This window comes from Blautia difficilis (assembly GCF_014297245.1).
GTDB lineage: Bacteria > Bacillota > Clostridia > Lachnospirales > Lachnospiraceae > Blautia_A > Blautia_A difficilis.
Genome location: NZ_JACOQG010000021.1, coordinates 1 through 55,963, shown reverse-complemented (window position 1 = coordinate 55,963; position 55,963 = coordinate 1). Strand labels below are relative to the sequence as shown.

The 55,963-nt window shown below is 42.6% G+C and carries 68 protein-coding genes and 1 other annotated feature (1 of these 69 cut by a window edge); of the genes, 60 read left to right on the top strand and 8 right to left on the bottom strand.

The window, feature by feature from the left end; genetic code table 11:
• The 9 genes from H8Z82_RS12335 to H8Z82_RS12295 all read left to right on the top strand — a co-directional run.
• On the top strand, window positions 1-2,164 hold the 3' portion of the coding sequence (locus tag H8Z82_RS12335) for a hypothetical protein (RefSeq protein WP_186995269.1). Its footprint begins 47 nt before the window's first position; the window shows 2,164 of its 2,211 coding nt (coding positions 48-2,211); its start codon lies beyond the left edge, outside the window; the stop codon is at window positions 2,162-2,164.
• Window positions 2,165-2,247: 83 nt separating this feature from the next.
• Window positions 2,248-2,481: a binding site (T-box leader), on the top strand.
• Between the two features lie 100 nt (window positions 2,482-2,581).
• The gene (locus H8Z82_RS12330; RefSeq protein ID WP_186995268.1) at window positions 2,582-5,236 is read left to right on the top strand and encodes a valine--tRNA ligase; all 2,655 of its coding nucleotides are present in this window, start codon (window positions 2,582-2,584) and stop codon (window positions 5,234-5,236) included.
• 12 nt (window positions 5,237-5,248) lie between these two features.
• On the top strand, window positions 5,249-7,282 hold the full coding sequence (locus H8Z82_RS12325; RefSeq protein WP_019162519.1) for an LTA synthase family protein: 2,034 nt from the start codon (window positions 5,249-5,251) through the stop codon (window positions 7,280-7,282).
• 182 nt (window positions 7,283-7,464) lie between these two features.
• Window positions 7,465-8,763 (top strand): bifunctional folylpolyglutamate synthase/dihydrofolate synthase, encoded by a 1,299-nt coding sequence (locus tag H8Z82_RS12320; RefSeq protein WP_019162518.1) that lies wholly within the window; start codon window positions 7,465-7,467, stop codon window positions 8,761-8,763.
• The gene (locus tag H8Z82_RS12315) at window positions 8,760-8,912 is read left to right on the top strand and encodes a hypothetical protein (protein WP_019162517.1); all 153 of its coding nucleotides are present in this window, start codon (window positions 8,760-8,762) and stop codon (window positions 8,910-8,912) included. Before H8Z82_RS12320 ends, H8Z82_RS12315 begins: the two co-directional genes overlap by 4 nt.
• Window positions 8,913-8,922: 10 nt before the next feature.
• Window positions 8,923-10,314, top strand: coding sequence for a tetratricopeptide repeat protein (locus H8Z82_RS12310; protein ID WP_019162516.1), 1,392 nt, complete (start codon window positions 8,923-8,925; stop codon window positions 10,312-10,314).
• Window positions 10,315-10,467: 153 nt separating this feature from the next.
• Window positions 10,468-10,782: an anti-sigma factor antagonist gene (locus H8Z82_RS12305; RefSeq protein ID WP_019162515.1), complete on the top strand. Its 315-nt coding sequence runs from the start codon at window positions 10,468-10,470 to the stop codon at window positions 10,780-10,782.
• A 21-nt stretch (window positions 10,783-10,803) separates the two neighbouring features.
• On the top strand, window positions 10,804-11,229 hold the full coding sequence (spoIIAB, locus tag H8Z82_RS12300) for an anti-sigma F factor (protein WP_019162514.1): 426 nt from the start codon (window positions 10,804-10,806) through the stop codon (window positions 11,227-11,229).
• A gap of 2 nt (window positions 11,230-11,231) precedes the next feature.
• Window positions 11,232-11,948 carry a SigB/SigF/SigG family RNA polymerase sigma factor gene (locus H8Z82_RS12295; RefSeq protein WP_186995267.1) on the top strand — a complete coding sequence of 239 codons (717 nt, stop codon included), beginning with the start codon at window positions 11,232-11,234 and terminating at the stop codon, window positions 11,946-11,948.
• A gap of 39 nt (window positions 11,949-11,987) precedes the next feature.
• Here H8Z82_RS12295 and H8Z82_RS12290 read toward each other — a convergent pair whose 3' ends face one another.
• The 5 genes from H8Z82_RS12290 to H8Z82_RS12270 form a co-directional block, all read right to left on the bottom strand.
• Window positions 11,988-12,617 carry a stage V sporulation protein AA gene (locus tag H8Z82_RS12290; RefSeq protein ID WP_186995266.1) on the bottom strand — a complete coding sequence of 210 codons (630 nt, stop codon included), beginning with the start codon at window positions 12,615-12,617 and terminating at the stop codon, window positions 11,988-11,990.
• Between the two features lie 5 nt (window positions 12,618-12,622).
• Complete coding sequence (gene spoVAE, locus H8Z82_RS12285) at window positions 12,623-12,979, bottom strand: stage V sporulation protein AE (RefSeq protein ID WP_186995265.1); 357 nt, start codon at window positions 12,977-12,979, stop codon at window positions 12,623-12,625.
• Between the two features lie 18 nt (window positions 12,980-12,997).
• Window positions 12,998-14,071, bottom strand: a complete 1,074-nt coding sequence (locus H8Z82_RS12280; protein ID WP_019162510.1) for a stage V sporulation protein AD — start codon at window positions 14,069-14,071, stop codon at window positions 12,998-13,000.
• Window positions 14,068-14,523 (bottom strand): SpoVA/SpoVAEb family sporulation membrane protein, encoded by a 456-nt coding sequence (locus tag H8Z82_RS12275; RefSeq protein WP_186995264.1) that lies wholly within the window; start codon window positions 14,521-14,523, stop codon window positions 14,068-14,070. The genes H8Z82_RS12280 and H8Z82_RS12275 overlap by 4 nt, the downstream gene beginning before the upstream one ends.
• 111 nt (window positions 14,524-14,634) lie before the next feature.
• The gene (locus H8Z82_RS12270; protein ID WP_186995263.1) at window positions 14,635-15,054 is read right to left on the bottom strand and encodes a stage V sporulation protein AB; all 420 of its coding nucleotides are present in this window, start codon (window positions 15,052-15,054) and stop codon (window positions 14,635-14,637) included.
• 247 nt (window positions 15,055-15,301) lie between these two features.
• On the opposite strand from H8Z82_RS12270, the gene H8Z82_RS12265 reads away from it, so the two are divergent.
• From H8Z82_RS12265 to H8Z82_RS12060, 42 genes are all read left to right on the top strand, one after another.
• A complete protein-coding gene (locus tag H8Z82_RS12265; RefSeq protein WP_186995262.1) occupies window positions 15,302-16,057 on the top strand; it encodes a tRNA threonylcarbamoyladenosine dehydratase in 756 nt (251 codons plus the stop codon).
• A gap of 5 nt (window positions 16,058-16,062) precedes the next feature.
• Window positions 16,063-16,974 (top strand): UDP-N-acetylmuramate dehydrogenase, encoded by a 912-nt coding sequence (gene murB / locus H8Z82_RS12260; protein ID WP_186995261.1) that lies wholly within the window; start codon window positions 16,063-16,065, stop codon window positions 16,972-16,974.
• A gap of 19 nt (window positions 16,975-16,993) precedes the next feature.
• Window positions 16,994-17,881 carry an RNase adapter RapZ gene (gene rapZ, locus H8Z82_RS12255; protein ID WP_019162505.1) on the top strand — a complete coding sequence of 296 codons (888 nt, stop codon included), beginning with the start codon at window positions 16,994-16,996 and terminating at the stop codon, window positions 17,879-17,881.
• Window positions 17,882-17,890: 9 nt separating this feature from the next.
• Entirely contained in the window at window positions 17,891-18,850 is a 960-nt protein-coding gene (whiA, locus tag H8Z82_RS12250) for a DNA-binding protein WhiA (protein ID WP_186995260.1), read from the top strand.
• On the top strand, window positions 18,847-19,101 hold the full coding sequence (locus tag H8Z82_RS12245; protein ID WP_019162503.1) for an HPr family phosphocarrier protein: 255 nt from the start codon (window positions 18,847-18,849) through the stop codon (window positions 19,099-19,101). Before whiA ends, H8Z82_RS12245 begins: the two co-directional genes overlap by 4 nt.
• A 92-nt stretch (window positions 19,102-19,193) precedes the next feature.
• On the top strand, window positions 19,194-20,291 hold the full coding sequence (locus H8Z82_RS12240; protein ID WP_186995259.1) for a hypothetical protein: 1,098 nt from the start codon (window positions 19,194-19,196) through the stop codon (window positions 20,289-20,291).
• Between the two features lie 393 nt (window positions 20,292-20,684).
• Complete coding sequence (gene rpsJ / locus H8Z82_RS12235) at window positions 20,685-21,002, top strand: 30S ribosomal protein S10 (RefSeq protein WP_019162501.1); 318 nt, start codon at window positions 20,685-20,687, stop codon at window positions 21,000-21,002.
• A gap of 91 nt (window positions 21,003-21,093) precedes the next feature.
• The gene (gene rplC, locus H8Z82_RS12230; RefSeq protein WP_019162500.1) at window positions 21,094-21,726 is read left to right on the top strand and encodes a 50S ribosomal protein L3; all 633 of its coding nucleotides are present in this window, start codon (window positions 21,094-21,096) and stop codon (window positions 21,724-21,726) included.
• A 21-nt stretch (window positions 21,727-21,747) separates the two neighbouring features.
• Window positions 21,748-22,368, top strand: a complete 621-nt coding sequence (gene rplD / locus H8Z82_RS12225; protein WP_019162499.1) for a 50S ribosomal protein L4 — start codon at window positions 21,748-21,750, stop codon at window positions 22,366-22,368.
• Window positions 22,368-22,667 carry a 50S ribosomal protein L23 gene (gene rplW / locus H8Z82_RS12220; RefSeq protein ID WP_008707251.1) on the top strand — a complete coding sequence of 100 codons (300 nt, stop codon included), beginning with the start codon at window positions 22,368-22,370 and terminating at the stop codon, window positions 22,665-22,667. The genes rplD and rplW overlap by 1 nt, the downstream gene beginning before the upstream one ends.
• A 61-nt stretch (window positions 22,668-22,728) precedes the next feature.
• Entirely contained in the window at window positions 22,729-23,574 is an 846-nt protein-coding gene (gene rplB / locus H8Z82_RS12215) for a 50S ribosomal protein L2 (protein WP_173743543.1), read from the top strand.
• A gap of 15 nt (window positions 23,575-23,589) precedes the next feature.
• Window positions 23,590-23,871 (top strand): 30S ribosomal protein S19, encoded by a 282-nt coding sequence (rpsS, locus tag H8Z82_RS12210; RefSeq protein WP_008707255.1) that lies wholly within the window; start codon window positions 23,590-23,592, stop codon window positions 23,869-23,871.
• An 85-nt stretch (window positions 23,872-23,956) separates the two neighbouring features.
• A complete protein-coding gene (gene rplV / locus H8Z82_RS12205) occupies window positions 23,957-24,346 on the top strand; it encodes a 50S ribosomal protein L22 (protein ID WP_008707257.1) in 390 nt (129 codons plus the stop codon).
• A gap of 11 nt (window positions 24,347-24,357) precedes the next feature.
• Window positions 24,358-25,014 carry a 30S ribosomal protein S3 gene (rpsC, locus tag H8Z82_RS12200; protein WP_008707259.1) on the top strand — a complete coding sequence of 219 codons (657 nt, stop codon included), beginning with the start codon at window positions 24,358-24,360 and terminating at the stop codon, window positions 25,012-25,014.
• Window positions 25,014-25,451: a 50S ribosomal protein L16 gene (rplP, locus tag H8Z82_RS12195; RefSeq protein ID WP_019162497.1), complete on the top strand. Its 438-nt coding sequence runs from the start codon at window positions 25,014-25,016 to the stop codon at window positions 25,449-25,451. Before rpsC ends, rplP begins: the two co-directional genes overlap by 1 nt.
• A complete protein-coding gene (gene rpmC / locus H8Z82_RS12190) occupies window positions 25,441-25,650 on the top strand; it encodes a 50S ribosomal protein L29 (RefSeq protein WP_019162496.1) in 210 nt (69 codons plus the stop codon). Before rplP ends, rpmC begins: the two co-directional genes overlap by 11 nt.
• Before the next feature lie 15 nt (window positions 25,651-25,665).
• Window positions 25,666-25,920, top strand: coding sequence for a 30S ribosomal protein S17 (gene rpsQ / locus H8Z82_RS12185; RefSeq protein ID WP_008707264.1), 255 nt, complete (start codon window positions 25,666-25,668; stop codon window positions 25,918-25,920).
• Between the two features lie 13 nt (window positions 25,921-25,933).
• Entirely contained in the window at window positions 25,934-26,302 is a 369-nt protein-coding gene (rplN, locus tag H8Z82_RS12180) for a 50S ribosomal protein L14 (RefSeq protein WP_019162495.1), read from the top strand.
• Window positions 26,303-26,313: 11 nt separating this feature from the next.
• Complete coding sequence (gene rplX, locus H8Z82_RS12175; RefSeq protein WP_008707266.1) at window positions 26,314-26,625, top strand: 50S ribosomal protein L24; 312 nt, start codon at window positions 26,314-26,316, stop codon at window positions 26,623-26,625.
• Between the two features lie 21 nt (window positions 26,626-26,646).
• Window positions 26,647-27,186 (top strand): 50S ribosomal protein L5, encoded by a 540-nt coding sequence (rplE, locus tag H8Z82_RS12170; RefSeq protein ID WP_008707267.1) that lies wholly within the window; start codon window positions 26,647-26,649, stop codon window positions 27,184-27,186.
• Between the two features lie 15 nt (window positions 27,187-27,201).
• A complete protein-coding gene (locus tag H8Z82_RS12165; protein WP_019162494.1) occupies window positions 27,202-27,387 on the top strand; it encodes a type Z 30S ribosomal protein S14 in 186 nt (61 codons plus the stop codon).
• 144 nt (window positions 27,388-27,531) lie between these two features.
• A complete protein-coding gene (gene rpsH, locus H8Z82_RS12160; protein ID WP_019162493.1) occupies window positions 27,532-27,933 on the top strand; it encodes a 30S ribosomal protein S8 in 402 nt (133 codons plus the stop codon).
• Window positions 27,934-28,021: 88 nt separating this feature from the next.
• Window positions 28,022-28,561, top strand: a complete 540-nt coding sequence (rplF, locus tag H8Z82_RS12155) for a 50S ribosomal protein L6 (protein WP_173743542.1) — start codon at window positions 28,022-28,024, stop codon at window positions 28,559-28,561.
• Between the two features lie 17 nt (window positions 28,562-28,578).
• Window positions 28,579-28,947: a 50S ribosomal protein L18 gene (gene rplR / locus H8Z82_RS12150; RefSeq protein ID WP_019162491.1), complete on the top strand. Its 369-nt coding sequence runs from the start codon at window positions 28,579-28,581 to the stop codon at window positions 28,945-28,947.
• Between the two features lie 18 nt (window positions 28,948-28,965).
• Window positions 28,966-29,475 (top strand): 30S ribosomal protein S5, encoded by a 510-nt coding sequence (gene rpsE / locus H8Z82_RS12145; RefSeq protein ID WP_019162490.1) that lies wholly within the window; start codon window positions 28,966-28,968, stop codon window positions 29,473-29,475.
• Between the two features lie 14 nt (window positions 29,476-29,489).
• The gene (rpmD, locus tag H8Z82_RS12140; protein ID WP_019162489.1) at window positions 29,490-29,672 is read left to right on the top strand and encodes a 50S ribosomal protein L30; all 183 of its coding nucleotides are present in this window, start codon (window positions 29,490-29,492) and stop codon (window positions 29,670-29,672) included.
• 68 nt (window positions 29,673-29,740) lie between these two features.
• Entirely contained in the window at window positions 29,741-30,181 is a 441-nt protein-coding gene (rplO, locus tag H8Z82_RS12135) for a 50S ribosomal protein L15 (protein ID WP_019162488.1), read from the top strand.
• Window positions 30,181-31,497 (top strand): preprotein translocase subunit SecY, encoded by a 1,317-nt coding sequence (secY, locus tag H8Z82_RS12130; protein WP_186995258.1) that lies wholly within the window; start codon window positions 30,181-30,183, stop codon window positions 31,495-31,497. Before rplO ends, secY begins: the two co-directional genes overlap by 1 nt.
• 70 nt (window positions 31,498-31,567) lie before the next feature.
• Window positions 31,568-32,212 carry an adenylate kinase gene (locus H8Z82_RS12125; RefSeq protein WP_019162486.1) on the top strand — a complete coding sequence of 215 codons (645 nt, stop codon included), beginning with the start codon at window positions 31,568-31,570 and terminating at the stop codon, window positions 32,210-32,212.
• A gap of 32 nt (window positions 32,213-32,244) precedes the next feature.
• Window positions 32,245-33,000 (top strand): type I methionyl aminopeptidase, encoded by a 756-nt coding sequence (map, locus tag H8Z82_RS12120; RefSeq protein ID WP_173743539.1) that lies wholly within the window; start codon window positions 32,245-32,247, stop codon window positions 32,998-33,000.
• A 25-nt stretch (window positions 33,001-33,025) separates the two neighbouring features.
• Window positions 33,026-33,244 carry a translation initiation factor IF-1 gene (gene infA / locus H8Z82_RS12115; RefSeq protein WP_005428560.1) on the top strand — a complete coding sequence of 73 codons (219 nt, stop codon included), beginning with the start codon at window positions 33,026-33,028 and terminating at the stop codon, window positions 33,242-33,244.
• 227 nt (window positions 33,245-33,471) lie between these two features.
• A complete protein-coding gene (gene rpmJ, locus H8Z82_RS12110; RefSeq protein ID WP_026077040.1) occupies window positions 33,472-33,585 on the top strand; it encodes a 50S ribosomal protein L36 in 114 nt (37 codons plus the stop codon).
• A gap of 315 nt (window positions 33,586-33,900) precedes the next feature.
• Window positions 33,901-34,269 (top strand): 30S ribosomal protein S13, encoded by a 369-nt coding sequence (gene rpsM / locus H8Z82_RS12105; RefSeq protein WP_008707282.1) that lies wholly within the window; start codon window positions 33,901-33,903, stop codon window positions 34,267-34,269.
• Between the two features lie 52 nt (window positions 34,270-34,321).
• Window positions 34,322-34,717: a 30S ribosomal protein S11 gene (gene rpsK / locus H8Z82_RS12100; protein ID WP_019162483.1), complete on the top strand. Its 396-nt coding sequence runs from the start codon at window positions 34,322-34,324 to the stop codon at window positions 34,715-34,717.
• A 31-nt stretch (window positions 34,718-34,748) separates the two neighbouring features.
• The gene (gene rpsD / locus H8Z82_RS12095) at window positions 34,749-35,342 is read left to right on the top strand and encodes a 30S ribosomal protein S4 (protein WP_019162482.1); all 594 of its coding nucleotides are present in this window, start codon (window positions 34,749-34,751) and stop codon (window positions 35,340-35,342) included.
• A 61-nt stretch (window positions 35,343-35,403) separates the two neighbouring features.
• On the top strand, window positions 35,404-36,363 hold the full coding sequence (locus H8Z82_RS12090) for a DNA-directed RNA polymerase subunit alpha (RefSeq protein ID WP_019162481.1): 960 nt from the start codon (window positions 35,404-35,406) through the stop codon (window positions 36,361-36,363).
• Between the two features lie 102 nt (window positions 36,364-36,465).
• Window positions 36,466-37,002, top strand: coding sequence for a bL17 family ribosomal protein (locus tag H8Z82_RS12085; RefSeq protein ID WP_026077039.1), 537 nt, complete (start codon window positions 36,466-36,468; stop codon window positions 37,000-37,002).
• A 260-nt stretch (window positions 37,003-37,262) separates the two neighbouring features.
• The gene (locus H8Z82_RS12080; RefSeq protein ID WP_186995257.1) at window positions 37,263-38,177 is read left to right on the top strand and encodes a phosphatidylinositol-specific phospholipase C/glycerophosphodiester phosphodiesterase family protein; all 915 of its coding nucleotides are present in this window, start codon (window positions 37,263-37,265) and stop codon (window positions 38,175-38,177) included.
• On the top strand, window positions 38,167-39,504 hold the full coding sequence (locus H8Z82_RS12075; protein WP_019162478.1) for a MurT ligase domain-containing protein: 1,338 nt from the start codon (window positions 38,167-38,169) through the stop codon (window positions 39,502-39,504). The genes H8Z82_RS12080 and H8Z82_RS12075 overlap by 11 nt, the downstream gene beginning before the upstream one ends.
• Window positions 39,501-40,223 (top strand): type 1 glutamine amidotransferase, encoded by a 723-nt coding sequence (locus H8Z82_RS12070; protein ID WP_186995256.1) that lies wholly within the window; start codon window positions 39,501-39,503, stop codon window positions 40,221-40,223. The genes H8Z82_RS12075 and H8Z82_RS12070 overlap by 4 nt, the downstream gene beginning before the upstream one ends.
• Window position 40,224: 1 nt before the next feature.
• Complete coding sequence (locus tag H8Z82_RS12065; protein WP_186995255.1) at window positions 40,225-40,830, top strand: WYL domain-containing protein; 606 nt, start codon at window positions 40,225-40,227, stop codon at window positions 40,828-40,830.
• 17 nt (window positions 40,831-40,847) lie between these two features.
• Window positions 40,848-42,299: a substrate-binding domain-containing protein gene (locus H8Z82_RS12060; RefSeq protein WP_186995254.1), complete on the top strand. Its 1,452-nt coding sequence runs from the start codon at window positions 40,848-40,850 to the stop codon at window positions 42,297-42,299.
• A gap of 110 nt (window positions 42,300-42,409) precedes the next feature.
• On the opposite strand, the gene H8Z82_RS12055 is transcribed toward H8Z82_RS12060, so the two are convergent.
• Window positions 42,410-42,982, bottom strand: a complete 573-nt coding sequence (locus H8Z82_RS12055) for a xanthine phosphoribosyltransferase (RefSeq protein WP_173743532.1) — start codon at window positions 42,980-42,982, stop codon at window positions 42,410-42,412.
• A 172-nt stretch (window positions 42,983-43,154) separates the two neighbouring features.
• Between H8Z82_RS12055 and H8Z82_RS12050 the strand changes: the two genes are divergently transcribed.
• The 3 genes from H8Z82_RS12050 to H8Z82_RS12040 all read left to right on the top strand — a co-directional run bounded on the left by H8Z82_RS12050 (window position 43,155) and on the right by H8Z82_RS12040 (window position 44,721).
• The gene (locus H8Z82_RS12050) at window positions 43,155-43,382 is read left to right on the top strand and encodes a hypothetical protein (protein WP_019162473.1); all 228 of its coding nucleotides are present in this window, start codon (window positions 43,155-43,157) and stop codon (window positions 43,380-43,382) included.
• Window positions 43,383-43,512: 130 nt separating this feature from the next.
• A complete protein-coding gene (locus H8Z82_RS12045) occupies window positions 43,513-43,860 on the top strand; it encodes a metal-sensing transcriptional repressor (protein ID WP_118593090.1) in 348 nt (115 codons plus the stop codon).
• 30 nt (window positions 43,861-43,890) lie between these two features.
• The gene (locus tag H8Z82_RS12040; RefSeq protein ID WP_008707307.1) at window positions 43,891-44,721 is read left to right on the top strand and encodes an Mrp/NBP35 family ATP-binding protein; all 831 of its coding nucleotides are present in this window, start codon (window positions 43,891-43,893) and stop codon (window positions 44,719-44,721) included.
• 146 nt (window positions 44,722-44,867) lie between these two features.
• Here H8Z82_RS12040 and H8Z82_RS12035 read toward each other — a convergent pair whose 3' ends face one another.
• On the bottom strand, window positions 44,868-45,746 hold the full coding sequence (locus H8Z82_RS12035) for a LysR family transcriptional regulator (RefSeq protein ID WP_186995253.1): 879 nt from the start codon (window positions 45,744-45,746) through the stop codon (window positions 44,868-44,870).
• A gap of 307 nt (window positions 45,747-46,053) precedes the next feature.
• Between H8Z82_RS12035 and H8Z82_RS12030 the strand changes: the two genes are divergently transcribed.
• Window positions 46,054-49,818 (top strand): phosphoribosylformylglycinamidine synthase, encoded by a 3,765-nt coding sequence (locus H8Z82_RS12030; RefSeq protein WP_186995252.1) that lies wholly within the window; start codon window positions 46,054-46,056, stop codon window positions 49,816-49,818.
• Between the two features lie 564 nt (window positions 49,819-50,382).
• Here the strand turns inward: H8Z82_RS12030 and H8Z82_RS12025 are convergent.
• Window positions 50,383-51,090 (bottom strand): hypothetical protein, encoded by a 708-nt coding sequence (locus H8Z82_RS12025; protein WP_117675215.1) that lies wholly within the window; start codon window positions 51,088-51,090, stop codon window positions 50,383-50,385.
• A 466-nt stretch (window positions 51,091-51,556) separates the two neighbouring features.
• Between H8Z82_RS12025 and H8Z82_RS12020 the strand changes: the two genes are divergently transcribed.
• The 5 genes from H8Z82_RS12020 (at window position 51,557) to H8Z82_RS12000 (ending at window position 55,761) form a co-directional block, all read left to right on the top strand.
• The gene (locus tag H8Z82_RS12020) at window positions 51,557-52,174 is read left to right on the top strand and encodes a Crp/Fnr family transcriptional regulator (RefSeq protein ID WP_186995251.1); all 618 of its coding nucleotides are present in this window, start codon (window positions 51,557-51,559) and stop codon (window positions 52,172-52,174) included.
• Between the two features lie 63 nt (window positions 52,175-52,237).
• Window positions 52,238-54,397 (top strand): fibronectin type III domain-containing protein, encoded by a 2,160-nt coding sequence (locus H8Z82_RS12015; protein WP_186995250.1) that lies wholly within the window; start codon window positions 52,238-52,240, stop codon window positions 54,395-54,397.
• Between the two features lie 9 nt (window positions 54,398-54,406).
• Window positions 54,407-54,691, top strand: a complete 285-nt coding sequence (locus H8Z82_RS12010; RefSeq protein WP_186995249.1) for a fibronectin type III domain-containing protein — start codon at window positions 54,407-54,409, stop codon at window positions 54,689-54,691.
• A 91-nt stretch (window positions 54,692-54,782) separates the two neighbouring features.
• Window positions 54,783-55,028, top strand: coding sequence for a hypothetical protein (locus H8Z82_RS12005; RefSeq protein ID WP_186995248.1), 246 nt, complete (start codon window positions 54,783-54,785; stop codon window positions 55,026-55,028).
• On the top strand, window positions 54,946-55,761 hold the full coding sequence (locus H8Z82_RS12000; RefSeq protein ID WP_207724666.1) for a hypothetical protein: 816 nt from the start codon (window positions 54,946-54,948) through the stop codon (window positions 55,759-55,761). Before H8Z82_RS12005 ends, H8Z82_RS12000 begins: the two co-directional genes overlap by 83 nt.
• Window positions 55,762-55,963 lie beyond the last annotated feature (202 nt).

Below are 55,963 nucleotides of genomic sequence, written 5' to 3'. Positions count from 1 at the left end.
AACAGCAACGATGCCATCTTATGCCTGGGCTTCGGAGACGGATATTACTCTATTTTCTGACGGACAGACTGAGCTGACAGATGGCAACAGTACGATGGATACAGAGGATGTGGAAATAGCGGATGATGCAGTAAGTGATAATGAAAATACAGGAAATTTAACAGATTCATCTGAAGTATTTAATGCAGATGCAGAAAACGATGAAACAAAAGATAATCCCTCAGAAGTATTTTCTATTTTGCCGGATAAACTGGAATACGGTCATGTAGATAAATTTTATTCTGTACAACTGAAGTCTGACAGTGAAATGCCTGTGAAGTGGAAATTGTGCGGAGAGAATAAACTGCCAGATGGTTTTACTTTTTCCGAAGATGGAGTGCTCAGTGGAATGCCGAAGAGAATGGGATATTATTCCTTTGGAGTTCAGGCGGATAACGGAGAGCTGATTGTATACAAAAAAATCTCTTTTCAGATCAGAAGCAGGGAGAGAGAGGAGGTCCCTTACAGACTGGAGCTTCTGGATGATTATGATCAGGCAAAATTGGATTCGAATGAAGACCTGGGAGTGATTCCGGAAAGTCAAAGCAGCGATTATTCAGGAAAAGTACCTCTGATCAACACAGGAACCCAAACCTTGCATCCGGTATATGAAACAATAGAAGGGACTTATTTCAAATGTAAAGTAAGTGATAGGGAAGAGATTGAAACGCACACCTATTTGTGGGTGGAAGTGAGCCTTCAGAAGCAGCTCCCAAGGGGAACATATGAAGAAACAGTAACAGTTCATACAGAAGAAGGCGCATCTTGTGACATAAATCTGAAGCTGACCATAGGACCATCTTCGGACAAGGATTATGATTTAAAGCCGGAATATGACAGGATTTGGTTTACAGAGGATGAGGAGAGCTGGGAAGACTGGCCGAAAGGAATATATTTCAGAGTTACCGGACAGAAAGATACTACGGTTACAGTAGATGCTTCAGAACTGAGACATTTCGTATTTATGGATGAGGAAGGACTGAATGAAATTGATTCGGGACAGATTAAGCTGAAAGATTTGAAGCCAGGGCAGCAAGAGAGGCTTATGATCATGCCCAAACAGGAATACGGAGTTTATGATGAAGTGGTTTATCTTTGTGCAAATGACGGAAGCAGATATCCAATACATATAAAGATGGACAGAGAGAAACCGGACAAGACAGAGCATCTTCAGGTCACAGCAGACAAGACAGATTTTGGAACAAAGATATGGAAATATGATACACTGCCTAAAGCCTTATCTATGGAAGTGAAAAATGTCAGTCAGGAAGATATGACTCTGTATATAGATAAAAACAGTACTGAGTTTACAATAAGTATGCCATCCACAAGAACATTAAAAGCAGGAGAAACAGTTACCATAAATGTGCAGCCAAAAGAAAATCTGCCCACGGGCTGGCATTCCCTTGAACTTAAGGTTATGGGAGAGAATTCAGAAGGAAAAATATTCTGTAAATCAATATACTATCGTTTTGAGGTAAGTGATCAATACTTTTGCGGAGTAGTACCTTCTGAACTACAGACAATAAAACATGTAAATGGTGTGAAAAAAACACAGGAAGGATTAGGTCTGCCCGAATATATACATGTTTATGGAGCCGAGAAGAAAACAACTTTTGCTGTAGATGTGAAATGGGATGTTAAACACTGTGCTTATCAGAAAAACTGTAAAAAAGCACAGAAATTTGTAGTTATGGGAGAATTGATATTTGATGATCCTGAAACAAATGGCGACCATCTGGATACAACAGTAAAAATGCCGATAAAAATTGCCGCATATAAAAAACTTAATGCACCGCTGCTGGGGGAAGCCAGAACATATGACAACAGTAATATAGTTAGGGTTTGTATAGCAGAAGCTTCTGCACAAGCGCAGGGATATCAATGTGTATTGGTATCTGACAGGAAAAATCTTGCAAAACAAAAATTCGCAGCAGAAAAAAAGTTTAAAAATGTAAAAATGGGTACCTACATGACGCTTAAGCACATTCAGAAAGGAAAATATTATCTGTATTGCCGGGGATATAAGAAAAAAGCTAATGGCAGGCTGGAATATGGAGACTGGTCTAAAGTACAGAAAGTAGAAATCAAAAAAAGATGCCGGGTACACCAAAGACAGTCCTGATCGGCAGTGATGCTTCATAAATTTGTGAAATCCGGAGAAACATTCTTGACAAGAAAGCCTTTTTTCATTATAGTAGAATCCAGAAAAAGGCTGTGAAAAAGAGGAGTAGGCGGTAATGCCCCACAGAGAGGGAAGCTTATAAGCTGGAAGGTTTCCCGGGAACAGAAGCGCTGAAGGTAGCTTTGGAGCCGGGAGGCTGAAGTGAGTGGTATGACAGTGTTAAGGTTCATATGCGCCCATGGTAGGCTTTCACGTATCCCGCGTTAAGGGAATGAGAGATAAACTAAGGTGGTACCGCGATCTATGTCGCCCTTTGCACGTATAATGCGTGCAGAGGGCGTTTTTTATCGTTGACTGCTTACAGCGGAGTGATCCGCAGATGCTTTTATTAAAGATATAGAATATCAGGAGGACATTATGAGCAAAGAACTTGCAAAAACTTACGATCCTAAGGGAATCGAAGAGCGTCTTTACACAAAATGGATGGATAATGGATATTTCCATGCAAAAGTAAACCCGGACAAGAAACCGTTTACTATTGTTATGCCGCCGCCAAACGTAACCGGCCAGCTTCACATGGGACATGCGCTGGATGAAACCATGCAGGATATCCTGATCCGTTTCAAGAGAATGCAGGGCTATGAAGCATTATGGCAGCCGGGAACTGACCACGCAGCGATCGCTACAGAGGTTAAGGTTATCGACAAGCTGAAAAAAGAAGGTATTGACAAACACGATATCGGTCGTGAGGAATTCTTAAAGCATGCATGGGCATGGAAAGAGGAGTACGGCGGAAAGATCATTAATCAGTTAAAGAAACTGGGTGCTTCTGCAGACTGGGAGAGAGAACGTTTCACAATGGATGAGGGATGTTCCAAGGCAGTGCAGGAAGTATTTATCAAATTATATGAAAAAGGCTATATCTACAAAGGTTCCAGAATCATCAACTGGTGTCCTGTATGCCAGACTTCCATCTCTGATGCAGAGGTTGAGCATGAGGATCAGGACGGATTTTTCTGGCACATTAATTACCCGATCGTAGGGGAAGAGGGACGTTTCGTAGAGATCGCAACTACTCGTCCGGAAACTCTGCTGGGTGATACTGCTGTTGCCGTAAATCCGGAAGATGAGCGTTACAAAGATCTTATCGGCAAGATGCTGAAGCTTCCTCTTACAGACAGAGAAATCCCGGTGATCGCTGATGAATATGTAGATAAGGAATTCGGAACAGGCTGTGTAAAGATCACACCTGCTCATGACCCTAACGACTTCGAGGTTGGACGCCGTCACAATCTGGAAGAGATCAACATTATGAATGACGATGCGACCATCAACCAGCTTGGCGGAAAATACGCTGGTATGGATCGTTATGAAGCACGTAAGGCAATGGTAGCAGATCTGGAAGAGCTTGGACTTCTGGTAAAAGTAGTTCCTCACAACCACAGCGTTGGAACCCATGACCGCTGCGGTACAACCGTAGAGCCTATGATCAAGCCACAGTGGTTTGTAAAGATGGACGAGATGGCAAAGGCAGCAATTAAAGCACTGGACGACGGAGATCTGAAATTCGTTCCGTCACGTTTTGACAAGACATATCTGCACTGGCTTGAGAATATCCGTGACTGGTGTATTTCCAGACAGTTATGGTGGGGACATAGAATCCCGGCTTATTACTGTGATGAGTGCGGTGAAGTAGTAGTTGCCAGAGAAATGCCAGAGAAATGCCCGAAATGCGGATGCACACATCTTCATCAGGATGAGGATACACTGGATACCTGGTTCAGTTCTGCATTATGGCCATTCTCCACACTTGGCTGGCCGGAGAAAACACCGGAGCTGGAATATTTCTATCCGACAGACGTACTGGTTACAGGATATGACATTATCTTCTTCTGGGTTATCCGTATGGTATTCTCTGCTCTGGAGCAGACAGGAGAGGTTCCGTTCCATCATGTACTGATCCACGGTCTGGTACGTGACTCCCAGGGACGTAAGATGAGTAAGTCTCTTGGAAATGGTATCGACCCTCTGGAAGTTATTGATAAATACGGCGCAGATGCACTTCGTCTTACTCTGATGACAGGTAATGCACCTGGAAATGATATGCGTTTCTACTGGGAAAAGGTAGAAGCAAGCCGTAACTTTGCAAACAAGATCTGGAATGCTTCCCGTTTCATTATGATGAACCTGGAAGGCAAGACAGTAACTGAACCTGAGAACTTAAATAATCTCTGTGCAGAGGATAAATGGATCCTGTCTCACTTAAATACAGTGATCCGCGAAGCTACAGAGAATATGGAAAAATATGAACTTGGTATTGCAGTACAGAAGGTTTATGACTTCCTGTGGGATGAGCTTTGCGACTGGTATATTGAGATGGCAAAGGTTCGTCTGTGGAAGGCAGAGGAAGATCCGAAGGCTGCAAACGATGCACTGTGGACATTAAGAACAGCACTGACAGAAGGTCTGAAGCTTCTTCATCCATATATGCCGTTTATCACAGAGGAAATCTACTGCACACTTCTTCCTGAAGAAGAGTCTATTATGATCTCCGAATGGCCGGTATACAGAGAAGAGAGAAACTTCCCGGACGCTGAGAAAGCAATCGAGGGCTTCAAGGAGGTTGTAAGAGGTATCCGTAATACCAGAACAGAAATGAATGTTCCAAACAATCGCAAGACAAGCCTGCATATCGTTGCAAAGGATGCGGATACAGCAGCAATGTATGAAAACAGCAAGAAATCCTTTGTAAATCTTGCATTTGCAAAAGAGATCCTGGTACAGACAGACAAGAATGGAATCAGCGAGGATGCAGTTTCCGTAGTTGTTTCCAATGCGGTTGTATATATGCCGTTGGAAGACCTGATCGACAAGGACAAAGAGATCGAGCGTCTTACAAAAGAAACAGAACGTCTCACAAAAGAGATTGCAAGATGCGAAGGTATGCTGAATAATCCAAACTTCGTAAACAAGGCACCTGCTGCCAAGGTGGATGCGGAGAAGGATAAGCTTGCGAAATACAAAGAAATGATGGATAAGGTTAAAGGACAGTTAGAGCAGTTACAGAAATAAGGGAGTGCTTAGATGAAATTATATAGGATTTGTAATAAAATTTCCCTTCTTTTGCATGCACTGGCAAGTGCTGTGGGATATTTTATTATGGAAGCGATTTGTCGTCACTCGTTCGTAGAAGCATGGAATTATATGACACAGAAACCTATGGTTTTTGCTTATAATACCGCATTTATTTTTACCTCGTCACTGATTGTTTATCTGTTTCACAGAAGGGTGTTCTGGAGAGTCCTGGTAACACTGTTCTGGCTGATATTGGCTATTATTAACGGCGTACTGCTGCTGAACCGTGTTACACCGTTTACCGGACCGGATCTGCATCTGATCACAGATGCTTTGAAGGTTGCCAACAAATACCTGCCTGCTGCAGGTGTTGTGGCAGTCTGCATCCTGTTTGGAATCCTTGTTATTTTACTTTTGATTCTTTTTATCAAAGGACCGAAGTATCAAAACAAGATAAAGTACCGTTATAATATTCCTCTGATCCTTCTGGCTGCAGCTCTTTTTGCAGGAAGCACACAGCTGGCACTGGAGAAGAGGGTGCTTTCCAACTATTTTGGAAACATTGCCTTTGCATATGAGGATTATGGATATCCCTATTGTCTGGCAACTACGATCTTTAACACAGGAATCAGTTGTCCAAGGGATTATTCTGAGGATGAGATCAAACGAATCGAGAAAACAGAGAAGAACCTGCCGGAGACTCAGGAAGAGAAAAAACCGAATATTCTTTTCCTCCAGCTGGAATCCTTCTTTGATCCTACCCTGGTGAAGTATCTGGATATTTCTGAGGATCCGATCCCTACCTTCCGGAAGCTGATGGAGAACTATTCTTCCGGATATTATAAGGTTCCTTCTGTAGGAGCAGGAACTGCAAATACAGAGTTTGAATCCATCACCGGTATGAGCATGCATTATTTTGGCCCCGGTGAATATCCCTATAAGAGTATCCTGAGAGAGACAACCTGTGAGAGCGCCCCTTATGTGCTGAAGAATCTGGGGTATAGCACCCATGCAGTACACAATAATGAGGCAAACTTCTATGGCAGAAGGTCTATTTTCCCAAATCTGGGCTTTGATACCTTTACTTCCGAGGAGTATATGGCGCGGGAAAATGAGAAAAACCCCAATGGATGGGTGAAGGATGCAGTCCTTACAGATGAGATTCTGAAATGTCTGGATTCCACAGAAGGTCCGGACTATGTGTATACGATTTCTGTCCAGGGCCATGGTGCTTACCCGGATGAGCAGATTCTGGAGGATCCGGAGATCACGGTTTCCGGTGCGCCTACGGAAGAAGAAAATAATAAGTGGGAATACTATGTGAATGAAATCCATGAGATGGATAATTTTGTAAAGGATCTCACAGACAAGCTGGCTGATTATCCGGAGGATGTGGTTCTGGTTATGTATGGGGACCATCTGCCTACTATGGGACTGACTGTGGAGGATCTGGATAATAAATATCTGTTCCAGACAGAATATGTAATGTGGGATAATTTTGGCCTGAAGAAGAAAAAAGAAAATCTGGCTGCCTACCAGATGGCTGCAGAGGTCATGGACCGGGTTGGTATCCATGAGGGAACCATTTTCCGCTATCATCAGGCAAGGAGAAATACAAAGAATTATCAGGTGGATCTGGAAACCTTGCAGTACGACCTGCTTTATGGAAAGAGATATTCTTACGGGGAGACCGGAGAAAGCCCTTATCTGCGCACCAAAATGCGGATGGGTATTTATGATACCACTCTGGATTCCATTCGGTGTATTTCGGATACTGATTATACCTATTATATCAAGGGAACAGAGTTTACTCCTTCCAGTGAGGTTAAGCTGAACGGAGAATGGTATGACACGGTTTATCTGAATCCTACCACACTGATGATCACGGGAACCCAGCTTAATGATTTTGACAGGCTGGCGGTGATCCAGCGAAGCAACAGTTCTACCAGAAAGCCGTTGAGTAAGAGCTATGACCGGTCCTGTTATGCTCTGTATGCACAGAATCCATGGAAACTGGATACAGAATCTGATACGGACAGTTAAACTTTAAAATCAGAGTTACTGTTTACAGATTTTGTCGGATAAAATATTACGATTGGTACTGGACATATTCCATCACTATTATATAATGTTAGAGTAACTAATTGGTATAAGCCACAGGAAAAAGTCTGTTGTGGATTATACGAAAGATAACGAAACATTATATAAAAGTGGTGGATTTTTTTATGACATACGAAGAAGCGGTTGCTTATATTGATGAAACTCCCAAATTTACAAAGAAAAACAGTCTGGAGCATACGAAGGAATGCCTGAGGAGACTTGGCAGTCCACAGAACAAATTTAAGGTGATCCATGTGGCAGGAACCAATGGAAAGGGAAGTACCTGTGCTTTTCTTACTTCCATTCTCAGAGAGGCTGGATATTCCTGCGGTCTGTTTACCTCTCCTCATCTGGTGGAAATCAATGAACGTTTTCAGATCAATGAGGTGAATATTGATAATGATACATTTCTGAAGGCCTTTCATAAGGTGAAGGCACTGGCAGATGAACTGGTGGCAGAGGGAAGCTATCATCCTACCTATTTTGAGATGCTGTTTCTCATGGGAATGCTGATCTTTGCAGAAGCCGGTGTGGATTACGTAACACTGGAGACTGGGCTTGGTGGAAGACTGGATGCTACCACTGCTGTGGAGAATCCGGTGGCCTGTGTGATCACCTCTATCAGTCTGGATCATATGCAGTATCTGGGAGATACTGTGGCAAAGATCGCAGGAGAGAAGGCCGGGATCATTGTGCCGGGAGTGCCGGTGATTTTTGACGGGAATGCGCCTGATGCTGCAGAAGTGATCAGAGAGACTGCCAGGAAGCTGGGAAGTCCCTGGTATGAGGTAAAGAGGGAAGATACGGAAATTATGAGAAATACTTCTGCAGGCATTGATTTTTCATTCCGAAATGATTATTATGGGGATACGGTCTTTTCCATCCCGTTTATTGCAAAGTATCAGGTGATGAACAGTGCCCTGGCCCTGAAAACCATGGAGGTTTTGAGAAAAGAAATTCCTGTTTCCATGGATAAGCTGCAGGAGGGAATCAGAAGGACCCGCTGGCAGGGACGTATGGAGACAGTTCTGCCGGGCGTGATCGTAGATGGTGCCCACAATGAGGACGGTGTGGAGAAATTTGTGGAGACTGCAGAGCATTTTCAGCAGGAATATCCTCTGACATTGCTTTTTTCCGCAGTAGATGATAAGGATTACCGGGATATGATACAAACGATCTGTGACAGGATTCACTTTGAGCATGTGGTAGTGACTTCAGTGGGAGGCTACCGCCAGGTGCCTGCAGAGGATTTTGCCCGGTTGTTTGAGAACGCAGGCTGTGACTGTGTGGAGGCTGTTCCTGATCTGGAGGAGGCTTTTGCGAAAGCACTGCAGCTACGTGGAGAGAAGGGCATGTTGTTCTGTGTAGGTTCTCTGTACCTGGTGGGCGAGATTAAAGATGTGATCAGGAGAAATAAAAAATGATAGATTATGAAGAGGAACTTAAGAAATTTGAGCCCTGTCTGGATGTGACAGATGCTGAGGGTGCCATATATGACAGAGAACTGACGGATATCCTGGATGTACTTCAGGAAGTCCTGAGGGAAGCGAAAAGCGGCAGAAGGGCGAAATAAGGAGAAACAGATGAACTGTATGAATTGTGGTGCGTTCCTGACAGACAGGGACCTGGATTACTGTCCGCACTGCGGATGTAATGTACTGATCCAGAAAAAGGCGGATTATCTTTCCAGGCAGTATTATAACCTGGGCCTGGAGAAAGCCAGTGTCCGTGATCTGTCAGGAGCGATCAGCTGTCTGAAGCAGAGCCTGATTTACAGTAAGTACAATATTCAGGCAAGGAATCTGCTGGGACTGGTATATTTTGAGACAGGTGAGGTGGTAGCTGCCCTCAGTGAGTGGGTGATCAGCAAGAATCTGCAGCCCAGCCGTAATCTGGCTTCGGAATATATTAATAAGCTTCAGGCTAATTCCAATAAGCTTGAGGTGATCAATGAGACAATACGAAAATATAATGAGGCCCTGAATCTGTGCAGAGAGGGGCATGAGGATATGGCAGCCATACGGCTGAAAAAGATACTTTCCCAGAATCCAAAGCTGATCAAGGGATATCATTTGCTTGCCCTGATCAGAATCAAGGAGGGAGAATACAACAAAGCCAGAAGAACCCTGAAGAAGGCAGCCAGGATCGATCAGACGAATACAACGACCCTGCGCTTCCTGAAGGAAATTGAGGAACAGACCGGAGTTTCCACAAAGCTTGGACGTCAGAATAAGGGACTTTTCAGGAATGGGGATGAGACTGGTGGTGAGAAAGCAGGAATGGGACCGGAGATGATGGTTCAGGCGCCTGCTTACAGGGAACGATCCAGAGTTTCTTTGTTTTTTACTCTGGTGGCTGGTTTTGCAGCTGGTCTGCTGGCCTTTTATCTGCTGGCTGTACCGGCGATCAAGCAGAGAATTTACAGAGAAGCCAATCAGCAGATCGTCAGTTACAGTGATGCGGTATCCAGCCAGGGAGCAGAGCTTACAAAAGCACAGAGCCAGGTGAAAGAGTCAGATGATACGGTGGAGGCAGCTTCCGCCCAGATCGCACAGGAGCAGAAAAAGAGCAGTACCTATCAGGCCCTTCTGGAAGCCTATGCCGCCTATAAGCAGCAGAATATGGATGAGGCTGCCCTGAAGCTTCAGAATGTATATGTAAATGTACTGCCGGATGATCTGAAGAGTATTTACAATACCATCAGTAATGATACCGGTGTGACAGGTATTGATGAAAGTGCGGACGGATCTGAGAGCAGCAGTGCTGCAGGACAGGCAGATTCCTCCGGGGATAATGCTGACAGTGCAGGAGATACAGGAGCAGACGATACAGGTGAGGGTTATTCAGACAGTGGAGATGGTTCTTATGACGACAGTTCTTATGATGACAGCTCCTATGATGATAGTTCTTATGATGATGGCTCTTATGATGAAGGGAATTATGATGAGGGTTCTTATGATGATTCCGGATATTAACCGAAGCGGATTGCGAATATCCACTTGACATGAATCTGATACATGAATTGGAAAATAACGGATCATTGCGAAAATACAAAAGAGATACACATAGAAATATGGGTGTCTCTTTTTTTCGTGATCTTATCCGTTGGACAGAAACAGGGGGATTATATGAAGAACAGATTTGAAATTCAGGGAAATTGTCTGACCGTCCACCTGCCCAGGGAAGTAGACCACCCGGCAGCAGATGAGATCCGGCGGGAATCAGACAATATATTGCGTAAAAATTATATACGGACTATGGTATTTGATTTTTCGGAGACAATGTTTATGGACAGTTCGGGAATCGGCATGATCATGGGGAGATACCGGGCTATGGGGATGAGGGGAAACTGTATCCGGGTAACCGGGGTCAGTGTTTATATTGAGAAGCTATTGCATTTATCCGGGGTGTATAAATTTGTGGAAATCTGCAGGGAAGCCTGAAAAGGGGGAAAGGAGTTTATTATGGAAAATACCAATGAAATGGAACTTATATTTGACAGTTCTCCTGTGAACGAGGGACTGGCCAGGGTAACAGTGGCGGCTTTCTGTACACAGCTGAATCCCACTTTGGAGGAGGTGGCGGATCTGAAAACCGCTGTTTCCGAAGCTGTGACCAACTGCATCATTCATGCCTATGAAGGAAAGGTATGCAAGATCAGACTGACCTGCAGGCTGGCAGAAAAAGCACTCTGGGTGGATGTGGAGGATCAGGGAGTGGGAATTTCAGATATCCGACAGGCTATGGAGCCGCTTTTTACCACAAAGCCGGAGAAGGACCGTTCGGGAATGGGTTTTACTTTTATGGAGGCGTTTATGGACGAGGTCAAGGTGGAATCCCAGGTAGGTAAGGGTACCATTGTCCATATGAAAAAAGTGATCGGGAGGTAGAAATGGATCATACTCTTGCTCTGATCAAAAGGTCACACCAGGGAGATAAAGAGGCAAGAGATACCTTGTTCAGAGAAAATACCGGACTGATATACAGTACAGTGAAGAGATTTCAGGGAAGAGGGGTGGAGAGGGAGGATTTGTTTCAGATCGGAAGCATTGGACTTCTGAAAGCAGTTGATCACTTTGATACTTCCTTTGAGGTAAAATTTTCCACCTATGCAGTTCCCATGATCATCGGAGAAATCAAACGTTACCTTAGGGATGACGGTATCCTGAAGGTAAGCCGTAGTCTTAAGGAAAACTGTGTGAGGATCTGCCGAAGCAGAGAGGAGCTGGAGAAAAGTCTGGGAAGGGAGCCGGGGGTGGCTGAAATTGCTGCTGCACTGGAGCTTCCTGTAGAGACTGTGGTGATTTCCATGGAGGCTGCAGCAGAGGTGGATTCTCTTCAGAAAATTATCTGCCAGGGGGAGGGAAGTGACATCTCCCTGCTGGACAGGCTGCCGGAGAAGGTGAACGGACAGGAGCAGGCTTTGAACAGGATTTTCCTGGATGAAATGCTGGGAAAATTAGAAGCCCAGGAAAGACAGCTTATTTATATGCGATATTACAGAGATATGACACAGACGGAGATTGGGGAGAAGATGGGGATTTCCCAGGTGCAGGTGTCCAGAATGGAAAAGAGGATCCTTCAAAAGCTGAAAAAGGAATATGGGTAAAAATAATGCCTTTATATTTGAGCAGTGCAGTTTGAAGGATCAATTTGGCGGAGGGTCAATATTTTTTGTACGGTCTGCTTCTTCTATGATGGTAGTGTTTACATCATCTTCATAGAGGCGCATCTGTATCTGCATGGGAGTGGGATCAGCAGTAAGTTTCCTATGTCCGAAATGATTAAAGAAAAACAGAACTCCCAGTCCGATACCAATGGAGTAGGTAATCTCAAGGATTGTAAAATGATCAGAAATCCTGCCGGTGACCTGGGTATAGATGGAGGCAAAGAGTTTTCCTACATCTACATCGTTGTTGAAGGTCATAATGGAAAAGGCAGCGCCGAAAAATGTGGAGAGACCTACGAACAGGATTTTGATCCATTCCCACAAAAGTCCGGGTCCGGGTTTGTTTTTGTATGTGATGATAAAAGTAGGTTCTCCTATAGGCGTGATCTCCAGATCCGGTTCTTTTTGCTGGATTTTGGAAATCAGATCCATAACAGAAAGCACATAGCGTCCCGGTTTGTCAGGAGGAAGATTTACCACAGGCATGACACGGAGTCGATTCAGAAGTTTGCTGTTGCTGCAGGACAGACTGGCAATGTCCTGCAGATAGATGTGGGGGTGCAGGGTCTGGATGTTTTTGTCCAGAAGCAGATAGAGGGTATCACTCATAGCAATTATCCTTTCATTTTGGGCTTGAAAATAAGACTGGCCAGATATGAAAAAATCAGTGCTGCAGAAACTCCTACAGCGCAGGCTTTGAACCCTCCGGTAAAAAGGCCGAGAAATCCTTGACTGTCAATGGCTTCCCGGGTTCCCTTCCATAGTACATTTCCAAATCCAAGGAGAGGGACAGAGGCGCCTGCACCTGCAAATTCTACGAAAGGCTGGTAGATGCCCACAGCGCTTAAAAGTGCACCGGAGCAGACGAGAAGGACCATGACCCGTCCGGGCATAAGCTTGGTTTTGTCTAACAGGATCTGGACCAGGGCGCAGATCAGGCCTCCTGTCCAGAATGCATGAAAATATTCCAAAATAGGAACCTCCTTTTATTATGAAGTGATTTCGTATTTTTCAATTACTACTGCATGGGCGATGCCGGGGATGGTGTCACCTTCGTTGAAGCTGACCTTGGAAAGAAGGGCTCCGGTAGGGACGAAAAGAATCCGTTTCCATTTTCCGGCAAGAAGCCCTGGCAGGATATAGCTGCTCAGAACAGAGGCTGCACAGCCACAGCCGCTTCCGCCGGAGTGGGTGTCCTGTTTTTGGGAGTCATAGATCAGGATACCGCAGTCCTGGTGGCAGGAACAGATATCATAGCCTTTTTGATATAGCAGATCGATCAGGATTTTCTGCCCTACTGCGCCCAGGTCACCGGTAAAGATGGCGTCATAGTCTGCTGGTGTCCGGTGGAAATCCAGAAAATTCTGATGGATCGTGTCACAGGCAGCGGGAGCCATACAGCCGCCCATGTTCATGGAATCTTTTAGTCCGTAATCCACCAGTCTGCCGGTTGTCAGGCCGGTAATGGCAATGCAGCTGTGTCCGCAGCGCAGAGGACGGGATTTTCCGGATGCAGGGAGAGGAGGCTGGCTGCCAAGTACACAGGCGCCGGCACCGGTAACTGTCCAGGTAGCAGATAAGGGCCTTTGATTTCCGTAGCCCAGGGGAAAACGAAATTCTTTTTCCGCACTGCAAAAGTGGCTGGAAGTTGCGCACAGGATATGTTCTCCGTATCCGGCAGCAATGCAGAGGGCGGACAGGGAGAGGGCTTCTCCCATGGTAGAGCAGGCGCTGAACAGTCCGTAGAAGGGAATCCCCATACCTGCAGCGCCAAAGGAAGAGGCTGCTGTCTGTGCCAGCAGGTCACCTACAAAAAGCAGACGAATGTCTGCGGGCTTCAGGCCGGCTTTTCCTATGGCCAGTGTGGCTGCCTCTTTCTGCATAGTGCTTTCTGCTGCTTCCCAGGTGGAAGCACCGAACATGGGATCCGGACAGATCATATCAAAGCAGGAGCCCAGAGGACCGTCTCCTTCTTTCTGTCCGGTTACAGAGGCACAGCTCTGGATAAACACAGGTTCTTGAAAGGAAATGCTGGAAGCTCCACAGGTGTATTGTTTTGTCATGAAAGTACCCCCATTATTTTCAGAAGATAGTAGATAAGACCCAGAAACCAGGAACTCAGGATTCCGTACAGGATTACAGGCCCGGCAATGGTAAATATTTTACAGCCGATTCCGAATACATGGCCTTCCACCTTGTATTCAATAGCTGAGGCTGCAACAGAATTGGCGAAGCCGGTGATGGGAACAAGGCTTCCGGCACCTGCAAACCTGCCGATTTTGGAATAAAGATTCAGGCCTGTAAGCAGGACACTGATCAGTATCAGGATCAGGGAACACCAGGAGGCAGCAGATTCCCTATCCAGTCCCAGGCTGTATGCGTAATGCAGGATCAGCTGTCCAAACATACAGATGAGGCCGCCTGTGAGGAAGGCTTTCAGCATATTTAAGCCCAGGCTGTGGGTGGGAGTTATCTGCTTTACATATTTTTCATATTGTTGTTTTTCAGAAGTCATAGACATTCTCCCTTCTGTTTTTCTTTAGTGTGTGAAAAAAGAGCAGAGAATATACTTCTTATTTTGACTTTTTGGGGGATTCTATTTATAATGGTGCTATTGTTGACCAAATCAGGGCAGCCATCTGTTGAAATAGTAGATCAGGGAGCCTGTGGCTTTTCCAAGGGCAACACAGAGGACTACAATGGAGAGCCCTTTTTGGAAACGGATCCTTCGGGTGAAGATTGGAAAAACATCTGCCATTTCTGCCAGGGCCATGATCCATCCGCCCAGGAAAATTCCGGAAAAAATTCCGTACAGCATGAGAAAAGGAGATCCGAGAGGAAGCTTCCACCGAAAAAGATAAAACAGATTTCCGGTAACTGTACCCAGGAGTGCCAGATCTTCATATAAGAGAATATGGTCTGCAGTCCGGGTGATCCCTGCATAGCGGGGAACAATGGAAAGACCCATAAGAAGCCCGGTGATCCCGCCGGCTATGATCACACCGGAGCAGAGCCCTACAAAGCCGAGAAAAATATACTGAAACATAAATACCTCCGAAAAAATGAATATGGTAAAGAAAATTGCCCCTTCAAAAGACAGCTGCCATTTATAGCAATCAGTATGCACAAATGCCGGAAAACTATACATAAATGGAAAATATAGGGGAATGTATGAAAAACTGTACTTTTACAGGGATAGATAGTATAATTAGAAATATCGTTGGTATGGACAGACTGGCTTTTGTCAAAGCTCTGTCTGACTGCAGATGAAGAGAGTTTGAGGAGGTTTATGTATGGCGGAGGCATTTTCAGGGGCAAAGGTTCTGGCCGGAACTGCTGTGGCTGATGTACTGGGGCGGGCCAGGATCGCAGTCTTCGGCCTGGGAGGTGTAGGTTCCTGTGTAGCTGAGGCACTGGCCAGATGTGGGGTGGCAAGTCTGACCCTTGTGGATAATGGAAGGGTATCTGTAAATGATATAAACAGAACCTTCTATGCCCTTCATTCTACTGTTGGCGAGAGCAATGTGCAGGTAGCCAAGGCGAGGATCAGAGATATTGATGAGGAAATACTGGTTCATACCTATGAGACCTTTTATAATGAAGAAACAGCGGGAATGTTTGACCTGAGTAATTATGATTATATTGTAGATACCATTGATAGTGCAGCGTCCAAGGTGCTGCTGATCGAAAATGCAAGAATAAGCAAAACTCCGGTGATTTCCTGTATGGATGTCTGTGATAAGCTGGATCCGTCCAGACTTGAGGTTATGGATATTTCCAGAACCAGTGTAGGCCCGCTGGCCAGGGTGGTTCGTACCCAGCTTCGAAAAAAAGGAATCCGAAAGGTAAAGGTGCTTTGTTCCAGAGAAAAAAATGACTGGATAACAGAAAACAGCCAAGAGGGGGACAGCCTTTCCTTTGTAGCGGGGACAGCAGGATTTATGCTGGCAGGAGCAGTGGTGAGAGATCTTCTGGGGAAAGAATCGAACAATCAGCCCAGGGGAAAAAGAATGGGCAGGAAAAATAAAAATAGAAAGTATGAGGAATAGAATCTGTGAATCAGAAAGTAATAGAGAAATTTTGGAATCTGCTGGGAAAAGACAGGGTACTTGTAGATGAGCCTATGAAACGCCATACTACTTTCCGCATCGGAGGTCCGGCGGACTTCTTCTTACTTCCGTCTACAGTAGATGAGGTAAGGGGAATACTGGAAATATGTCGTGAGGAGGAGCTTCCCTATTTTATACTTGGAAATGGAAGTAACCTGTTGGTAAGTGATAAAGGATACAGAGGGGTGATCATACAACTGTACCGCAATTTCAGCAATATTTCAGTAGAAGGAAATGAAATCTGTGCTTCTTCAGGAGCACTGCTTTCCCAGATCGCGGCAGCCGCAAGGAATGCATCTCTGACAGGATTTGAATTTGCAGGCGGGATTCCGGGAACTCTGGGAGGAGCTGTATTTATGAATGCCGGTGCCTACGGCGGAGAGCTGAAGGATGTGTTGAAGGAAGCAGTTGTTATGACAGAGCAGGGAGAAATCCTGACACTTCCTGTGGAAAAGCTGGACATGGGATACAGAACCAGCAGGATCAAAAAAGCTGGTTATCTGGTTCTGGAGGCAAGACTTGTTCTGGAACAGGGAGATATGGATAAGATCAGAGACATAACAAAGGATCTGACAGAAAAGAGAGTGAGCAAACAGCCGTTGGAATATCCAAGTGCAGGAAGTACCTTCAAAAGACCGGAAGGATATTTTGCAGGGAAGCTGATCATGGATGCAGGCCTGAGAGGTTATCAGGTGGGGGATGCCCAGGTATCAGAGAAGCATTGTGGCTTTGTGATCAATAAAGGAAATGCAACAGCAGCAGATGTACTTACATTGATAGAGAATGTCAGGGAAAAGGTTCAGGAGCAGTTTGGTGTAACACTGGAACCGGAAGTGAAATTCCTTGGAGAATTTTAGACAGAACAGGAGATAAATCATGCGTTTTGTGATCGTGACGGGAGTATCAGGGGCAGGAAAAACAGCAGCATTGAAAATGCTTGAGGATGCAAATTATTTTTGTGTGGATAATCTTCCTATTCCATTGTTGGAGAAATTCGCATCTCTGATGCCGGAAATACATGGAGAGGATGTGCAGAATGTGGCACTGGGAATCGATGCCCGCAGCGGCAGATCCCTGGATGAGCTGGAGGCTGTGCTGGATCGGATGAAGAAAGCGGGATACGAGTTTGAAATCCTTTTCCTGGATGCAGAGGACAGTGTACTGGTGAAGCGCTACAAGGAAACACGCAGAAGCCATCCTCTGGCTATGGGCGGCAGAGTGGATGATGGAATCCGCTTGGAGAGAGAAAAAATGCAGTTCCTCAAAAAAAGGGCAGACTATATTATAGATACCAGCCATTTGCTTACCCGGGAGCTGAAGCAGGAAATAGAGAGGATTTTTGTGGCAAATCAGGATTTCTGTAATATGATGGTCTCTGTGCTTTCCTTTGGGTTTAAGTATGGGATCCCGGCGGATGCGGATCTGGTGTTTGATGTGCGTTTTCTGCCCAATCCATATTATGTGGATGAACTTCGTCCCATGACAGGAATGGACGATGGAGTGTTCAATTATGTAATGAACTGTGATACTGCCAGGAAGTTTGCAGATAAGCTTGAGGATATGATCAATTTTCTGATCCCTAACTATGTAAAGGAAGGCAAGACCAATCTGGTCATTGCCATTGGATGTACAGGCGGAAAGCACCGTTCTGTGACTTTGGCCAGAGAATTATATTCCAGGCTGTCCGGAAATGAGAGATATGGATTCCGTCTGGAGCACAGAGATATAGGTAAGGACAGACTGCTAAAAAAACATGAGAGGTGAGACCGGGAAATGTCTTTTTCAGGGATGGTGAAAGAAGAACTTTCCAGACAGGTGGGAACGGCAAGGCACTGTATGATCGCAGAACTGGCTGCTATTCTTTGTTCCTGCGGAAAAATGCAGCATCTGCCTCAGGGGGATAAACTTAAAATCCAGATAGAAAATGAAGCAGTTGCAAGAAAGTGCTTTACATTATTGCAAAAAACATTTAATATAGAGAAAGAAGTATCTGTGCGGGAGAGCAGTCACCTGAAATGGGTCAAGGTATATACAATTGAGATATCCAGACCAGAAGAGATCCAGGCAATTCTTCAGGCGGCAAAGCTGGCCCCGGACAGTAAAGACCATGATTCGCTTTTTCTGCAGGATCTGCTGGTAGTACAGCAGAATTGCTGTAAGAGGGCGTATATCAGGGGGGCTTTTCTTGCATCCGGTTCCATCAGTGATCCGGAGAAGGCGTATCATTTTGAAATTGTATATCCCAATGAGAGGAAGGCCAGAGAACTGCAGACAATTATTCGTAGTTTTTCAGTGGATGCCAAGATCGTGCAGCGTAAGAAATCACATGTGGTCTATGTGAAGGAGGGCGCACAGATTGTAGACATGCTGGCCGTGATGGAAGCGAATGTGGCATTGATGGACCTGGAAAACATCCGCATTCTGAAGGAAATGAGAAATTCCATTAACAGAAAAGTGAACTGTGAAACTGCGAACATTAATAAAACGGTAAATGCGGCTGTCAAGCAGATGGAAGATATCAGACTGATTCAGCAGACAATAGGGTTTGAACAGCTGAATGAGGGACTTGTACAGATCGCGGAGTTGAGAATGCAATATCCGGAAGCTACATTAAAAGAATTAGGGATGATGTTGAATCCGCAGGTGGGCAAATCGGGAGTCAATCACAGGCTGAGAAAGCTGAGTGAGCTGGCTGACGAACTGCGGGAGAAACAAGGAGGAGAAGTATTATGATTAAAAAACCAATCACCATTAACCTGTCAACCGGTCTGGAGGCACGCCCTGTGGCACAGCTGGTACAGGTGGCAAGCCAGTTTAACAGCGAGATATATGTAGAGATTGGAAAGAAAAGGGTAAATGCAAAGAGCATTATGGGTATGATGACTCTGGGACTTGATTCTGGTGAGGAGATAACCCTTTCAACAAATGGTGAGGATGAAGAGGCTGCTATGAACAGTATTGAGCAGTATCTGAGTAATCAGTAATTATTGATCTGAAAACTGAAAACACATCCGGAAAGGAAGACCGCTTTCTGGATGTGTTTTTGAGAGATTAGAAGAAATGAGGGGCATTACCTATGTCGAAGTTTTTGAAATTTATTGTACATTTTATTGTTATCTGTACTATTATATGCGTTGTCGGCCTGGCTGTTCCGCCTTTTCTGGGAATTACAACAGAAATCCTGGATGACTCTAGCAAGGAAACCAATCTTCCGATGGGATCAGTTACCTATGCAATTCCTGTGAAAACGGAGGAAGCTGCTGTGGGAGATTCTATTCTTTATCAGGGAGATTCCAAGGCTTACAAATATATGATCACGGAGATCGACCAGGAGAATAAGACCTTTCAGGTCATTGATGCTTCCAATTCAAAAGAGAAAGCTCTTACAGTACAGGCGAAGGAGTACTTCCCAAAGGTAGTGATCACTATAGGATATGTGGGATATCTTCTGATCGCCACTGAAAGTATTGAGGGACTTATTATTCTGGGACTGGCTGTACTTTTCTTGATTATCCTCTATATTATAGCAGAGCTGTGGAAGAAAGATCCCCAGGATGATTATGATGAGATGGATACAGAGCCCGGTTATGTGAAAAGTAAGAAAGAACTGAAACGGGAAGAAAAAGCCAGACAGCGGAAATATAAAGAAGAAGAAAAACAGATCAGAAAAGAAGAAAAGCAGAACCGAAAGGGAGCGGATGCCCCCAGGAAAAAGATACGCACCGGTGGTTTCGTGGATACGATCTATGAGGATGAATTGGAAACGGACAACGAAAAGCCGGTTACAGTACAGACTGCTACCAGCGAGGCGCATGAACTGCTGAAAAAGGAAATTGCAGCAGCAACAGCAGATGAGCCGGAGGCACAGCAGGCGGAGCCGGAGAAAGAAGTGGTGATTTCTCCTACAGAGAATATTGTGACACATCTAAAGGAAGCGCTGGAAGAAGAAAAACAGGAGCAGGAAGCACCTGTGGATGAGGAAGAAGAGACAGAATCACTTCCTATAAGACGTATGGCGATTCCGGTGTGGTCAGCAGCACAGATCGCAGAGAACGCCAAGAACCAGGGAGATGCCCCTGATATCGTGAAGGATGATGTTACAAAGGTTACACTTTTTGATTATTCAGATATTGTGGCCGGCGATAAAACCACATCTGCGGAAAAACAGAATTAGGAATGAGTAAATGCGAAATCTGATATAAATTCAGGTTTCGCATTTGTTATTGTGCAAAATGTCTGTGTTTTTCGGGCGAATGCCTGATCACAGGGTAGAATAAACAAAAAATAAAAAAATAAAAAAAATACTTGCAATTTCCCAAAAGGTCGTGTATACTCCTATTTGTTGTGACATTGATAGCAATGAAGCGCGAGGTTGCTGCCACAAAGTTGGCAGGTTTTCCGTGGAGCGAATGTCAAGTTTGAAAACTGACGACAAGTCACTGTACAAGTTCAGAAAGACCATCATGGGATGGGCGTGTGTGGAAAAATTTGATGACACACACGGAGATGTGTACAGTCGCCGCTTGTCGTACTGCTTGAAAAGTACGAATAGGAGGAGACTTTTTTTATGGCAAATCAGGTAATGAGAATCACATTAAAGGCATATGATCATCAGTTAGTAGATGCATCTGCTGCAAAAATCATCGAAACTGTTAAAAAGAACGGGGCAATGGTAAGCGGACCGGTTCCACTTCCTACAAAGAAAGAGGTTGTTACAATCTTAAGAGCCGTTCACAAATACAAAGATTCCAGAGAACAGTTTGAGCAGAGAACACATAAGAGACTGATCGATATTCTTACACCAACCCAGAAGACAGTAGATGCGCTGTCCAGACTGGAAATGCCTGCAGGTGTTCATATTGATATCAAAATGAAGACCAAATAAGCATCTTAAATTATGATAATGCTTTAAGCATTAAGCTATTTACTATATGATTGCCGGTAAACGGTAATCCGCTATAAGGAGGAAGAAAGAAATGAAGAAAGCTATTTTAGCTACTAAAGTCGGAATGACTCAGATCTTCAATGAAGAAGGCCAGTTAATTCCGGTAACAGTTTTACAGGCTGGTCCTTGTGTCGTAACTCAGGTTAAGACAGAAGAGAACGACGGATACGCTGCAGTTCAGGTTGGATTCGGCGATATCAGAGAAAGCCTTGTTAACAAACCGGAAAAAGGACACTTTGACAAAGCTGGCGTTGCAGTAAAGAGATTCGTTAAAGAGTTCAGATTTGATAACGCTGCTGAGTATGCAGTAGGACAGGAAATTAAAGCTGATATCTTTGCAGACGGCGATCACATTGATGCAACAGCTGTTTCCAAAGGTAAAGGTTTCCAGGGTGCGATCAAGAGACATGGCCAGTCCAGAGGACCTATGGCTCACGGCTCCAAATATCACCGTCATGCAGGTTCCAATGGTGCTTGTTCTGATCCGAGCAAGGTATTCAAAGGAAAACACATGCCAGGTCATATGGGAAATGTTCAGGTTACTGTACAGAACCTTGAGATCGTACGCGTAGATACAGAGAATAACTTACTGTTAGTTAAGGGTGCTGTTCCAGGACCTAAGAAATCTTTGGTAACAATCAAAGAGACAGTAAAGTCCTTATAATAAGAAAGGAGGAGCACACAAATGGCAAACGTAACTGTTTATAATATGGAAGGCAACGAAGTTGGAACAATGGAACTGAATGATGCAGTGTTTGGCGTAGAAGTCAATGAGCATCTTGTTCACCTTGCTGTTGTTCGTCAGCTTGCAAATAATCGCCAGGGTACTCAGAAAGCGAAAACTCGTTCTGAAGTAAGCGGCGGCGGAAGAAAACCGTGGAGACAGAAAGGAACAGGTCATGCTAGACAGGGTTCCATCCGTGCACCACAGTGGACTGGCGGCGGTGTTGTATTCGCTCCGGTACCAAGAGATTATGAAGTAAAAATGAACAAGAAAGAAAGAAGAGCTGCTTTAAAATCTGCTCTGACTTCCAAAGTTCAGGACAATAAATTAGTAGTTGTTGATGCTCTTACATTAGCAGATGTTAAGACAAAGGAAATGCAGAAGGTTCTTACAAACCTGAAAGCAGAAAAAGCTCTGGTTATCACAGCAACAGATGACAAGAACGTAATCCTTTCTGCAAGAAACATCGCTGATGTTCAGACTGCAACTCCAAGTACAATCAACGTATACGATGTTATGAAACACAACACCGTAATCGTAACCAAAGATGCTGTAGCATCCATCGAGGAGGTATATGCATAATGGCTGATATCAAGTACTATGACGTAATCAAGAAACCAGTGATTACAGAAAAATCCATGAATGCAATGGCTGAAAAGAAATACACTTTCTTAGTTCATCCAGAAGCAAATAAATCTCAGATCAAAGAAGCTGTAGAGAAAATGTTCGAAGGAACAAAAGTAAAGAGCGTTAACACCATGAACATGGATGGAAAGAAAAAACGCCGTGGTATGACAGTTGGAACAACTGCTAAAACCAAAAAAGCTATCGTAGCTCTGACAGAAGACAGCAAAGATATTGAAATCTTCGAAGGACTTTAATTAACAGATAGCGATTATACGCATTCAAAAGCGTGAGGACAAATTTGAAAGGAGAACAAAAATGGGAATCAAAAGTTATAACCCATATACACCGTCTAGAAGACATATGACTGGTTCCGATTTCTCAGAGATCACAAAATCTACACCAGAGAAATCTCTTACCGTGTCTTTAAAGAAAAACGCTGGACGTAACAACCAGGGTAAAATCACAGTTAGACACCGCGGAGGCGGAAGCAGAAGAAAATACAGAATCATCGACTTCAAGAGAAGAAAAGATGGAATCGCTGCAACAGTAGTTTCCATCGAGTATGATCCAAACAGAACAGCAAACATCGCTCTTATCTGCTATGCAGATGGCGAGAAAGCATATATCCTTGCACCGGAAGGCTTAAAAGTAGGCCAGAAAGTCATGAACGGAGCAGAAGCAGAAGTTCGTGTTGGTAACTGCTTACCATTAGAGCTTATCCCGGTTGGTACTATGGTACACAACATTGAGCTTCATCCTGGAAAGGGCGGACAGATGGTTCGTTCTGCTGGAAACGGCGCTCAGTTAATGGCTAAAGAAGGCAAATACGCAACACTGCGTCTGCCATCTGGTGAAATGAGAATGGTTCCGATCGTATGCCGCGCATCTGTTGGTGTTGTCGGAAACGGAGATCACAACCTGATTAACATCGGTAAAGCCGGACGTAAACGTAACATGGGTATCAGACCTACTGTTCGTGGTTCCGTAATGAACCCGAATGACCATCCACACGGTGGTGGTGAAGGAAAGACCGGTATCGGTCGCCCAGGTCCATGCACTCCATGGGGAAAACCTGCTCTTGGTCTGAAGACAAGAAAGAAAAACAAACCGTCCAACAAGCTCATCGTAAGAAGACGCGATGGAAAAGCTTTATCGAAATAATAAGGAGGATTAAGCATGTCTCGTTCACTGAAAAAAGGACCTTTTGCAGATGCAAGCTTACTGAAAAAAGTAGATGCGTTAAACGCTGCAAATGATAAATCCGTTATCAAAACCTGGTCACGCCGTTCTACAATCTTCCCGTCCTTCGTAGGACACACAATCGCTGTCCATGACGGAAGAAAACACGTGCCGGTATATGTAACAGAGGATATGGTTGGCCACAAACTTGGTGAGTTCGTTGCAACCAGAACCTACAGAGGACACGGAAAAGACGAAAAGAAATCCGGTGTTCGCTAGTATTTGACTTTATATTCTGTCTGCTGCAATGCAGCAGGCAGGTTTAACCTGATATTGAGAGAAAATGGAAAGGAGGCACTTTAAAATGGCAAAGGGACATAGAAGCCAGATAAAAAGAGCCAGAAATGAGAGTAATAGAGAGACAAGACCGTCTGCAAAATTATCTTACGCAAGAATTTCTGTTCAGAAAGCCTGCTACGTGTTAGATGTAATCCGCGGTAAAGATGTGCAGACAGCACTTGGTATCTTAACATACAACCCAAGATACGCTTCCAGCGTGATCAAGAAACTTCTTGAGTCAGCAATTGCAAATGCTGAAAACAACAACGGAATGAATGCAGACAACCTCTACGTTGCAGCCTGCTATGCAGATAAAGGACCTACAATGAAGAGAATTCAGCCAAGAGCACAGGGTAGAGCTTACAGAATCGAGAAGAGAACAAGCCATATCACCATCGTGCTGGATGAAAGATAAGGAGGAAAAGCATGGGACAGAAAGTTAACCCACATGGCCTTAGAGTCGGTGTTATCAAGGATTGGGATTCAAGATGGTATGCTGATGCAGACTTCGCTGATTACCTGGTAGAAGACTACAACATCAGAACATTCCTTAAAAAGAAATTATACAGCGCAGGTGTTTCCAAGATCGAAATCGAAAGAGCATCTGACAGAGTTAAGATCATCATCTACACAGCTAAACCTGGTATCGTAATCGGTAAGGGCGGAGCTGAGATCGAAAAAGTAAAAGCTGAATTAAAGAAATTCACAGACAAAAAACTTATCGTAGATATCAAAGAAGTAAAGAGACCAGACAAGGATGCTCAGTTAGTAGCAGAGAATATCGCACTGCAGCTTGAGAACCGTATCTCTTTCAGACGTGCTATGAAATCTACAATGCAGAGAACAATGAAGGCTGGAGCTAAAGGTATCAAAACATCCGTATCCGGACGTCTTGGTGGAGCTGATATGGCTCGTACAGAGTTCTACAGCGAAGGAACTATTCCGCTTCAGACACTTCGTGCAGATATTGACTATGGATTCGCAGAAGCAGACACAACATACGGCAAAGTTGGCGTAAAAGCTTGGGTCTACAATGGCGAAGTACTTCCAACAAAAGGAACTAAGGAAGGGAGCGATAAATAATGTTAATGCCAAAAAGAGTAAAACGTCGTAAACAATTCCGTGGCTCCATGAGAGGAAAAGCCCTTAGAGGTAATAAGATCAATTATGGTGAATTCGGACTTGTTGCAACCGAACCGTGTTGGATCCGTTCCAACCAGATCGAGGCAGCCCGTGTTGCTATGACCCGTTATATCAAACGTGGTGGTCAGGTTTGGATTAAGATTTTCCCAGATAAACCAGTAACAGCGAAACCAGCAGAAACACGAATGGGTTCCGGAAAAGGTACTCTTGAATACTGGGTAGCAGTTGTTAAGCCAGGACGTGTAATGTTCGAAATCGCAGGCGTTTCTGAAGAAATCGCTCGTGAAGCATTACGTCTTGCTATGCACAAGTTACCATGTAAATGCAAAATCGTTTCTCGTGCAGACTTAGAAGGCGGTGATAACAGTGAAAATTAATAAATTCGTGGAAGATTTAAAGGCAAAATCAGCTGCAGAATTGAATGAAGAATTAGTAGCTGCTAAAAAAGAACTTTTCAATCTGAGATTTCAGAATGCAACTAACCAATTAGACAATACAAGCCGTATCAAAGAGGTTCGCAAGAACATTGCAAGAATCCAGACAGTGATCACTGAGCAGGCTAACGCTTCCAAATAATAGGAGGAAACTATCGTGGAAAGAAATCTGAGAAAAACCCGCGTGGGTAAGGTTGTCAGCAATAAGATGGACAAGACCATTGTTGTTGCTATTGAAGACCATGTAAAACATCCTCTTTACAAAAAAATCGTGAAGAGAACATATAAATTAAAAGCTCATGACGAAAATAATGAGTGTAATATCGGTGATACCGTAAAAGTTATGGAAACCAGACCGTTATCCAAGGATAAGAGATGGAGACTGGTTGAGATCGTAGAGAAAGTTAAATAAGGAGGATACCAGTATGATTCAGCAGGAAACAAGACTGAAGGTTGCCGACAACACTGGTGCAAAAGAAATCCTTTGTATTCGTGTTATGGGCGGCTCTACAAGAAGATATGCAAACATTGGCGATACAATCGTTGCTACTGTTAAAGATGCAACACCAGGCGGCGTTGTTAAAAAAGGTGACGTTGTAAAAGCTGTTGTAGTTAGAACTAAAAAAGGCGCTCGTCGTAAAGATGGATCTTACATCCGTTTCGATGAAAATGCTGCCGTAATCATTAAAGACGACTTAACTCCGAGAGGAACACGTATCTTTGGACCAGTTGCCAGAGAGCTTCGTGAGAAGAAATTCATGAAGATCGTTTCCTTAGCTCCGGAAGTATTATAGGAGGGTGCCTAATGTCAGCTATGAAAATTAAAAAAGGTGATACTGTAAAGGTTATCGCTGGTAAAGATAATGGCAAAGAGGGTAAAGTCCTTGCAGTTAACGCAAAAGACAATACCGTAGTTGTTGAGAACATCAACAAGGTTACAAAACACAGCAAACCATCTGCTGCAAACCAGCAGGGTGGAATCATCACAAAAGAAGCTCCTCTTCATATCTCCAACGTTATGTTAGTTGTTGATGGACAGGCTACAAGAGTAGGCTTCCAGATGGACGGAGATAAAAAAGTCCGTGTTGCTAAAAAGACCGGTAAGGTTATCGATTAATTAAGAGAGGAGGCATGACAAGTGAGTAGATTAAAAGAAATGTACAAAAATGAGATCATGGATGCCATGACCAAAAAATTTGGATACAAAAATGTTATGGAAGTGCCAAAACTCGATAAGATCGTAATCAATATGGGTGTTGGTGAAGCCAAAGAAAACGCTAAGCTTCTGGATGCTGCAATCGCAGATATGGAGCTGATCACAGGACAGAAAGCAATCGCTACAAAGGCTAAAAAATCTGTCGCTAACTTTAAGATCAGAGAGGGTATGCCGATCGGATGTAAAGTTACATTAAGAGGAGAAAAGATGTATGAGTTCGCTGATCGTCTGATCAACCTTGCACTTCCTCGTGTACGTGACTTCCGTGGTGTTAACCCGAACGCATTCGATGGCCGTGGAAACTATGCTCTGGGTATCAAAGAGCAGCTGATCTTCCCGGAAGTTGAATATGATAAAGTTGACAAAGTAAGAGGTATGGATATCATCTTCGTTACTACAGCAAAGACTGATGAAGAAGCTCGTGAATTACTGACATTATTCAATATGCCGTTTGCAAAATAATAGGAGGAACGATTCATGGCTAAAACAGCAATGAAAATCAAACAGCAGCGCAAAGCTAAATTCTCCACAAGAGAATATACACGCTGCAACATTTGTGGACGTCCACATTCTGTTTTAAGAAAATACGGAATCTGCAGAATCTGCTTCCGTGAATTAGCTTACAAGGGACAGATCCCGGGCGTTAAGAAGGCTTCCTGGTAGGAACCGGATTTCAATATTAATAAACGATCGGCTGATTTATCAGTCCGGTCATGTGTCCAAGCGAGATTTATAATAAAACAGGTAACAATGTAAACAATAAATATACATGCACATGTAAAGTCTGAATTATAGGAGGAAACTAACATGACAATGAGCGATCCAATCGCAGATATGCTTACAAGAATCCGTAACGCAAATACTGCAAAACACGACACAGTAGATGTTCCGGCATCCAAAATGAAAATTGCAATTGCTAACATCCTTGTTGATGAAGGATATATTGCAAAATATGATTTAGTTGAAGACGGAGTTGTTAAAACTCTTCATATCACACTGAAATATGGTGAAGACAAAAACGAAAAAATCATCACTGGTTTAAAGAGAATCTCCAAACCTGGTCTTCGTATCTACGCAGGCAAGGATCAGCTTCCAAAAGTTCTTGGTGGACTTGGAATCGCAATCCTTTCTACAAACAAAGGTGTTATTACTGACAAAGAAGCTCGCAAACTTCAGGTTGGCGGCGAAGTATTAGCATTCGTTTGGTAATTTGAACCAAGATTTTTTATAGAGAACAAACTGAAAACAGAGAGGATGAAACATCCTCTCCGATAATCTAAGTAAGGAGGACAAACATATGTCACGAATTGGTAGACTTCCGGTTGCTATTCCTGCAGGCGTAGAAGTAAAAGTCGCTGAAGGCAACGTAGTAACTGTAAAAGGACCAAAAGGAACACTCGAAAGAGCACTTCCTACAGAAATGGAAATCAAAGTTGAAGATGGTCATGTAGTAGTATCCAGACCAAACGACTTAAAGAAAATGAAATCTCTTCACGGTTTAACAAGAAGCTTGATCCACAACATGGTTGTTGGTGTAAGCGAAGGCTATACAAAAGAGCTTGAAGTTAACGGTGTAGGTTATAAAGCAGCAAAACAGGGCAAAAAGCTTGTGCTTAGCCTTGGATATTCTCATCCGGTAGAAATGGAAGATCCAGACGGAATCGAAACCAAAGTTGATGGTAACAAGATTATCGTATCCGGTATCAGTAAAGAAAAAGTCGGCCAGTTTGCAGCTGAAATCAGAGACAAGAGAAGACCTGAGCCATATAAGGGCAAAGGTATCAAGTATGCTGATGAAGTTATCAGACGTAAAGTTGGTAAGACTGGTAAGAAATAATTCAGGAGGGTGAGAAAATGGTAAATAAAGCATCTAGAGCGAAAATTCGTGAGAATAAGCATAGAAGATTACGTCATCATTTAAACGGAACTGCAACAACACCTCGTTTAGCAGTATTTCGTTCCAACAAGCATATGTATGCTCAGATCATTGATGACACTGTAGGAAAAACTTTAGTATCTGCTTCTACTCTTCAGAAAGAAGTAAGAGCTGAGTTAGAGAATACTGATGATGTAGCAGCTGCTGCACATTTAGGAACCGTTATTGGTAAGAAAGCTGTTGAAGCTGGTATCGAAAGCGTTGTTTTCGACAGAGGAGGCTACATCTACCACGGTAAAGTTAAAGCACTGGCAGACGCAGCAAGAGAAGCTGGGCTGAAATTCTAATAAGGAGGAGCGAAACACATGAAACGTAATCTTATTGATGCTAGTCAGTTAGAATTAGAAGATAAAGTAGTATCAATCAAGCGTGTTACCAAGGTTGTTAAAGGTGGTCGTAACTTCCGTTTCACAGCTTTAGTTGTTGTAGGTGACGGCAACGGACACGTTGGTGCAGGTTTAGGTAAAGCAGCCGAAATTCCTGAAGCAATCCGCAAAGGAAAAGAGGATGCTATGAAAAAATTAGTAACAGTAGCAAGAGACGAAAACAACTCTATTACACATGACTTCGTTGGAAAATACGGAAGCGCTGAAATGCTTCTGAAGAGAGCTCCGGAAGGTACTGGAGTTATCGCCGGCGGTCCTGCCCGTGCGGTAATCGAGTTAGCTGGTATCAAAAACATCCGTACAAAATGTATGGGATCTAGAAACAAACAGAACGTTGTTCTTGCAACAATCGAAGGCTTAAGACAGTTAAAAACTCCAGAAGAAGTTGCTAAACTTCGTGGAAAATCTGTTGATGAGATTCTGGCTTAAGGAGGAATACAAAAATGGCAGATACATTAAAAGTTACATTAGTAAAATCTCCTATTGGTGCAGTTCCGAAGCATAAAAAAACTGTTGTAGCTATGGGTCTTACAAAAATGCACAAAACAGTTGAAATGCCAGACAATGCTGCAACCAGAGGAATGATTCAGCAGGTACAGCACCTGGTAAAGGTTGAAGAGGCTTAATTGCTTCTTCTCCCTGAATGAAGAAAATCTAAACTCAACGATTTGAAATTATAAAAGGAGGTGCCAACATGGAATTATCAAACTTAAGACCAGCAGAAGGTTCTAAGCACAGCGATAACTTCAGAAGAGGCCGTGGACATGGTTCTGGAAACGGCAAGACAGCCGGTAAAGGACACAAAGGACAGTTAGCTCGTTCCGGTCACAAGAAACCGGGATTCGAAGGTGGACAGATGCCTTTATACAGACGTCTGCCTAAGAGAGGATTCAAAAACAGAAATACAAAAGAGATCATTGCAATCAACGTTGACGTACTGAACCGTTTTGAAGATGGTGCAGAAGTTACAGTAGAAAGCTTACTTGCAAGCGGTGCAATCTCCAAGATCGCAGATGGCGTTAAAATTCTTGGAAACGGTGAGCTGACAAAGAAACTTAATGTCAAGGTTAACGCTGTCAGCGAGACTGCAAAATCAAAAATTGAAGCTGCTGGTGGTACAGTAGAGGTGATCTAATGTTTGAAACTCTTAAAAATGTTTTTAGAGTGAAAGAAATGAGACGTAAACTGCTGTATCTGATATGGATGATATTTATCATCCGTATCGGCTGCCAGATCCCGGTTCCGGGTGTTGACAGTGATTTCTTCAAACAGTGGTTCAGCAGCAATACCGGAGATGCATTTAACTTCTTTGATGCATTTACCGGTGGCTCATTTGAGCGAATGTCAATTTTCGCATTGAACATCACACCATACATTACATCTTCCATTATCATTCAGCTTCTTACCATTGCCATTCCGTCACTGGAAGAAATGCAGCGTGATGGTGAAGAGGGAAGAAAAAAGATGACCGCGATCACACGTTATGTGACAGTCGGTCTTGCATTGTTTGAATCTGTTGCGATGGCAATCGGTTTTGGTCGCCAGGGCATGATCCCGAACATGAATTTCTTCAAAGGTGTGGTAGTAGTAGCCTGCCTTACAGCCGGTTCAGCTATGCTGATGTGGCTGGGTGAGCGTATTACAGAAAAAGGTGTTGGAAATGGTATTTCCATCGTACTTACTATTAATATCATCTCCAGAGTGCCAAGCGACTTAGCTTTGTTATATGAGAACTTTATTAAAGGAAAGACCATTGCAAAAGGTACTCTTGCAGGTATTATTATTGCAGCGATCATTCTTGTGGTAGTGGTTCTTGTACTTATCCTGAATGGTGCAGAGAGAAGAATCCCTGTACAGTATTCCAAGAAAATGGTGGGAAGAAAAATGATGGGCGGTCAGTCCACCAATATCCCTCTGAAGGTAAATACTGCAGGTGTTATTCCTGTCATTTTTGCATCATCCCTGATGTCTTTCCCAACTGTTATTGCACAGCTGACCGGTAAAGGCAACGGAACAGGAATCGGAAGTGAGATCCTGAGAGGTCTTTCTTCTAATAACTGGTGTAATCCTTCTCAGCTTCAGTATAGTTGGGGACTGGTTCTTTACATCGTGCTTTGCGTTTTCTTTGCATATTTCTATACTTCCATCACATTCAATCCGCTGGAGGTAGCAGACAATATCAAAAAGCAGGGTGGTTTTATCCCGGGCATCCGTCCTGGAAAACCTACGTCAGATTATTTGACTAATATCTTAAATTATATTATATTTATAGGTGCAGTAGGTCTTATTATTGTGTGCGTAATCCCATTTATCTTTAATGGTGTATTTGGGGCAAATGTTTCCTTTGGTGGTACATCTATCATCATTATCGTAGGAGTTATCCTTGAGACAGTGAAACAGATTGAATCTCAGCTTCTCGTGCGTAATTACAAAGGCTTCCTGAACAATTAAAAATGAGAGGTTGTGGTGCATTGCATCACAGCCTTGATTTGCTAAAAAAGAAAACGGAGGGTATTATCTTATGAAAATCATTATGTTGGGTGCACCGGGAGCAGGAAAAGGAACTCAGGCGAAGAAAATTGCTGCGAAATATCAGATTCCGCACATTTCTACCGGAGATATTTTCCGCGCAAACATTAAAAATGGAACAGAGCTTGGTAAAAAAGCAAAAACTTATATGGATCAGGGACTTCTTGTACCTGATGAACTGACCTGCGACCTGGTTGTGGACAGAATACAGCAGCCGGATGCAGTAAATGGCTATGTACTGGATGGTTTTCCAAGAACAATTCCTCAGGCAGAGTGTTTAACAGAAGCTCTGAACAAACTGGGAAGTAAAGTTGACTATGCAATCGATGTGGATGTTCCGGATTCCAATATTGTAAACCGTATGTCCGGAAGACGTGCCTGCCTGAAATGTGGTGCTACTTATCACGTAGTGCATGCAGCACCGAAGGTTGAGGGTGTTTGTGATACCTGTGGAGAGAAACTGGTGCTTCGTGATGATGACCAGCCTGAAACAGTTCAGAAACGTCTGAATGTATATCATGAGCAGACACAGCCGCTGATCGATTATTATACTAAAGAGGGAATTTTAAAATCAGTAGATGGCACAAAGGATCTGGAAGAGGTATTTGCAGATATTGTTGCCATCCTGGGAGAGTAATCGGGTGTTTTCAAACACCATCTGGAGGTAAAATGTCGGTTTCTATCAAGACAGAACATGAAATTGAACTTATGAGAGAGGCAGGACATCTGCTTGAGAAAGTGCATGATGGACTGATCCCGTACATTAAACCGGGAGTGAGCACCAAGGAGATTGACCGTATCGGAGAACAGATGATACGTGATATGGGCTGTATCCCGAATTTCCTGAACTACGGAGGATTTCCCGGATCATTCTGTATCAGCCTGAATGATGAGGTAGTTCATGGGATCCCGTCTGAAGAGAAGATCATTCAGGAGGGAGATCTTGTAAAGATTGATGCCGGTCTTATTTATAAGGGGTATCATTCTGATGCAGCGAGAACTTATGCTGTCGGTGAGGTTTCACCGGAGGCACGTAAGCTGATGGATGTGACCAGAGAGTGTTTCTTTGAAGGACTTAAGGCCGCACGTGCAGGAAATCATCTGAATGATATTTCCAAAGCGATTGGTGCTCATGCTGCCAAATATCATTACGGAATTGTCCGTGACCTGGTTGGACATGGAATCGGCACTCACCTTCATGAGGATCCGCAGATCCCTAATTTTCCGCAGAAGAGAAGAGGAGTCCGTCTGATGCCGGGTATGACACTTGCTGTAGAGCCTATGATCAATCTGGGACGAGCAGATGTGGCATGGCTGGATGATGAGTGGACAGTTGTAACTATGGATGGTTCTCTTTCTGCTCACTATGAGAATACGATTCTTATTACAGACGGAGATCCGGAGATTCTGACTCTTACGAAATAATTGGACGACATACAGGAGGTTTAAAATGTCAAAAGCAGATGTAATTGAAGTGGAAGGCACTGTTCTGGAAAAGCTGCCTAATGCGATGTTTAAAGTGGAACTGGAGAACAAACATGTGGTGCTTGCACATATCAGTGGAAAGTTACGTATGAATTTCATCCGTATTCTTCCCGGAGATAAAGTTACAATTGAACTGTCTCCGTATGATCTATCCAAGGGCAGAATTATCTGGAGAGATAAATAAGAAATATTGACTGCATTTGGTGCAGTGATGAGAAAGAGAGCTGGAGAAAATCTGGTTCTCTTTTTTGTGCTGTAAAGGAAATACGTAGAAAAATGCGATTTTATTCAAAAAAGTGCTTGCATTTTATTTTTTGTTGTGATACTATATAAGCCGAACGCGCAGATAGTATGTCTTTTTGCGTGCTCAAAACTGCAGATTTTAATGAATTTACGGAAGGAGGATTTCCAGTGAAAGTAAGATCATCTGTAAAGCCGATCTGCGAGAAATGCAAGATCATCAAGAGAAAAGGATCCATCAGAATTATCTGTGAGAATCCAAAACACAAACAGCGTCAGGGTTGATTCACTGATTCAGGTTTGTGAAACGTGCGGCTGCAGTGTGAGACACCCGGAAGGGTTGTTCAGACTGTTTAAATAGTTTTAGCATGTATTGCCTAATACCGAGAGGCAACGTTGGCCCGTTGGCCGCAACATTCGGAAAGGCTGCTATTCGCCAATTGCAGCTGGGTGTTTTACCGAGGCACCCCAATTAGGAACTAAGAAATAATGAAAGCAAGTGACAGATGCACCCCATTTCACCTTGCGGATCAAATGGATCAGTAAGTGGTGTACAGGCACTATGGAAGCTTTCAAGTAAGAAAATGGAGGAAACAGTACATGGCTCGTATAGCTGGTGTAGACTTACCAAGAGAAAAACGTATTGAAATCGGTCTTACCTATATTTATGGTATTGGTAGACCAAGCGCTGACAAAATTCTTGCAAAGGCTGAGGTTAATCCTGACACACGTGTCAGAGATCTGACTGATGACGAAGTAAAGAGACTGAGCGCAGTAATTGATGAAACAATGACAGTAGAAGGTGACCTTCGTCGTGAAATCGCCCTCAACATTAAGAGACTGCAGGAAATCGGATGCTACAGAGGTATCCGTCATCGTAAAGGACTTCCGGTTCGTGGTCAGAAGACTAAGACCAACGCTAGAACACGTAAAGGTCCTAAGAGAACAGTAGCTAACAAGAAGAAATAATTCTTTGTAACAAATATATTTGATAATCAGGAAAGTGTAGGTTAGTTTTAAAATGGCTAAAGTGACAAAAAAAGCGACAACAAAACGTCGTGTCAAGAAAAACGTTGAACACGGACAGGCACATATTCAGTCTTCTTTCAACAATACAATTGTTACCCTGACTGATAATGAAGGAAATGCTCTTTCATGGGCAAGTGCCGGTGGTCTTGGATTTAGAGGTTCAAGGAAATCTACTCCTTATGCAGCACAGATGGCAGCTGAGACTGCAACAAAGGCTGCTCTTATTCATGGTTTAAAAACTGTAGACGTTATGGTAAAAGGACCAGGTTCTGGACGTGAAGCAGCAATCCGTGCCCTTCAGGCATGCGGACTGGAAGTAACAAGCATCCGTGACGTAACTCCGGTACCACACAATGGTTGCCGCCCACCAAAACGCAGAAGAGTCTGATTGATTTAGAATATTAGGAGGTATTTGAGAAATGGCAGTAAATAGAGTGCCTGTTCTGAAAAGATGCAGATCCCTTGGCCTGGATCCGATTTATTTAGGAATTGACAAAAAATCCACAAGACAGTTAAAACGTGCAAATCGTAAAGTGTCTGAGTATGGTTTACAGTTAAGAGAAAAACAGAAAGCAAAATTCATCTACGGAGTTCTGGAAAAACCTTTCCACAACTACTATGACAAAGCTGATAGAATGCCTGGACAGACTGGTGAAAACCTGATGATCATGCTGGAGAGCAGACTTGACAATGTAGTATTCCGTATGGGATTTGCAAGAACAAGAAGAGAAGCTCGTCAGATCGTTGACCACAAGCATGTACTTGTAAACGGAAAATGTGTAAACATTCCTTCCTACCTTGTAAAAGCTGGTGATCAGATCGAGATCAGAGAAAAATCCAAAGGTTCTGAGAGATACAAAGCTGTTCTCGAAGTAACAGGTGGACGTCTTGTTCCAGAATGGATCGATGTAGATCAGGAAAACCTGAAAGGAACTGTAAAAGAGCTTCCAAACAGAGCTGCTATCGATGTTCCGGTTAACGAGATGCTTATCGTCGAGTTGTACTCCAAATAATCCATAGGATTATAATTAATACCCTCAAACTTTCATTAACCCAGAAGGAGGGAACCCTATAGTGTTTGATTTTAATAAACCAAAAATCGAGATTACTGAATTATCCGAAGATAAGAGATTTGGCAGATTTGTAGTTGAGCCTCTGGAAAGAGGATATGGACTTACATTGGGAAATTCTTTAAGAAGAATTATGCTGTCTTCCCTGCCGGGTGCAGCAGTAAGCCAGGTCAAAATTGATGGTGTGCTTCACGAATTTAGCTCTATTCCGGGCGTAAAAGAGGACGTAAGCGAAATCATCATGAATCTGAAGAGCCTTGCAATCAAGAACCACAGTACAGATAATGAGCCGAAAACAGCATACATTGAGTGTGAAGGTTCCGGTGTGGTAACTGCAGCAGAAATTCAGGCTGACCAGGATATCGAGATCATGAATCCGGATCAGGTGATCGCTACCTTAAATGGTGGTAAAGACTGCAGACTGGCTATGGAGCTTACTATTACAAAGGGTCGTGGATATATCAGTGCTGAAAAGGGTAAATCTGATGATATGCCGATTGGTGTACTTGCAGTGGATTCCATTTATACACCGGTTGACAGAGTAAATATGAGTGTAGAGAATACCCGTGTTGGTCAGGTAACTGATTATGATAAGCTGACACTGGATGTGTATACAAATGGTACACTGGATCCGGATGAGGCAGTAAGCCTTGCAGCAAAAGTATTAAGCGAGCACTTAAGCCTTTTCATTGATCTTTCCGAGAATGCAAAGACCGCTGAGGTTATGATCGAAAAAGAAGACAATGAGAAAGAAAAAGTTCTGGAAATGAGCATTGATGAACTTGAGTTATCCGTTCGTTCCTATAACTGCTTGAAGAGAGCCGGAATTAATACAGTTGAAGAATTATGTAACAAGACTTCTGATGATATGATGAAGGTTCGTAACCTGGGTCGCAAGTCATTAGAAGAGGTTCTTGCAAAACTGAAAGAGCTGGGATTACAGCTTCAGCCAACAGAAGAGTAAGAACTCCCCTAACGAAGAGATTATACGGTGGGAATGCCTAAGCAGCCGGACAGTAAGACCGAACAAGCGTGTCCGGCTGTCCCACAGATGGAGGAAAATCAAATGGCAAAATATAGAAAATTAAGCAGAACTTCTGATCAGAGAAAAGCATTACTGAGAAGCCAGGTAACAAGCCTTTTATATCATGGAAAAATCGTTACCACAGAAGCTAAAGCAAAAGAAATCCGTAAAATCGCAGAGGGCCTGGTAGCTATGGCTGTTCGCGAAAAAGATAACTTCGAAACTGTTACTGTAACTGCTAAAGTTGCACGTAAAGATGCTGAAGGCAAGAGAGTGAAAGAAGTTGTTGACGGAAAGAAGAAAACTGTATACGATGAAGTTCAGAAAGAGATCAAGAAAGATGCTCCTTCCAGACTTCATGCTCGTCGTCAGATGATGAAAGTTTTCTATCCAGTTAAAGAAGTACCTGCAAAGGGCGCTGGAAGAAAGAAAAACACAAAAGACGTAGATATGGTTGCTAAAATGTTCGAAGAGATCGCTCCAAAATATGCTGACCGTAACGGTGGTTACACAAGAATCGTAAAGATCGGACCACGTAAAGGTGATGCAGCAATGGAAGTACTCATCGAGTTAGTATAATTGCTTAAATTTCCAAAAACAGAGCTGTATATATGTGGCGTAAGCCATGTATATACAGCTTTTTTATGTTATAGGAAATTACTCTGTAATATGCCTATAACATAAAAATTTGTAGGAATAATTTTCTCCTTGATTATTAGATGAGGATAGCGTAAAATCGTAGAGAACAATGATTTATACTATTTAGCAAATCTTTATAAAATACATAAGTGAAGATCGCAGGGGAAAATGCATAGGAACCTGTGATCAGGAGAACATAATTGAAACAAGATAAGAAGAAAAGTAAAGCAGGAATATTTGGCCGAATGCTGCTTCTTTTTTTGGAAATGATGGGGATTGCAGCTTTTTTGTGGGGGCAGGAGGTATTTCCTGCTTCTGTAACTACACCGGCTTTTTCCTGGGAGAATTATAAAACTGTGGCACATGCACTGGGAGGAATCGGAGATAAGACCTATCTGAACTCAAAGGAAAGTTTTCTGGCCAGTTATCAGATGGGATGCAGACTGTTTGAGGTAGACCTGACAAAGACTTCTGATGGCGTCTGGGTATGCCGCCATAGTTGGACACAGTCTATGGGACAGTGGGAAGGGGATAAGGCAAAAGTTCTTTCTGAAGCAGAATTTCTTTCCAGTCCTATCTATGGAAAATATACACCTATGACCCTGGCAGATTTTCTGAAGCTGCTGAAAAACTATCCGGACGCATTTGTGATGCTGGATTCCAAACAGTATTCAGTGAGAAGCTATCAGACCACAGTGGAGGATTATGCAGACTATCTGGAGATCGCGGAGGCTGCGGGAGCAGAGGAAGTGTTGGATCAGATCATACCTGAGATTTATACCCAGTCCATGTTTGCAGGAACTGCACTGCTTTATAATTTCCCAACTTATATCTATTCTCTGTGGCAGGAATATTCTGTAAAGGACCTGAAGGAAATTGCTGCTTTTTGCAAGGAAAAAGGGATTCCTGCAGCTACCGTATATTACAAATATTGGAGTGAAGATGTGCAGGATATTTTTGACAAAAAGGGAATAAAGCTTTATATTTATACTGTAAATGATCTGAAGGAAGCAAAAGAATATATGCAGAAAGGTGCTTCCGGCATATGTTCCGATTATCTTCAGGACAGAGATCTGAATTTGGATAAAAAGGATATAGATAAACATGAAAATTAGAGTGATGATTGCTGTGACTGCAGCAAAACTGGCAGGATACATCTGCAAGAAAATGGGAAGGCAGGGGGTGACCTGGGCTGGTAAGATCGCGCTGGGTATCTGCCCGGATATTCTGGAACAGCTTTCCTCTCAGGTGCGCAAGGGCATTTTTGCAACCTGTGGAACCAATGGAAAAACCACAACCAATAATATGCTCTGTGCAGCTCTGGAGGCTGAAGGGCAGAAGGTAATCTGTAACCATACAGGTTCGAATATGTTAAATGGAGTAGTGGCAGCTTTTGTACTTGCTGCGAAATGGAATGGAAAGATTGATGCAGATTACGCATGCATTGAGTCAGATGAAGCATCAACCAGACATATTTTTCCACGGATCAAACCGGATTATATGCTTTTGACAAATCTGTTCCGGGATCAGCTGGATCGTTACGGTGAGATTGATATTACAATGAAGATCCTGGAGGAAATGATGCAGAAGATTCCGGACATGAAGATCATTGTCAATGGTGATGATGCCCTGTCAGCCTACCTGGCTATGGATGCCGGAAACCCCTATGTTACTTATGGAATCAGCAAACCTGTGATACAGTCTGCAGCTAATGAGATACGAGAGGGACGTTTCTGTAAACGCTGTGGAGAGAAACTGGAGTATGGTTTCTATCATTACAGCCAGTTAGGGGACTATCACTGTCCGAAATGTGGTTTTGCAAGACCTGAGCTTAACTTTGATGCTGAGGATGTAAAGGTGGGAGATCAGTTAAGTTTCCGGGTGGAGGATAAGCATATAGTTGCCAATTATAAGGGCTTTTATAATGTATATAATATTCTGGCTGCTTATGCCGCAGTACGTACAGCAGGATTTGCGGGAGATCATTTCCAGGATATGCTTCAGAAATTCAATCCTGAAAACGGCAGAATGGAGCAATTCCGAATCATGGGAACCGGAGTTACCCTGAATCTGGCAAAAAATCCGGCAGGATTTAACCAGAATATTTCTGCTGTGATGCAGGACAAATCACCTAAGGACATCATAATTGCCATTAATGATAATGCCCAGGACGGGACAGATATTTCCTGGCTGTGGGATGTGGATTTTGATCTTCTGGGTGAGGAGAGCATCCGATCAATTACAGTCAGTGGTATCCGTTGTCAGGATATGCGTCTCCGTCTGAAATATGTGGATATCCCTTCTATTCTGGAGGGAGATGTGGAGAAGGCAATCCGTGACCGTGTAAAAGATGGAGTAGGAAATCTGTATGTGCTGGTAAATTATACCGCATTGTTCAGTACCAGGAATATTCTGAAGAAGCTGGAGGGTGAGAAATCATGAAAATTACAATAGGGCATTTATATCCGGATCTTCTGAATCTGTACGGGGACAGAGGAAATATCCAGTGTCTGATGAAGCGATGTCAGTGGCGTGGAATTGAGGCTGAGACCATTCCCTTTGAATTGGAGGATGAAATTGATTTTTCAAAGCTGGACATTGTGCTGCTGGGCGGAGGTTCCGACCGTGAGCAGATGCTGGTATGCGAAAAGCTTAAGGAAATTCAGAAGGATTTTAAAGCCTATGTAGAGAATTATGGAGTTGTGATCGCAATTTGTGGTGGTTATCAACTTCTGGGAAATTATTACAAAACAGAGCAGGGAACCATGAAGGGACTGGAATTGGTAGATCTGTACACAGAGCAGGGAGAAGGACGTCTGATTGATAATATCGTACTGCAAAGCGATCTGTTTGATATGCCTATTGTAGGTTTTGAGAATCATGGAGGAAGAACCTTTATTAAAGAGAATAAGCCCTTGGGAAAGGTTTTATATGGTGCAGGAAATGACGGAAAATCAGGATATGAGGGCGTTGTATATAAAAATGTGATCGGAACTTATCTTCACGGACCTCTTCTGCCCAAGAATCCACAGCTTGCAGACTGGCTGATCAGCCATGCGCTGGAACAGAAGTATGGGAAAAAGATAGAACTTGCACCGCTGGATGACAGTCAGGAAAAAGAAGCAAATGAGTATGTATACCACAGATTTGTAAGGGGATAATATGGCGAAATCATGTAATCAAAAGAGTAAGATTTTATATCTGGAAAAGATGCTGAACGAAAGTGCAGGAGGAAAGCCTATTACTATGCAGGAAATCCTGTCAACTCTTGAAGAGCAAGGAATCCGTGCTGAGAGAAAAAGTATTTATGATGATATGGAAACTCTCCGGGAATTTGGTATGGAGATACAGTATAAGAGAGGCCGTGAGGGAGGTTACTATCTGGAGCGGTCTGCAGATCCTGAGATACAGCAAGGGAAGTCTGTACAGGAGGAAAAGAAAACAGAAGCTACAGAAACAGTGAAGACAGAAGTGGTAAAGACTGTAGCTCCTGAAATCCCTGTAAAAGGGGAAAAGGAGTTGAAGCTTCTCTGCAGAAATTCTGTAAAAGAAAAGATTTTTGATACTTTTGGAAAAGATATTTCCTGTAAAGCCAAGGGAAGTGATAATTTCCTTGTTGTTGTACAGACAGAGCCTGACGAAAAATTTTATGGCTGGCTGACTTCTATGGGAAGAACTGTACATATTGTGAAGCCAAAGAAGGTGGCTATTGCTTATCGAGATTATCTGAAAAGTATTGCCAGAGACTATAAGGGAATTGAAAAATAAGACTGGGAGGATCGGCTATGAAAAAAAGAGCAGTGGGAATTCTGGTGGGAGTGATGGTTTCTTCCATGCTCCTCTCTGCCTGCGGAAGCAATGAGGCCAAAGAGGCAGCAAGCGAGAGTGCGCAGGTAGAAGAAGAGGGCACCGGTGCGAGAACGGAAGAGGGAGAAAAAGTAGAGACTGCAGAGCCTACAGAGGCAGAGCAGAAAGATACTGCCCAAAACAGTGATGAGAAAGACAGCGATTCCAAAGACAGCGCAGAGGATCAGTCGGAAGCACCGCAGGCAGAGGATAACAGCGAGGATGCCCAGGCAGCAGCACCGGCAGGGAAAATAGGAATCCTTCTTCCGGAAAAGAATGATAATGCAGCTGTGGATGAGACAGAAATGTCTAAGGCGATCGCAGAGGGTGGCTATGAGGCAGAAGTGAAAAATGCAGAGGGAGATTCCACTCAGCAGATTTCACAGATTCAGGAATTCATTGATCAGGAAGTATCTGCATTGATCATTGATCCGGTGGATCCCTATGCATTGACAGATATTCTGGAGACTGCCAAGGAGAAAAGTATTCCTGTGATTTCTTATGACACGCTGATCCGAAATACGGCAGCAGTGAATTATTATGCCTGCGATGATACCCGAGCGATCGGAAAAGAGGTTGCCGGTCAGATTATTAAGAACATGGATCTGGATAAGGCACAGGAAGAAAAACAATCCTATACCATTGAGTTCCTGATGGGATCTACAGATGACAATGGGGCACTTTTCTTCTGTAATGGTGTTCTGGAAAAGCTTCAGGAATATCTGGATGACGGAACTCTGGTATGCAAATCCGGAAATATGACCTTTGATTCTACCGGAATCCTTCGCTGGGACCAGGACGCTGCACAGGCGAAGATGAAATCCATATTGGATGAGTTTTACCAGGAAGAAAAAACACCGAATATTATTATCACAGCGTCAGATGAATTTGCAATTGGAGTGCAGGAGCTTCTGGAAGAACGTGGAATCCTGTCAGACAGTGAAGAATGGCCTGTGATCACAGGATATGGAAGTGAGATGCAGGCTGTAAAGGATGTGGCAGAGGGTAAGATCACACTGACAACATATTTGGATAGAAAAGAGCTGGCGCAGGGTGGAGCAAAGATGGCTCTTGACTATCTTGCAGGAGAGAAAGTAGATGTGAAGGATTATTCCCAGTATGATAATGGTACCAAGATTGTGGGAACCTTTACCTGTGGGGCGCAGCTGATCGATAAGGATAATTATCAGATTTTGGTTGATAACGGAACCTATGATGAGGAAGAAATCAAGCCGGATCCAACACCGACTGCTACCCCGGAACCGACTGCTACCCCCGAACCAACACTGACCCCGGAAGTAACTTCCGATCCGGAGGCAACGATAACTCCGAAGGCAACTGTGACACCCACAGCAAGTGGGACTCCGGCTGCAACAGACAAAACAATATAACCGGATTTAGAATATCCGCTTGACAATATTAAGAACCCCGTCGCAGGTTACAAAGCAACCTGCTGACGGGGTTCTGATATTCTTGATGGTGTTGTAAACAGAAAAATGGATTATTCACGGAAGGTAAGGGAGTCATCAGTCATGGAATCTACGATTGCCAGAGATTCCAGGCGGATACCCATATCACGGATCTCCTGACCGCCATGCTGGAAGCCTTTCTCAATAACGATTCCTGCACCCTCAAGAGTTGCTCCGGATTTCTTTACAATGTCGATCAGGCCCAGAAGTGCACAGCCATTGGCAAGAAAATCATCGATCAGGAGCACATGATCCTCAGGTCCCAGAAATTTCTTGGAAAGAATCACATCATATACTTTTTTATGGGTAAAGGATTCTACCTTTGTAGTATACATTTCGCCATCCAGATTTACGCTCTGCGCTTTTTTTGCAAAAATCACAGGTACATTAAAGTACTGTGCTGCGATACAGGCAATACCGATACCGGAAGCTTCGATGGTAAGAATCTTGGTGATGGGACAGTCAGAAAAACGACGCTTGAATTCCTTGCCGATTTCATTGATGAGAGTGATATCCATCTGATGGTTTAAGAAACTGTCTACTTTTAAAATATTTCCCGGTTTTACGATTCCATCCTTAAGAATACGGTCTTTTAAAAGTTTCATTAGATTTCTCTCCTTCTATGTAATTAATTATAGTATGATAAAGCAACTGATGTGCTATTGATAATTATATCTATGATACGATATAATCTGTCTCAGTGCAATTATTTTTGACAAAAAAGGAGAAAAAAATTATAATATTACCAGAAATGAACCGCAGGGGAGGCCATAAGAGATGAAAGAATATGAACTGATCTGGGAAATTTTTAATAAATGTCCGCGGAATCAGATGAGAGATGTTTTTGTGGAAGAACTGGAACTTGAGGATCCGGAAGAATATATCAGGAATAAATTCAAAGGAAAAGAAGTTTCCTATGAAAAAACTGTTCTGGAGGATGGAACCATTATTTTTGATATTACAACTTCACAAATAAAACAGCGTTGCTCCTTTACAGAAATTTGACAAATGTGGTATAATATCATTTACGCTGTACGGAAGTGCTGTAAGCAGGAAAGCCACAGACGGTGTGTGAAGATATAAAGACAGATAAGCAGTAAAAAATCGGATATTCTGAAAGAGAAAGGGGAATGTTATGGCCGAGGAACAAAAGACACATACGCATGTACTGGAGGATGGGACGGTAGTTGAACATTCTCACGGGGAGCATGGGCATCATCACAGTCATGCGCATACAAAGGCAGTGCTGAACCGTATGTCCAGAGCAATCGGACATATGGAATCTATCAAACGTATGATAGAGGACGGAAGAGACTGTGCGGAAGTTCTGATACAGCTTTCAGCAGTGAAATCTGCTATCAATAATACTGGCAAGATTATTCTGCAGGATCATATTGAGCATTGTATCGTAGATGCAGTGGAACATGGTGACAAAGATGCAATCAAAGAACTTGAGGTAGCAATTGACAGATTTGTAAAATAATATGGATGAATATAAAGGAGAAGATTAATTATGGCAAAAGAATGTAACAACACTTCATGCGACAAAGCAAGCTGCGAAGGTTGTTCCAGCAGCAAGAAACAGCAGAGCTTTCAGGCAGAAATGAATGCTCAGTCTAATGTAAAACATGTGATCGGGGTTGTCAGCGGAAAGGGTGGCGTTGGTAAATCCTTCGTAACAGGTTCTCTGGCAAACATGATGGCAGCACAGGGATACAAAGTTGGTATCCTGGATGCGGATATTACAGGACCGTCCATTCCGAAAATGTATGGATTAAAGGGTGCAGCAATGGCAAATGATGAAGGTATCTACCCGATGATCACAAAAAACGGGATCAAGGTAATGTCCATCAACCTTCTGCTTCCTACAGAGGATACTCCTGTAATCTGGAGAGGTCCGGTTCTTGCAAATATGGTAAAACAGTTCTGGACAGATGTTATCTGGGGCGATGTAGACTATCTGTTTGTGGATATGCCTCCTGGAACAGGTGATGTTCCGCTTACAGCATTCCAGTCTCTGCCGATCGAAGGAATCGTGATCGTAACCTCACCTCAGGATCTGGTTAAGATGATTGTTAAGAAAGCCTTTAATATGGCTGAGATGATGAAGATACCGGTACTTGGAATTGTAGAGAACTACAGCTATGTGAAATGTCCGGACTGCGGAAAAGAGATCAAAGTCTTCGGTGAGAGCCATATTGATGAGATTGCAGCAGAGCTGAAGGTTCCTGTACTTGGAAAAATGCCGATCGATATGGATTATGCAACCAAGGCAGACGGCGGATTCTTTGCAGCAATCGATAATCAGTATATTACTGATGCACTGGCTGTAATGCCGAAATAAGAAAATTGACTAAATAGCGAGGCGGATTGTGAATATCCGCCTGACTTCAGATTGAAAAGCAGAACAGAAAAAATAAGAAGTTCTCATTCAGTAAGGAACACGACCACGAAAAGTGTTGTTTCAGTACTGAATGAGGGCTTCTTTTATTATAAGGAAGCAAACATTTCAATAAAGCGTTCTGCAGCCTGTGAAACTGTCAAGCTGTCATGTTGTGCAAGTACAAGCTGACGTCCGGGCAGAGGTTCCTTTAACATGAGCGGTGTCAGCTGATCATTTTCTTTTAACATATAATCAGGAACACAGGCAATTCCCAGTCCGATCCTTGCCAGGTCCAGAAGCAGGTCATTACTGTTTAACTCTACTTCAGGAAGAAGCTTGAGATTATGGGCTGTAAATGCCTCGCGCAGATATTCGCTGGTGGTACTTTTGGGGGAAAGCATCAGGATCGGATAGTTCAGAAGCTCCTGCAGTTCGGTCTGAACAGTGTGTACAGGAAAGTAATCCGTATTGGCAACGAATACATCGTGGAATTCTTTTAGCACACGTGTCTGAAAATGACTGCCAAGTCTGGAATTAGGACAGTTGCATACGATCAGATCTGCCTGGCCTTTTTCCAGAAGCTCTGCACAGCCGATGGAGGTACTGTTTGTGACTTTGATACGGACATCCGGATAGGTCTGATGGAATTTCTGCAGATAATCAATGAGAAAATACCGGCAGATCGTATCGCTGGCAGCAATACGCAGCTGGCCTTTCAGCAGATTGTCTCCGGACAGGAGAGATTCTCCCTCATCCAGAAGCTGGAGCGCAGGTTTTACATGCTGGAGCAGAAGTTCTCCTTCAGGAGTTAACAATACTTTCTTGGTGCTTCGGATAAAAAGAGGATGATTCAGCTTTTTTTCCAGAGTCTTGATGGACTGGCTGACTGCTGACTGGGAGATAAAAAGCTGTCGGGAAGCCTCAGAGAAGCTGAGGGTGGTGGCAACATAGTAGAATACTTTGTATAATTCCAGATTAATATCCATAGAAATAAATCCTTTCATAAAATAGCGGTGATATAAATTGTCTGTAGCAATGGAACTTTAGAACATTTTTCAAATATGCTTTAGCTTGTATGTCTCTGGATTTTGGCATATTCATTCCAAAACATTTCACGGATAGTGATTAATTAGTAGAACTAATAAAAAATATAAGATATATTAATTTTACTAATGATATTTCCTATGATACTATAAAGAAAGCAATAGTTCAAGCAGCAGGCTCACTGGAGTCGGGCTGCAAGATGCTTTAAAAGCATTTTTAAAACAATGCATACACAAGAAAGGAGTTTCTATGAGTAACGTAAGACGTGTCTATGTAGAAAAGAAACCGGCCTTCGCTGTACAGGCAAAGGAATTAAAACATGAGGTCAGCAGCTATCTGGGAATTAAATCCGTAACAGCAGTACGTGTGCTGATCCGCTATGATGTAGAGAATATTTCTGATGAAGTTTTTGATAAAGCATGCAAAACTGTTTTTGCAGAGCCACCTGTAGATGATTTATACCTGGAGAATTTTGAGGCAGCAGCAGGCTCCCGCATTTTCTCAGTAGAATTTTTACCGGGACAGTTTGACCAGAGAGCTGATTCCGCTGTTCAGTGTGTACAGTTCCTGGATGAGAATGCACAGCCTATTATTCGTTCCGCAACTACTTATGTAATTGAAGGAACTATTACAGATGAAGAATTTGATGCTATCAAGCATCACTGCATCAACCCTGTAGATTCCCGTGAGACAGGTCTGCAGAAACCGGAAACACTGGTAACTGTTTTCCCGGAACCGGAAGACGTTAAGATTTTTGACGGATTTAAGGAAATGCCGGAAGCAGAATTAAAGGAACTTTATGATTCTTTAAATCTTGCAATGACATTCAAGGATTTCCAGCATATCCAGCATTATTTCAAAGAAGAAGAGAAACGTGATCCGTCTATGACAGAGATTCGTGTACTGGATACCTACTGGTCAGATCATTGCCGTCATACAACCTTCTCCACAGAGCTGACAGATGTAAAATTTGACGAAGGTGATTACAAGGCACCGATCGTAGATACTTACAAGAAATATCTTGCTGACAGAGAAGAACTTTACAAAGGCCGCAAGGACAAATTTGTCTGCCTGATGGATCTGGCTCTGATGGCAATGAAGAAACTGAAAGCAGAAGGAAAGCTTGCTGACCAGGAAGAATCTGATGAGATCAATGCCTGCAGTATTGTAGTTCCTGTAGATGTTGACGGTAAAGAAGAGGAATGGCTGATCAACTTCAAGAACGAGACACATAACCATCCTACTGAGATCGAGCCATTCGGTGGTGCAGCTACCTGCCTTGGCGGTGCAATCCGTGACCCGCTTTCAGGACGTACCTATGTATATCAGGCAATGCGTGTAACAGGTGCGGCAGATCCGACGGTTTCTGTAAAAGAAACTCTCAAAGGTAAACTTCCGCAGAAGAAACTGGTAAGAAGCGCAGCTCATGGCTACAGCTCCTATGGAAACCAGATCGGTCTTGCAACAGGTTATGTAAAAGAAGTTTACCATCCTAACTATGTAGCGAAACGTATGGAGATCGGTGCTGTTATGGGTGCTGCTCCCAGACGCGCAGTAATCCGTGAGAATTCTGATCCGGGAGATATCATTATCTTACTTGGAGGACGTACAGGACGTGACGGTATCGGTGGTGCTACCGGTTCTTCCAAGGTTCATACAGAGGCTTCTATCGAAGTGTGCGGCGCTGAGGTGCAGAAAGGTAATGCTCCTACTGAGCGTAAGATCCAGCGTATGTTCCGCCGTGAAGAAGTCAGCCATATTATCAAGAAATGTAATGACTTTGGTGCAGGCGGTGTTTCCGTTGCTATCGGTGAGCTGGCAGCAGGTCTTAGAGTAGACCTTGACAAGGTTCCGAAGAAATATGCAGGTCTTGACGGAACTGAGATTGCAATTTCCGAATCTCAGGAACGTATGGCTGTAGTAGTTGACCCGAAAGATGTAGATACCTTCCTTGGCTATGCAAATGAAGAGAACCTGGAGGCAATTCCTGTTGCAGTTGTAACAGAGGATCCTCGTCTGGTACTTGTATGGAGAGGCAAAGAAATCGTAAATATTTCCCGTGCATTCCTGGATACCAACGGTGCACATCAGGAAACAACTGTAGAAGTAGAAATCCCGAACAAAGAAGGCAACCTTTTTGAAGAGCGTCCGGATGTAGCTGATGTAAAGGCTAAATGGATGGAAACTCTGGCAGACTTAAATGTATGCTCTCAGAAAGGACTTGTGGAAATGTTCGACGGTTCTATCGGAGCAGGCAGCGTATTTATGCCATACGGCGGTAAATATCAGCTTACAGAGACTCAGTCTATGGTTGCCAAGGTTCCGGTACAGAATGGTAAAACAGATACTGTAACCATGATGAGCTATGGCTTTGATCCTTATTTATCTTCCTGGAGCCCATACCACGGAGCTGCTTATGCAGTGACAGAGTCCGTTGCAAGAATCGTGGCTACAGGCGGCGACTATAAGAAAATCCGTTTCACATTCCAGGAATACTTCCGCCGTATGACAGAAGATCCTAAGAGATGGAGCCAGCCTTTTGCTGCACTTCTCGGTGCTTATGCAGCACAGATGGGATTCGGACTTCCATCCATCGGTGGTAAGGACAGTATGTCCGGTACATTTAATGATATTGATGTACCTCCGACATTGGTATCCTTCGCAGTTGACGTTGCGAAAATCCAGGATGTGATCACACCGGAATTAAAGAAAGCAGGAAACAAACTGGTATGGCTTCGTGCACCGAAGGATCAGTATGATCTGCCGGATTATGCAGGAATCATGGATCAGTATGAAAAACTTCACAAAGATATGCAGGACGGCAAAGTTGTTTCTGCTTATGCACTTGACCGCCATGGTATTGCAGCAGCAGTTGCAAAGATGGCATTTGGTAATGGCATGGGCGTGAAGATCGAGCATAACCTTGATCCGAGAGATTTCTTTGCACCTGGATTTGGCGATATTATCCTGGAAGTTCCGGATGGTAAAGTTGGTGAGCTTTCCATCACTTATACAGTGATCGGTGAAGTAACTGCTGACGGTAACTTCTCCTATGGAAATACAGTGATCACTGTAGACGAAGCTGAAAACGCATGGAAAGGTACTCTGGAAAAAGTATTTAAGACAGTTTCTTCTGAGAATGACAAAGAGGCGGCTGACAGAGATGAGAAGCTTTATCGTGCAGACAGCATTTATGTATGCAAGAACAAAGTTGCAAAACCTCGTGTGTTTATTCCTGTATTCCCTGGAACAAACTGCGAGTATGACAGTACACGTGCATTTGAGCGTGCAGGTGCAGAGGTGGATGTAAAAGTATTCAAGAACCTGACTGCTGAAGATATCCATGATTCTGTAGAGCTTTTTGAGAAAGCAATCGATCAGGCACAGATCATCATGTTCCCGGGCGGATTCTCCGCAGGTGACGAACCGGATGGTTCTGCGAAATTCTTTGCAACTGCATTCCAGAATGCGAAGATCAAAGAAGCTGTTATGAAGCTGATCAATGAAAGAGACGGTCTGGCACTTGGTATCTGTAACGGATTCCAGGCTCTGATCAAGCTTGGTCTTGTACCTTACGGTGAGATTTGCGGACAGAAAGCAGATTCTCCTACACTGACATTTAATACGATCGGACGCCATATCTCCAAGATGGTTTATACTAAGGTTGTTAGTAATAAATCTCCTTGGCTGCAGAAGGCACAGCTTGGCGGTGTATACTGTAACCCGGCTTCGCATGGTGAAGGACGTTTTGTTGCAAATGATGAATGGCTTGCAAAACTGTTTGCAAATGGACAGGTTGCAACACAGTATGTAACTCCGGATGGACAGCTCAGCGTCGATGAGGAGTGGAATGTCAATGGTTCTTATATGAACATTGAGGGCATTACCAGCCCGGATGGACGTATCCTTGGTAAGATGGCACATAGCGAACGCCGTGGGGACGGAGTTGCTATTAATATCTATGGAGAGCAGGATATTAAAATATTCGAGTCTGGTGTGGAATATTTTAAATAAACTCTTTCCAGGACGGAAGGTTCCCAGAGGAAGGACAGAAAGCGCTGTCCCTCCTCTGGACTCCACCCTTGCGCTTCCTTTTTAGGAGCGTCGGGATTGTGGTGTGGAGGAGTGTATTAACTTTGCGTATTCGCTTGGTTGGGCAGCGCCCTTTTTTGATGATGAAAATAATAAAAACTATTGCAATTTCGTGGCTTTTTGAATATACTATATGTAACAGAGTTGCCCGAAGCCTTTTTGGCATTGGGGACCAAGCTGAGACTTGTGCTCAGCTTTTTTACGTTAAGGAGTGATTTTATGGATTTGAAAAAGCCATTGACTTTTGATGAGCAATTGGATAAGTTAGCTGCCCATGGGATGATTATCAGAGACAGAGAAAAAGCAAAAGATATTTTGAATTTGTGACATAAACATATTTGCAGCAGTCAAAAGAAGAAGCAACATGTTTGAAAGAAAAATTAAGTCAAAAATACCGCAGCCTTTGAAAATATTGGCTGCGGCATTTAAAATATATGATATGTTTGATGTAAAAACATCAGGTTCTCAACCAGACATTTGGGTAAGTCAAGATGATGCTTCTGATATAAGATATGCAACATTAAAATCATCATATACTTGAGAATTTAAATGCATATCTTCATATAACTTGATATAGTCGCCGATTGTTTTGCCAAAAACAGAACTATTACAATTATTGCATGTGTTATCCTCTGCATATATATGAGTGTTTCCATCGTTGTCCTCAACAAATAAGAGAGTAACATCTATTTTATCTTCTGTTAACCAGAAAGAGATATATTTTGAAAGAGTCCCATCAATTTCTGTGGCACCATCCGGAATTTGTTCATCTGATTCCAGCTCATTGATATGTTCCCAAAAAATTTGAGGAGAGAACACAAGTAATTTTAAGTTTTTTTGAGAGTCTTCTGAGTACCATATATGTGCTTCTGTGTTGAGATAGTCGGTTATATTAATATCCGTATCTGCCGGTAACTCATAAGTTTCACCGGCGTCGGAAGTCAGTGAAAAGGTTTTTGTATGATTAGAATAAGAAGTGACAATCCCCTTGACAAAATAGTAAGTTGTATCTGACTCACTGTCATAATAAGAGCCGGAACCATCTATATCATAAGATACATGTTGCCCCTCAGGCTCCTTAGGGGCGGAAAGGGTGATTAGATCTGAGGGGGCTTTGCCAAAAGCTTGTCCGGATAGCAATATACTACCGAGTACGATACTGCCTGCGATACATAGAATTTTTACATTATTCATGGTTAAATGGCCTCCTTGTTTAGTTGTTGAATATTATATCAATTAAAGTGTGAAAATTGTAATTTTGACTTATCGAAATATGTTTTAGAAATGAGTAGGATTTCGGTTATTTTTGAATATGATAAAGAATAAAGACACAAGTATTGTTCGGTTTATTAGTCGTGTTCCAATGGTTACTGGAAAATAATTGATGATTAGAAATACAACGTAATATTATCAATAGCAAAGCTATAGGATTTCAAAAATGAAGTCTTATAGCTATTTTTGTGTAGCAGTAAAAATTGTGAAGGGTATGTTTGGGAAAAATATTTGTGATTACTTGATTTGAATCAAGTTGGAAAATTGCTATTTGTCAGACAATAAAGTATAATTAGAGAAAATCTTGTTTGCAAAGGAACAGGATAAACGATAACTTTAAATAATATGTTTTTGTCTGTTGATTTTGGGCGTGTAAAAAGGAAAAAGTATGAGTGATGAAAGAAAAAGGGAAAATGAAGAGGAAAAACTGAAAGATTTTTTTCATAATGTGATAGGAATAAAATCGGAAGCTGTGCTGGAGGTGTTGGCGGAGAACTCGGAAATCTGTAAGTTGAAAGCAAAAACTTTGCTGATGAAAGAGAATGAGAAGGTAGATGCGATTTCTTTTTTGTATAAAAAGGGTGGTCTTGTAAAGTCATATTATGAAAAATCGGATGGAAAAAAACAGGTTCACTGTTTTGCGCATTTTCCGGGGGAAGCTTTGGTAGGGATTATGAATCTGGACAAGCAGATAACCTCTTTCCTGACAGTGGAGCTGATAACGGACTGTGAAATTGTAAGGATATCAGCGGATGTTCTTCGAAAGCTGGCTATAGAGAATATAGAAATTGCTCTGGTCTGTAATCGGATGCAGAGTGTGGCATCTATGAGGGAATATGAATACAGAAAAATGATTCTTACCTGTAATCCGGTACAGAGGTATGAATATTTTCTGGAAACCTATCCGGGGCTGGAAAAAAAGGTGAACAAAAAAGATATAGCATCTTATCTGAATATGACACCTGAATGTTTCAGCAGGATGCTGAAAAAATATGAGGGGTCTTGACAGAGTTGGAAAGTAACTGTCAATTCACATAATAAAAACTCACAAATCAAGGAGGGAAAGTCCATGAAGAAAAAGGTGTTAGCAGTATTTCTGGCAGCTGCAGTTTCCTGTACAATGGGGGCTCCGGCTTATGGAGCAGAGTTCTCCAGCCCGGAAGAAAGTGCGGATGTATTTTCAGCAGGTAATGAGACTGGAAATGAAGATGAGGAGGTTACTTCACTAGAAGAAGAGGAAAGTGAAAATGAGGAAACTCTCGTCAGTAATGAAGAAGAATTGCTGACAGGAACAACAGATGATGACGACGATGATGATGATGATGATGACGATGATGAGGAGGAGAAAGGGGAAAAGCCGGCAATTCAGCTTGAAATTCTGAAACAGCCTGATATTACGTCTTATGTCTACGGAGTCGAAGCAAGAGACATATCAGAGTTTGATTTTTCAGGCATGACAATAAAAACAACTTATCCCATTGATGAAGGGGATTATTATGATCTGGATTCAGAAGAATTAAAGATTGATACTGCTGATTTTAGTTATTCAAAGTCCTGCTGGGTTATGGAAGATTCTTATAGCAATCGTTATGAGATTTCCATATGGTATAATGGTTCGCAGGTTAAGACACATGAAAATGAAGGAACAGAGTATCAGCCATTAACAGCCGGAGAATATACAGTAAAAATCACTGCCAGTGATAATTCTTCCATATCAACATCAATATGGATAAAAGAAGCAGAAAATATGCCTGTATTAAAGCAGTATGAAGAAGGCAAGTATTCTGTATCAGCAAGCACATCAACCTCATGGAAATATGCTAAAATTACTCCTGAAGAAGATGGAGTTTACCTGTTTAGCGGAACCGGCAGGAATTTTGAATGGGGAAATGGTTATGGCTTTAAATTATGTGATGCTTCTATGAATGTACTTCAGCAGGAGAACACAAATGGTGATTTTACATTAGGAATAGCAAAATATAAATTACAGAAGGGAAAAGAATATTATTTATCTTATAAGACTGGAACAGAAGTAACGGAAATCGAATATAAAGCAGAAATGCTCAGAGATATTATATCCCTGGAGATGGTTGAACAGCCATATGAGAACACTTATTATATTTCGGCAAAGACGCCTGAAACATGGAAACCGGGAAAATTCAGACTTTATGATATGTTTGGAGGTAAAATTAAAGTTACTTACAGTAATGGGGAAAGCGAAATTCTCCCATGCTATGCAAAAAATAAATATGCAGATCGTTTAGTACCATTTATTGAATGGTCAGGTGAGGGAAATCCTAAAGCTGGTACCTATGATTTACATTTCAGTTACGAAAACTCTGAAACTGAGTTAATCATAAAAAATGGTGCAGTGATAAAAGATTATCCCTCAATGCCGGGAATCAATAAGAAAGGTAAGGTAACTGTTCCGGTTTCAATGGCTGGTGCAACAGATGCCAGGGCAAACTGTCGACTGGTTACCGGAAATGATTCCAGATATATTATTAACAGTTCACCGTTCTTTGTATTGTCTGCAAGTATTGACCTGGGTGGTGGAAAAACCCAATGGGCCGGATTATTGAGAAATGGAGTGAATGCTTTAAAACCAAATTCTGTTTACTATATTTGTGCTCAAAGCAACGGTATGGAAAAACTTCTGGATGGTACTGCACTTTCAGATGTAAAAACAAATACTTTTACTGCTAAACCGGAAAAAGGAAAACTTTCAAATTGCACAGTAGTAATACCAGAAACCAAGTATTTATATACGGGAAAAGCAATAAAACCGTATTATCTTGAGGTTGTTGAAGGAAATTCCCAAAATAGAGAAACAACTCTTAGAGAAGGTGTTCATTATACAGTATCGTATAAAGATAATATAAAGTGTGGAACTGCTACGATTACTATTAAGGGAAAAGGAAGTTATTCCGGAACATTAAAGAGGACATTTAAAATTTATCTTCCAAAGCCAAACATAAAATCTGTAAAAAAATCTGGAAGCTCAGATATTAAAGTAACCTGGGCCAAGACAAAAGGTGCATCTGGTTATGAAGTATACAAACTGACTGGAAAGACATGGAAAAAAATCAGTGACACAAAATCCACTTCTTTTACAGATAAGGGATTAAAAAAGAATACCACTTATCAGTATAAAATCCGCGCATATCAGACAGTGAAAGGAAAGAAAGTTTACAGTGCGTTCTCATCTGTGAAAAAAATTAAAAGATAAGGAGCTAAGATGAAGAAAAAGTTCTCAGCGATTTTGACAGGTGTTTTTTTGATACTGTTTTGTATGGTAATGTCAGTAACTGTAAATGCTGCGCAAAAAACACCTGGAAGAGTAAAAATGGTAAGTGCGTATTCTGATCCGGATGTTAATCAGGTTCATGTTACATGGGACAAAACGACAAATGCTACAGAATATGTTCTGTTTTATAAAGAGGTTGGCGCAGATAAGTGGAAGAAAGTGCTATCTGTTAATTCTTCCAGAAAGAGCACTGCTATCCGGTATTGCTGTGAATGATGATAAGACGGGTGTTATATTACAATGGGAAAAATGTGAGGATGGGTGATCTGAAAAAAGGAAAGGAAACTGTTATTCCGCAGGTCAGGTAATGGCAAAAATTTATCAGGCAATGGGATATAAAGCAACAGTCCGTTCAGCCATACATGATAAAAAGTCCAGATATCCCAGCAATATGATTATGGGTTCTGACCATTATAATGTCGAGGTTATAATGAACGGAAGGACCTATTATCTTGATGCAACTCCCGGATGTGGAGGTGTTTATTTATCCTCCCCAAAAGAAGTACTGGAATCATATATATACGGTGGAGATGGATGGGAGCGCATACAATAAAAAATACAAGTCTGAATTATTCATGATAACTTGTCTTATTTTAGAAAGGAAAAAAATTATGCAGAGAAAGAAAAATGTATTATTAATGATTCTTGCGACAGTAGTAGCAATGCTTGCCATGTCTGTGAATGTCTGGGCAGCACAGAAGAATCCTCTGGCACAAATGTCAACGAAGACCAGTGCTGTATTATACTCAGCACCAGCTGGAATGGGGTGCGATTATTTTACACCTGAATATACATCAAAGGTGAAAATCAGCGTAAAGAGTTATAATACAAAGGTTGTAACTGTAAAAGGTTATACCTTTGAAAGAAACGGAAAATATTCTGCAGGATATGAGACAACACCAATAGCACCGGGAAACACTAAAATTAAAGTTAAGGTTACGGTTGGATCGAAATCCTATACAAGAACATGCAGTTATACAGTATATAAATGGGAAAATCCGTTGAAGACATTTAAAATCGGTTCAAAAAATTACTGCTCAAAGTTAAATAAATCGGGTACTGTTACAGTGTCAGAGGATTCATTGAATGGGAGACTGGTATATAAGTTAAAACCGGATTATACACTGGTATCCATGTTATGCTATACAAAAACCGGGGATAAGTATTCTGCAGTTAAAAATATAAAAAGTGGAAAAAAGCTTCCACAGGGTACTTACGGTATATTTATGCAGATTAAATCCAGAAAAAATAATAAGTTTTATAATGTGAGGCTTTATACAGAATAACAGTTAAGTCTGCAGTACGCTTTCCTTTGTAAAAATTACGCGAACATACTCTTAAAATAAAACTATCCCGAACAAGCTGCAAAGTGTAAAATCTTTGTACTTACCAGGATAGTTTTATTTTGAACTGATAGTGTTAAAAATCATTATTAATCGACACACTCTGGGAATGTCTAATTTTCGGATATCTGAAAAAATAATAATT

Coding starts and splice junctions, on each gene's coding strand:
- H8Z82_RS12330 (WP_186995268.1), top strand. CDS start 2,582: ATGAGCAAAGAACTTGCAAAAACTTACGATCCTAAGGGAATCGAAGAG.
- H8Z82_RS12325 (WP_019162519.1), top strand. CDS start 5,249: ATGAAATTATATAGGATTTGTAATAAAATTTCCCTTCTTTTGCATGCA.
- H8Z82_RS12320 (WP_019162518.1), top strand. CDS start 7,465: ATGACATACGAAGAAGCGGTTGCTTATATTGATGAAACTCCCAAATTT.
- H8Z82_RS12315 (WP_019162517.1), top strand. CDS start 8,760: ATGATAGATTATGAAGAGGAACTTAAGAAATTTGAGCCCTGTCTGGAT.
- H8Z82_RS12310 (WP_019162516.1), top strand. CDS start 8,923: ATGAACTGTATGAATTGTGGTGCGTTCCTGACAGACAGGGACCTGGAT.
- H8Z82_RS12305 (WP_019162515.1), top strand. CDS start 10,468: ATGAAGAACAGATTTGAAATTCAGGGAAATTGTCTGACCGTCCACCTG.
- spoIIAB (WP_019162514.1), top strand. CDS start 10,804: ATGGAAAATACCAATGAAATGGAACTTATATTTGACAGTTCTCCTGTG.
- H8Z82_RS12295 (WP_186995267.1), top strand. CDS start 11,232: ATGGATCATACTCTTGCTCTGATCAAAAGGTCACACCAGGGAGATAAA.
- H8Z82_RS12290 (WP_186995266.1), bottom strand. CDS start 12,617: ATGAGTGATACCCTCTATCTGCTTCTGGACAAAAACATCCAGACCCTG.
- H8Z82_RS12280 (WP_019162510.1), bottom strand. CDS start 14,071: ATGACAAAACAATACACCTGTGGAGCTTCCAGCATTTCCTTTCAAGAA.
- H8Z82_RS12275 (WP_186995264.1), bottom strand. CDS start 14,523: ATGACTTCTGAAAAACAACAATATGAAAAATATGTAAAGCAGATAACT.
- H8Z82_RS12270 (WP_186995263.1), bottom strand. CDS start 15,054: ATGTTTCAGTATATTTTTCTCGGCTTTGTAGGGCTCTGCTCCGGTGTG.
- H8Z82_RS12265 (WP_186995262.1), top strand. CDS start 15,302: ATGGCGGAGGCATTTTCAGGGGCAAAGGTTCTGGCCGGAACTGCTGTG.
- rapZ (WP_019162505.1), top strand. CDS start 16,994: ATGCGTTTTGTGATCGTGACGGGAGTATCAGGGGCAGGAAAAACAGCA.
- whiA (WP_186995260.1), top strand. CDS start 17,891: ATGTCTTTTTCAGGGATGGTGAAAGAAGAACTTTCCAGACAGGTGGGA.
- H8Z82_RS12245 (WP_019162503.1), top strand. CDS start 18,847: ATGATTAAAAAACCAATCACCATTAACCTGTCAACCGGTCTGGAGGCA.
- H8Z82_RS12240 (WP_186995259.1), top strand. CDS start 19,194: ATGTCGAAGTTTTTGAAATTTATTGTACATTTTATTGTTATCTGTACT.
- rpsJ (WP_019162501.1), top strand. CDS start 20,685: ATGGCAAATCAGGTAATGAGAATCACATTAAAGGCATATGATCATCAG.
- rplC (WP_019162500.1), top strand. CDS start 21,094: ATGAAGAAAGCTATTTTAGCTACTAAAGTCGGAATGACTCAGATCTTC.
- rplD (WP_019162499.1), top strand. CDS start 21,748: ATGGCAAACGTAACTGTTTATAATATGGAAGGCAACGAAGTTGGAACA.
- rplW (WP_008707251.1), top strand. CDS start 22,368: ATGGCTGATATCAAGTACTATGACGTAATCAAGAAACCAGTGATTACA.
- rplB (WP_173743543.1), top strand. CDS start 22,729: ATGGGAATCAAAAGTTATAACCCATATACACCGTCTAGAAGACATATG.
- rpsS (WP_008707255.1), top strand. CDS start 23,590: ATGTCTCGTTCACTGAAAAAAGGACCTTTTGCAGATGCAAGCTTACTG.
- rplV (WP_008707257.1), top strand. CDS start 23,957: ATGGCAAAGGGACATAGAAGCCAGATAAAAAGAGCCAGAAATGAGAGT.
- rpsC (WP_008707259.1), top strand. CDS start 24,358: ATGGGACAGAAAGTTAACCCACATGGCCTTAGAGTCGGTGTTATCAAG.
- rplP (WP_019162497.1), top strand. CDS start 25,014: ATGTTAATGCCAAAAAGAGTAAAACGTCGTAAACAATTCCGTGGCTCC.
- rplN (WP_019162495.1), top strand. CDS start 25,934: ATGATTCAGCAGGAAACAAGACTGAAGGTTGCCGACAACACTGGTGCA.
- rplX (WP_008707266.1), top strand. CDS start 26,314: ATGTCAGCTATGAAAATTAAAAAAGGTGATACTGTAAAGGTTATCGCT.
- H8Z82_RS12165 (WP_019162494.1), top strand. CDS start 27,202: ATGGCTAAAACAGCAATGAAAATCAAACAGCAGCGCAAAGCTAAATTC.
- rpsH (WP_019162493.1), top strand. CDS start 27,532: ATGACAATGAGCGATCCAATCGCAGATATGCTTACAAGAATCCGTAAC.
- rplF (WP_173743542.1), top strand. CDS start 28,022: ATGTCACGAATTGGTAGACTTCCGGTTGCTATTCCTGCAGGCGTAGAA.
- rplR (WP_019162491.1), top strand. CDS start 28,579: ATGGTAAATAAAGCATCTAGAGCGAAAATTCGTGAGAATAAGCATAGA.
- rpsE (WP_019162490.1), top strand. CDS start 28,966: ATGAAACGTAATCTTATTGATGCTAGTCAGTTAGAATTAGAAGATAAA.
- rpmD (WP_019162489.1), top strand. CDS start 29,490: ATGGCAGATACATTAAAAGTTACATTAGTAAAATCTCCTATTGGTGCA.
- rplO (WP_019162488.1), top strand. CDS start 29,741: ATGGAATTATCAAACTTAAGACCAGCAGAAGGTTCTAAGCACAGCGAT.
- secY (WP_186995258.1), top strand. CDS start 30,181: ATGTTTGAAACTCTTAAAAATGTTTTTAGAGTGAAAGAAATGAGACGT.
- H8Z82_RS12125 (WP_019162486.1), top strand. CDS start 31,568: ATGAAAATCATTATGTTGGGTGCACCGGGAGCAGGAAAAGGAACTCAG.
- map (WP_173743539.1), top strand. CDS start 32,245: ATGTCGGTTTCTATCAAGACAGAACATGAAATTGAACTTATGAGAGAG.
- infA (WP_005428560.1), top strand. CDS start 33,026: ATGTCAAAAGCAGATGTAATTGAAGTGGAAGGCACTGTTCTGGAAAAG.
- rpsM (WP_008707282.1), top strand. CDS start 33,901: ATGGCTCGTATAGCTGGTGTAGACTTACCAAGAGAAAAACGTATTGAA.
- rpsK (WP_019162483.1), top strand. CDS start 34,322: ATGGCTAAAGTGACAAAAAAAGCGACAACAAAACGTCGTGTCAAGAAA.
- rpsD (WP_019162482.1), top strand. CDS start 34,749: ATGGCAGTAAATAGAGTGCCTGTTCTGAAAAGATGCAGATCCCTTGGC.
- H8Z82_RS12085 (WP_026077039.1), top strand. CDS start 36,466: ATGGCAAAATATAGAAAATTAAGCAGAACTTCTGATCAGAGAAAAGCA.
- H8Z82_RS12075 (WP_019162478.1), top strand. CDS start 38,167: ATGAAAATTAGAGTGATGATTGCTGTGACTGCAGCAAAACTGGCAGGA.
- H8Z82_RS12070 (WP_186995256.1), top strand. CDS start 39,501: ATGAAAATTACAATAGGGCATTTATATCCGGATCTTCTGAATCTGTAC.
- H8Z82_RS12065 (WP_186995255.1), top strand. CDS start 40,225: ATGGCGAAATCATGTAATCAAAAGAGTAAGATTTTATATCTGGAAAAG.
- H8Z82_RS12060 (WP_186995254.1), top strand. CDS start 40,848: ATGAAAAAAAGAGCAGTGGGAATTCTGGTGGGAGTGATGGTTTCTTCC.
- H8Z82_RS12055 (WP_173743532.1), bottom strand. CDS start 42,982: ATGAAACTTTTAAAAGACCGTATTCTTAAGGATGGAATCGTAAAACCG.
- H8Z82_RS12050 (WP_019162473.1), top strand. CDS start 43,155: ATGAAAGAATATGAACTGATCTGGGAAATTTTTAATAAATGTCCGCGG.
- H8Z82_RS12045 (WP_118593090.1), top strand. CDS start 43,513: ATGGCCGAGGAACAAAAGACACATACGCATGTACTGGAGGATGGGACG.
- H8Z82_RS12040 (WP_008707307.1), top strand. CDS start 43,891: ATGGCAAAAGAATGTAACAACACTTCATGCGACAAAGCAAGCTGCGAA.
- H8Z82_RS12035 (WP_186995253.1), bottom strand. CDS start 45,746: ATGGATATTAATCTGGAATTATACAAAGTATTCTACTATGTTGCCACC.
- H8Z82_RS12030 (WP_186995252.1), top strand. CDS start 46,054: ATGAGTAACGTAAGACGTGTCTATGTAGAAAAGAAACCGGCCTTCGCT.
- H8Z82_RS12025 (WP_117675215.1), bottom strand. CDS start 51,090: ATGAATAATGTAAAAATTCTATGTATCGCAGGCAGTATCGTACTCGGT.
- H8Z82_RS12020 (WP_186995251.1), top strand. CDS start 51,557: ATGAGTGATGAAAGAAAAAGGGAAAATGAAGAGGAAAAACTGAAAGAT.
- H8Z82_RS12015 (WP_186995250.1), top strand. CDS start 52,238: ATGAAGAAAAAGGTGTTAGCAGTATTTCTGGCAGCTGCAGTTTCCTGT.
- H8Z82_RS12010 (WP_186995249.1), top strand. CDS start 54,407: ATGAAGAAAAAGTTCTCAGCGATTTTGACAGGTGTTTTTTTGATACTG.
- H8Z82_RS12005 (WP_186995248.1), top strand. CDS start 54,783: ATGGCAAAAATTTATCAGGCAATGGGATATAAAGCAACAGTCCGTTCA.